Annotated in this window: 47 protein-coding genes and 2 tRNA genes (1 of these 49 only partly in view); 28 read left to right on the forward strand and 21 right to left on the reverse strand. The window is 61.6% G+C overall.

Features of this window, described 5'->3' with window-relative positions; translation table 11 throughout:
• Nucleotides 1-38: 38 nt before the first annotated feature.
• Nucleotides 39-115: transfer RNA gene (locus ACJ8IM_RS18410), tRNA-Asp, on the forward strand.
• Nucleotides 116-166: 51 nt separating this feature from the next.
• Nucleotides 167-242, forward strand: a tRNA-Trp gene (locus ACJ8IM_RS18415).
• A 261-nt stretch (nt 243-503) separates the two neighbouring features.
• Here the strand turns inward: ACJ8IM_RS18415 and hdfR are convergent.
• Nucleotides 504-1,331, reverse strand: a complete 828-nt coding sequence (gene hdfR, locus ACJ8IM_RS18420) for an HTH-type transcriptional regulator HdfR (protein ID WP_033654506.1) — start codon at nt 1,329-1,331, stop codon at nt 504-506.
• A gap of 119 nt (nt 1,332-1,450) precedes the next feature.
• On the opposite strand from hdfR, the gene ACJ8IM_RS18425 reads away from it, so the two are divergent.
• The gene (locus ACJ8IM_RS18425; protein ID WP_004929946.1) at nt 1,451-1,789 is read left to right on the forward strand and encodes a DUF413 domain-containing protein; all 339 of its coding nucleotides are present in this window, start codon (nt 1,451-1,453) and stop codon (nt 1,787-1,789) included.
• 27 nt (nt 1,790-1,816) lie between these two features.
• Here ACJ8IM_RS18425 and ACJ8IM_RS18430 read toward each other — a convergent pair whose 3' ends face one another.
• Complete coding sequence (locus ACJ8IM_RS18430) at nt 1,817-3,340, reverse strand: YifB family Mg chelatase-like AAA ATPase (RefSeq protein WP_033654505.1); 1,524 nt, start codon at nt 3,338-3,340, stop codon at nt 1,817-1,819.
• Nucleotides 3,341-3,681: 341 nt separating this feature from the next.
• Here ACJ8IM_RS18430 and ACJ8IM_RS18435 point away from each other — a divergent pair, with 341 nt between their 5' ends.
• From ACJ8IM_RS18435 to ACJ8IM_RS18480, 10 genes are all read left to right on the forward strand, one after another.
• On the forward strand, nt 3,682-4,914 hold the full coding sequence (locus ACJ8IM_RS18435; protein ID WP_033654504.1) for an MFS transporter: 1,233 nt from the start codon (nt 3,682-3,684) through the stop codon (nt 4,912-4,914).
• A 133-nt stretch (nt 4,915-5,047) separates the two neighbouring features.
• Complete coding sequence (gene ilvL, locus ACJ8IM_RS18440) at nt 5,048-5,146, forward strand: ilv operon leader peptide (RefSeq protein WP_013814970.1); 99 nt, start codon at nt 5,048-5,050, stop codon at nt 5,144-5,146.
• A 142-nt stretch (nt 5,147-5,288) separates the two neighbouring features.
• Complete coding sequence (gene ilvG, locus ACJ8IM_RS18445) at nt 5,289-6,935, forward strand: acetolactate synthase 2 catalytic subunit (protein ID WP_033654503.1); 1,647 nt, start codon at nt 5,289-5,291, stop codon at nt 6,933-6,935.
• Entirely contained in the window at nt 6,932-7,189 is a 258-nt protein-coding gene (gene ilvM, locus ACJ8IM_RS18450; RefSeq protein WP_004929955.1) for an acetolactate synthase 2 small subunit, read from the forward strand. Before ilvG ends, ilvM begins: the two co-directional genes overlap by 4 nt.
• Before the next feature lie 23 nt (nt 7,190-7,212).
• The gene (locus ACJ8IM_RS18455; protein WP_033636413.1) at nt 7,213-8,139 is read left to right on the forward strand and encodes a branched-chain amino acid transaminase; all 927 of its coding nucleotides are present in this window, start codon (nt 7,213-7,215) and stop codon (nt 8,137-8,139) included.
• 77 nt (nt 8,140-8,216) lie between these two features.
• Nucleotides 8,217-10,067, forward strand: a complete 1,851-nt coding sequence (ilvD, locus tag ACJ8IM_RS18460; protein WP_033649965.1) for a dihydroxy-acid dehydratase — start codon at nt 8,217-8,219, stop codon at nt 10,065-10,067.
• Nucleotides 10,068-10,072: 5 nt separating this feature from the next.
• Nucleotides 10,073-11,617: a threonine ammonia-lyase, biosynthetic gene (gene ilvA, locus ACJ8IM_RS18465; RefSeq protein ID WP_033654502.1), complete on the forward strand. Its 1,545-nt coding sequence runs from the start codon at nt 10,073-10,075 to the stop codon at nt 11,615-11,617.
• A 112-nt stretch (nt 11,618-11,729) separates the two neighbouring features.
• Entirely contained in the window at nt 11,730-12,725 is a 996-nt protein-coding gene (locus tag ACJ8IM_RS18470) for a hypothetical protein (protein WP_033654501.1), read from the forward strand.
• Nucleotides 12,725-13,303: a hypothetical protein gene (locus ACJ8IM_RS18475; RefSeq protein ID WP_033654500.1), complete on the forward strand. Its 579-nt coding sequence runs from the start codon at nt 12,725-12,727 to the stop codon at nt 13,301-13,303. Before ACJ8IM_RS18470 ends, ACJ8IM_RS18475 begins: the two co-directional genes overlap by 1 nt.
• Nucleotides 13,304-13,324: 21 nt before the next feature.
• A complete protein-coding gene (locus ACJ8IM_RS18480; protein WP_033654499.1) occupies nt 13,325-14,026 on the forward strand; it encodes a DUF2461 domain-containing protein in 702 nt (233 codons plus the stop codon).
• An 8-nt stretch (nt 14,027-14,034) separates the two neighbouring features.
• Here the strand turns inward: ACJ8IM_RS18480 and ilvY are convergent, their stop codons facing one another.
• Nucleotides 14,035-14,925 carry an HTH-type transcriptional activator IlvY gene (ilvY, locus tag ACJ8IM_RS18485; RefSeq protein ID WP_033636409.1) on the reverse strand — a complete coding sequence of 297 codons (891 nt, stop codon included), beginning with the start codon at nt 14,923-14,925 and terminating at the stop codon, nt 14,035-14,037.
• A gap of 168 nt (nt 14,926-15,093) precedes the next feature.
• On the opposite strand from ilvY, the gene ilvC reads away from it, so the two are divergent.
• A complete protein-coding gene (ilvC, locus tag ACJ8IM_RS18490; RefSeq protein ID WP_033636408.1) occupies nt 15,094-16,569 on the forward strand; it encodes a ketol-acid reductoisomerase in 1,476 nt (491 codons plus the stop codon).
• A 53-nt stretch (nt 16,570-16,622) separates the two neighbouring features.
• Here the strand turns inward: ilvC and ACJ8IM_RS18495 are convergent, their stop codons facing one another.
• The 3 genes from ACJ8IM_RS18495 to ACJ8IM_RS18505 form a co-directional block, all read right to left on the reverse strand.
• The gene (locus ACJ8IM_RS18495) at nt 16,623-17,318 is read right to left on the reverse strand and encodes a LuxR family transcriptional regulator (protein WP_033654498.1); all 696 of its coding nucleotides are present in this window, start codon (nt 17,316-17,318) and stop codon (nt 16,623-16,625) included.
• Nucleotides 17,315-17,494, reverse strand: coding sequence for a hypothetical protein (locus ACJ8IM_RS18500; RefSeq protein WP_033649970.1), 180 nt, complete (start codon nt 17,492-17,494; stop codon nt 17,315-17,317). Before ACJ8IM_RS18500 ends, ACJ8IM_RS18495 begins: the two co-directional genes overlap by 4 nt.
• A gap of 66 nt (nt 17,495-17,560) precedes the next feature.
• Entirely contained in the window at nt 17,561-18,493 is a 933-nt protein-coding gene (locus ACJ8IM_RS18505) for a sugar kinase (protein WP_033654497.1), read from the reverse strand.
• A 241-nt stretch (nt 18,494-18,734) separates the two neighbouring features.
• On the opposite strand from ACJ8IM_RS18505, the gene pdeH reads away from it, so the two are divergent.
• Together pdeH and ACJ8IM_RS18515 are read left to right on the forward strand one after the other, a co-directional pair.
• A complete protein-coding gene (gene pdeH, locus ACJ8IM_RS18510; protein ID WP_033654496.1) occupies nt 18,735-19,526 on the forward strand; it encodes a cyclic-guanylate-specific phosphodiesterase in 792 nt (263 codons plus the stop codon).
• A 90-nt stretch (nt 19,527-19,616) separates the two neighbouring features.
• Nucleotides 19,617-21,656, forward strand: a complete 2,040-nt coding sequence (locus ACJ8IM_RS18515; RefSeq protein WP_033654495.1) for an AsmA family protein — start codon at nt 19,617-19,619, stop codon at nt 21,654-21,656.
• Here ACJ8IM_RS18515 and ACJ8IM_RS18520 read toward each other — a convergent pair whose 3' ends face one another.
• The 3 genes from ACJ8IM_RS18520 to yhjD form a co-directional block, all read right to left on the reverse strand.
• On the reverse strand, nt 21,657-22,424 hold the full coding sequence (locus ACJ8IM_RS18520) for a CDP-diacylglycerol diphosphatase (RefSeq protein ID WP_033654494.1): 768 nt from the start codon (nt 22,422-22,424) through the stop codon (nt 21,657-21,659).
• A 100-nt stretch (nt 22,425-22,524) separates the two neighbouring features.
• Nucleotides 22,525-23,847 (reverse strand): MFS transporter, encoded by a 1,323-nt coding sequence (locus ACJ8IM_RS18525; RefSeq protein WP_033636402.1) that lies wholly within the window; start codon nt 23,845-23,847, stop codon nt 22,525-22,527.
• A gap of 327 nt (nt 23,848-24,174) precedes the next feature.
• The gene (gene yhjD / locus ACJ8IM_RS18530; protein ID WP_033654493.1) at nt 24,175-25,194 is read right to left on the reverse strand and encodes an inner membrane protein YhjD; all 1,020 of its coding nucleotides are present in this window, start codon (nt 25,192-25,194) and stop codon (nt 24,175-24,177) included.
• 341 nt (nt 25,195-25,535) lie between these two features.
• On the opposite strand from yhjD, the gene ACJ8IM_RS18535 reads away from it, so the two are divergent.
• Nucleotides 25,536-26,402 carry a crotonase/enoyl-CoA hydratase family protein gene (locus ACJ8IM_RS18535; RefSeq protein WP_033636400.1) on the forward strand — a complete coding sequence of 289 codons (867 nt, stop codon included), beginning with the start codon at nt 25,536-25,538 and terminating at the stop codon, nt 26,400-26,402.
• A gap of 16 nt (nt 26,403-26,418) precedes the next feature.
• Here the strand turns inward: ACJ8IM_RS18535 and pdeR are convergent, their stop codons facing one another.
• Entirely contained in the window at nt 26,419-28,413 is a 1,995-nt protein-coding gene (gene pdeR / locus ACJ8IM_RS18540; RefSeq protein ID WP_033654492.1) for a cyclic di-GMP phosphodiesterase, read from the reverse strand.
• A gap of 535 nt (nt 28,414-28,948) precedes the next feature.
• Here pdeR and spy point away from each other — a divergent pair.
• Nucleotides 28,949-29,437, forward strand: a complete 489-nt coding sequence (gene spy, locus ACJ8IM_RS18545; protein WP_033636398.1) for an ATP-independent periplasmic protein-refolding chaperone Spy — start codon at nt 28,949-28,951, stop codon at nt 29,435-29,437.
• 94 nt (nt 29,438-29,531) lie between these two features.
• Here spy and ACJ8IM_RS18550 read toward each other — a convergent pair whose 3' ends face one another.
• On the reverse strand, nt 29,532-30,749 hold the full coding sequence (locus tag ACJ8IM_RS18550) for a Tm-1-like ATP-binding domain-containing protein (RefSeq protein ID WP_033654491.1): 1,218 nt from the start codon (nt 30,747-30,749) through the stop codon (nt 29,532-29,534).
• A 263-nt stretch (nt 30,750-31,012) separates the two neighbouring features.
• On the opposite strand from ACJ8IM_RS18550, the gene ACJ8IM_RS18555 reads away from it, so the two are divergent.
• The 4 genes from ACJ8IM_RS18555 to ACJ8IM_RS18570 all read left to right on the forward strand — a co-directional run bounded on the left by ACJ8IM_RS18555 (nt 31,013) and on the right by ACJ8IM_RS18570 (nt 39,689).
• A complete protein-coding gene (locus tag ACJ8IM_RS18555) occupies nt 31,013-31,651 on the forward strand; it encodes a TetR/AcrR family transcriptional regulator (RefSeq protein ID WP_033654490.1) in 639 nt (212 codons plus the stop codon).
• A gap of 478 nt (nt 31,652-32,129) precedes the next feature.
• Nucleotides 32,130-35,153 carry an autotransporter serine protease gene (locus ACJ8IM_RS18560; RefSeq protein ID WP_101455705.1) on the forward strand — a complete coding sequence of 1,008 codons (3,024 nt, stop codon included), beginning with the start codon at nt 32,130-32,132 and terminating at the stop codon, nt 35,151-35,153.
• A gap of 202 nt (nt 35,154-35,355) precedes the next feature.
• Nucleotides 35,356-38,382, forward strand: a complete 3,027-nt coding sequence (locus ACJ8IM_RS18565; protein ID WP_373275246.1) for an autotransporter outer membrane beta-barrel domain-containing protein — start codon at nt 35,356-35,358, stop codon at nt 38,380-38,382.
• A gap of 455 nt (nt 38,383-38,837) precedes the next feature.
• Nucleotides 38,838-39,689 (forward strand): helix-turn-helix domain-containing protein, encoded by an 852-nt coding sequence (locus tag ACJ8IM_RS18570; RefSeq protein ID WP_033636393.1) that lies wholly within the window; start codon nt 38,838-38,840, stop codon nt 39,687-39,689.
• Here the strand turns inward: ACJ8IM_RS18570 and ACJ8IM_RS18575 are convergent.
• From ACJ8IM_RS18575 to ACJ8IM_RS18585, 3 genes are all read right to left on the reverse strand, one after another.
• Nucleotides 39,679-41,463, reverse strand: a complete 1,785-nt coding sequence (locus tag ACJ8IM_RS18575) for an ATP-binding response regulator (protein ID WP_033654486.1) — start codon at nt 41,461-41,463, stop codon at nt 39,679-39,681. The two genes, ACJ8IM_RS18570 and ACJ8IM_RS18575, sit on opposite strands and share 11 nt — an antisense overlap.
• Nucleotides 41,460-41,954, reverse strand: coding sequence for a molybdopterin-dependent oxidoreductase (locus ACJ8IM_RS18580; protein ID WP_033636391.1), 495 nt, complete (start codon nt 41,952-41,954; stop codon nt 41,460-41,462). The genes ACJ8IM_RS18575 and ACJ8IM_RS18580 overlap by 4 nt, the downstream gene beginning before the upstream one ends.
• 161 nt (nt 41,955-42,115) lie before the next feature.
• Complete coding sequence (locus ACJ8IM_RS18585) at nt 42,116-43,465, reverse strand: aminotransferase-like domain-containing protein (RefSeq protein ID WP_033654485.1); 1,350 nt, start codon at nt 43,463-43,465, stop codon at nt 42,116-42,118.
• 137 nt (nt 43,466-43,602) lie between these two features.
• Between ACJ8IM_RS18585 and ACJ8IM_RS18590 the strand changes: the two genes are divergently transcribed.
• The 3 genes from ACJ8IM_RS18590 to ACJ8IM_RS18600 all read left to right on the forward strand — a co-directional run bounded on the left by ACJ8IM_RS18590 (nt 43,603) and on the right by ACJ8IM_RS18600 (nt 45,756).
• Nucleotides 43,603-44,232, forward strand: a complete 630-nt coding sequence (locus tag ACJ8IM_RS18590) for a LysE family translocator (protein WP_033636389.1) — start codon at nt 43,603-43,605, stop codon at nt 44,230-44,232.
• A gap of 36 nt (nt 44,233-44,268) precedes the next feature.
• Nucleotides 44,269-45,120 carry a PhzF family phenazine biosynthesis protein gene (locus ACJ8IM_RS18595; RefSeq protein ID WP_033654484.1) on the forward strand — a complete coding sequence of 284 codons (852 nt, stop codon included), beginning with the start codon at nt 44,269-44,271 and terminating at the stop codon, nt 45,118-45,120.
• Between the two features lie 69 nt (nt 45,121-45,189).
• Nucleotides 45,190-45,756 carry a DinB family protein gene (locus tag ACJ8IM_RS18600; protein WP_072269791.1) on the forward strand — a complete coding sequence of 189 codons (567 nt, stop codon included), beginning with the start codon at nt 45,190-45,192 and terminating at the stop codon, nt 45,754-45,756.
• A gap of 77 nt (nt 45,757-45,833) precedes the next feature.
• Here ACJ8IM_RS18600 and gorA read toward each other — a convergent pair whose 3' ends face one another.
• Together gorA and ACJ8IM_RS18610 are read right to left on the reverse strand one after the other, a co-directional pair.
• Nucleotides 45,834-47,186 carry a glutathione-disulfide reductase gene (gene gorA / locus ACJ8IM_RS18605; protein WP_033654483.1) on the reverse strand — a complete coding sequence of 451 codons (1,353 nt, stop codon included), beginning with the start codon at nt 47,184-47,186 and terminating at the stop codon, nt 45,834-45,836.
• 130 nt (nt 47,187-47,316) lie between these two features.
• The gene (locus tag ACJ8IM_RS18610) at nt 47,317-48,159 is read right to left on the reverse strand and encodes a 23S rRNA (adenine(2030)-N(6))-methyltransferase RlmJ (RefSeq protein WP_004931012.1); all 843 of its coding nucleotides are present in this window, start codon (nt 48,157-48,159) and stop codon (nt 47,317-47,319) included.
• Between the two features lie 214 nt (nt 48,160-48,373).
• Between ACJ8IM_RS18610 and ACJ8IM_RS18615 the strand changes: the two genes are divergently transcribed.
• The 3 genes from ACJ8IM_RS18615 (at nt 48,374) to rsmJ (ending at nt 51,750) form a co-directional block, all read left to right on the forward strand.
• Nucleotides 48,374-48,835, forward strand: a complete 462-nt coding sequence (locus tag ACJ8IM_RS18615; RefSeq protein WP_033654482.1) for an HIT family protein — start codon at nt 48,374-48,376, stop codon at nt 48,833-48,835.
• Nucleotides 48,836-48,952: 117 nt separating this feature from the next.
• Nucleotides 48,953-50,995: an oligopeptidase A gene (gene prlC / locus ACJ8IM_RS18620; RefSeq protein WP_033649387.1), complete on the forward strand. Its 2,043-nt coding sequence runs from the start codon at nt 48,953-48,955 to the stop codon at nt 50,993-50,995.
• An 8-nt stretch (nt 50,996-51,003) separates the two neighbouring features.
• Nucleotides 51,004-51,750 (forward strand): 16S rRNA (guanine(1516)-N(2))-methyltransferase RsmJ, encoded by a 747-nt coding sequence (rsmJ, locus tag ACJ8IM_RS18625; protein WP_033654480.1) that lies wholly within the window; start codon nt 51,004-51,006, stop codon nt 51,748-51,750.
• 28 nt (nt 51,751-51,778) lie between these two features.
• Here rsmJ and ACJ8IM_RS18630 read toward each other — a convergent pair whose 3' ends face one another.
• The 5 genes in view from ACJ8IM_RS18630 to ACJ8IM_RS18650 are tightly spaced (at most 13 nt apart) and all read right to left on the reverse strand, a layout consistent with a single transcriptional unit that may run on beyond the window.
• On the reverse strand, nt 51,779-52,378 hold the full coding sequence (locus ACJ8IM_RS18630; protein WP_033654479.1) for a KpsF/GutQ family sugar-phosphate isomerase: 600 nt from the start codon (nt 52,376-52,378) through the stop codon (nt 51,779-51,781).
• Nucleotides 52,378-54,015, reverse strand: a complete 1,638-nt coding sequence (locus ACJ8IM_RS18635) for an FGGY-family carbohydrate kinase (protein WP_033649383.1) — start codon at nt 54,013-54,015, stop codon at nt 52,378-52,380. The genes ACJ8IM_RS18630 and ACJ8IM_RS18635 overlap by 1 nt, the downstream gene beginning before the upstream one ends.
• A gap of 13 nt (nt 54,016-54,028) precedes the next feature.
• Entirely contained in the window at nt 54,029-54,982 is a 954-nt protein-coding gene (locus ACJ8IM_RS18640; protein WP_033649382.1) for an ABC transporter permease, read from the reverse strand.
• Nucleotide 54,983: 1 nt separating this feature from the next.
• Complete coding sequence (locus tag ACJ8IM_RS18645; RefSeq protein ID WP_015379367.1) at nt 54,984-55,973, reverse strand: ABC transporter permease; 990 nt, start codon at nt 55,971-55,973, stop codon at nt 54,984-54,986.
• On the reverse strand, nt 55,966-56,679 hold the 3' portion of the coding sequence (locus tag ACJ8IM_RS18650; protein WP_033654478.1) for a sugar ABC transporter ATP-binding protein. The gene runs 786 nt beyond the window's last position; only the last 714 of its 1,500 coding nucleotides appear in the window; its start codon lies beyond the right edge, outside the window — the gene reads right to left on this strand; the stop codon is at nt 55,966-55,968. Before ACJ8IM_RS18650 ends, ACJ8IM_RS18645 begins: the two co-directional genes overlap by 8 nt.

A 56,679-nucleotide genomic window follows, 5' to 3' on the forward strand; every position in this document is an offset into this window, starting at 1 on the left:
ATTGCCGGCATCGAAAGATGCAACGTAAAAGAATCGGTGGAGCGGTAGTTCAGTTGGTTAGAATACCTGCCTGTCACGCAGGGGGTCGCGGGTTCGAGCCCCGTCCGTTCCGCCACTTATTTAATTATGCCTGCTTTATTAGCAGGCATAATGTTAAGCGAGATTTAGGGGCGTAGCTCAGTTGGTAGAGCACCGGTCTCCAAAACCGGGTGTCGCGAGTTCGAGTCTCTCCGCCCCTGCCATATTAAGAACCCTTTGCGAAAGCAAAGGGTTTTTTTTTGCCTATCATTTTTCTTCCTTACCGCTTTGGAATAGAGCGCTTTTGACGCTATATGCCGATGTTTGCCCGATCCTGGTTGCTTCATGTTCCTCCGAACTCTATCCTGCCGGCCTCCTGATTCTTATCTCGTTTTGCATTATCTTCTCTCAGAAGGCGATGAGCGCGTTTTTGCTTGATAGACAGTCACGACCACGATGACGGCGTTTAAGGCCGCCATAACGCTTTAGGCTGCGGTATTTAAAGGTATTTTAAGTAATTGCCGAATCAAAGGCTGTTGATCGCTATTTTGCAACCAGACGGCATACAGTGGGCGGATAATCGGCGGGATCTCGGTGGCGGCCACCAACTGTGGATACTCTTTTTCCCACTGGCTGGGCAGGAAAGCGCATCCGCCCGTGGTTTCCAACAGCTGACGCGTCAGGTGAGCAGAGGTGGTGGTAAGCACCGGCACGTTATCACCTTCCAACATGCGGTTTTCCTGTTGGTGGAAGTCGGCTCCCCATTCCAGTTTGATGTAGGGCATTGGGGCCTGTTTGTCACGATAAGCGGATGAGAACAGGCGTAATGAGAAATTGCTCAGCTGCTGGCTGGCCAACTCATCCATCTTCGGCGGTTCAGTGGTGATCAGTAAATCGAGCTGCCTTTCATGCAGTTGTTTTACCAAAGAGTGCCTTAATGCCACCCTGGCTTCTAGCTGCAGCGCTTCGCGTTGTTGATAGAGCGCCTGTAGCCAAGGGGTCAGATAGGCTTCCCACAGCGAAGCGGTAGCGCCGATCGACAACTCGGTGTGTTGCAGCGAACGCACGACCTCCTTTTTCGCCAGCTGCCAGGTGTTCATCAGGCTCTCGGCATAGGGCAGAAGCCGCTCGCCGGCAGGCGTCAGGCGGATATTATTGCGATGACGGGTAAATAAATTGGCGCCCAGCTGGTTTTCTAACTGACGGATGCGGAAACTGACCGCGGACTGCGTTAAGTACAAAGATTCTGCGGCTCTGCCAAAGTGACGCGTTCTACTGACCTCCAAAAAGGTTTTCAGTAATTCGGTATCCACACCTATCTCCAAAAAAATTTGTCGTTAAGATTTAAATGTTTTGTTTTACACGCTGTCAAGCCTATCTAATACTCCGCGCCATAAACAGCACGGCCATAAGAGAATTAGGAGCGTGTCAGATGGCGGATAGCTTCACCACGACCAATCGTTTTTTTGATAATAAACATTACCCTCGCGGGTTCTCCCGTCACGGCGATTTCACCATTAAAGAGGCGCAATTGCTAGAGCGCTTCGGCTACGCGTTTAACGAGCTGGACTCGGGCAAACGCCAGCCGGCCACTGAAGAAGAACAACTGTTCGTCGCAGTGTGCCGCGGTGAGCGCGAAGCGGCTACCGAGCAGGAAAAAGTATGGGCTAAATATCTGGCGCGCACACGTCGCCCGAAGAAATTCCATACTCTGTCCGGCGGTAAACCGCAGGCTGACGCAGTAGAAGATTACAGCGACAGCGAAGACTAAAGACGATGGGGCCTGCGGGCCCCATTTTCATTCCAGACTACGATGCAGTTGTAACAGCAGGCGGTCCATGCTGCGATAGCCCAGCGCTTCGCTGAGGTGGCGCCTGTCGAGCTCAGCATCTCCCGCCAAATCCGCCAGCGTGCGCGCCACTTTCAAGATGCGCTGCCAGGCGCGAACCGATAACCCCAGCGCGTTTAATGTCGCCTCCAAAAACTCGGCGTCTGCCGCCTGCAGAACGCAATCCCGTTCCACTTCGCGGTTGCTCAGCAGCGCGTTGACTTTACCGGCGCGTTCAAGTTGCCGGGCGCGTGCCAGCAGCACTCTTTTCCGCACTTGTTCGCTGCTTTCTCCGTGTGTTTTCCGATGACTGAGTGTTCCCGGCGGCAACAGCGGCACTTCGATAGACAGATCGAAACGGTCGAGAAAAGGCCCTGACAGCCGGGCCAGATAGCGCAACACCTGCTGCGGTGAGGCGCGATTGTGCAGCCCCTGATAGTGCCCCGTCGGGCTGGGGTTCATTGCCGCGATCAGCTGCACTCTGGCGGGGAAACAGACCTTGGCGTTGGCGCGTGAAATCACGATCTCGCCGGATTCCAACGGCTCACGCAGCGCATCCAGTACCTTACGCTCGAATTCCGGCAGTTCATCCAGAAACAGCACGCCGTTATGCGCCATCGAGATCTCGCCCGGTCGCGGCAGTGAGCCGCCGCCGACCAATGCCGCCATCGAGGCGCTGTGGTGCGGTGCGCGAAACGGCCTCTGGCGCCATGGTAGGGCTGCGGGAATGTGATGCTGCAAGCTGGCGACCGCCAGACTTTCCAGCGCCTCAGGCTCCGTGAGCGGTGGCAGTAGGCTCGTGAGGCGGCTGGCCAGCATGGTTTTACCGGTGCCCGGCGGCCCAATCAGCAATAGGTTATGCCCGCCGGCGGCGGCGATCTCCAGTGCCCGCTTGGCCTGCTCCTGGCCGATGATATCGCGCAGATCGGCGCTGTCGCAGGCGGTGTCCGCAGCGGGAGGCGTGGCCGCCACCGGCAGTTCGCCCTGGCCGAGCAGAAAGGCGCAGACTTCCAACAGGTGCCGGGCGGTATGGGAGTGCGACTGCGCGATCAGGCCGACTTCGGCGGCGTTGTCCGTTGAGAGGATCAGTTGCCGCCCGGCATCAGCCGCCGCCAGCGCCGCCGGGATCGCCCCCCTGACCGCGCGCAGTGAGCCGGACAGCGCGAGCTCGCCAAGAAACTCGTAGCGCGCCAACGGTGCGAGGGGCAATTGCTCGGAGGCGGCGAGGATCGCCAGTGCTATCGGCAGATCGTAACGCCCGCCTTCTTTCGGCAGATCGGCGGGCGCCAAATTGACGGTGATGCGCCGGGCGGGAAAGGTGAAACCGTTATTGATCAGGGCGCTGCGCACCCGATCGCGCGCCTCTTTTACCGTGGTTTCCGGCAGGCCGACCAGCGTCAGGCCGGGCAGGCCATTGCTGATATGCACCTCCACCGTCACGGAAGGGGCCTGAACGCCGATGATGGCGCGGCTATAGATTACCGCCAGTGACATATCGCTCTCCTTGCTAAGGGCGACATGATGCGTGATTTATCTGGGCATTGCGCGGTGTTATTGGTGATTTTTCGATACATTTAGCAGAGTAATCGCTGATTTTCATCGAAATAAATGAGGTTGTGCGAGCCGCCTCGCAACCTGCGGCAATACCCATTAACAATTCGCTGAAGGCTGCAACATATTAGCGGCCCATACGCATTGCAACCATAGGGTTAACGGGTGTATTTAACAATTGATTAAAAGAAAAATCACTTCTTTAACAAACCCCGACCGCCGCCGCATTCTGCCCGGCAGCCGCTAAACCTCCTGACTTCGTACTCTACGGTAGGGATAACACTATGTTTGGTTGGACCCCGCTGCAACGCAACGCGGCAATCGCCAGCTTTTCAAGCTGGACGCTCGACGCTTTCGATTTTTTCGTGCTGGTATTCTTACTCAGTGACATCGCGCAATCCTTTCACGTCGGTCTGGAACAGGTGACGTTGGCGATTTTGCTCACGCTGGCGGTGCGCCCGATTGGCGCGCTGATCTTCGGGCGTGCGGCGGAAAAATATGGCCGCAAGCCGATCCTGATGCTGAATATCGTCTTCTTCTCGGTGTTTGAGCTGCTCTCCGCCGCCGCGCCCTCGCTGACGGTCTTCTTGCTGTTGCGGGTGTTGTACGGCGTTGCGATGGGCGGCATCTGGGGCGTGGCGTCGTCGTTGGCGATGGAAACCATACCGGACCGCTCGCGCGGCCTGATGTCGGGCATTTTCCAGGCCGGCTATCCGTTCGGTTATCTGCTGGCGGCGGTGGTGTACGGCCTGCTGTTCGAAACGGTCGGCTGGCGCGGCATGTTTGTTATCGGCGCGGCGCCGATCCTGCTGCTGCCATTTATTTATTATTGCGTGCAGGAGTCGCCGGTGTGGCTGGCGGCGCGTGAACGCAAGGAAAGCTCTGCCTTGCTGCCGGTGTTGAAGAGCCACTGGAAGCTGTGCTGCTATTTGGTGCTACTGATGGCGGCGTTCAATTTCTTCTCCCACGGCACGCAGGATCTGTATCCGGTGTTTCTGAAAGTTCAGCATGGTTTCGATCCAAAAACCGTTAGTATCATCGCCATTAGCTACAATATCGCGTCAATTATTGGCGGTGTTTTCTTCGGTTCGTTGTCGGAAAAGATCGGCCGCAAAAAAGCGATCATCATCGCCGCGCTGCTGGCGCTGCCGGTGATCCCGCTGTGGGCATTTTCCAGCGGTTCGCTGATGTTGGGGATCGGCGCTTTCCTGATGCAGTTCATGGTGCAGGGCGCCTGGGGCGTGGTGCCGACCTACCTGACTGAGCTGGTGCCGGCCAACACCCGCGCGGTGCTGCCGGGGTTCGTGTACCAGTTGGGTAACCTGATCGCTTCGGTCAACGCCACGCTGCAGGCGACCATCGCCGAACATCATGGGCATAATTACGGCCTGGCGATGGCGATCGTCGCCGGTACGGTGGCGCTGGCGATCGCCCTGTTGGTGTTCTTCGGCAAGGATACGCGCGGCAAGGCGATCACAGACGCGGTGAGAAATCCGGGCGTGCGCGCCAACGTGTGAAATCCGGGCGATTCGCGTGAGGTATGACCAGATTGCGCCGAATAATAACGCAAAAAAAGTGTTGTCATGCCGCGCGCGACTATGGTACCTCTGTAAGCATTAGTTCTGAATGAGCACAGTGAACAAACCCATTATGAAAGCCTTTGCCCAAGTGATTAGCCTAGTCGTGATTAGCGTGGTGGTGATTATTATCCCACCGTGCGGGGCTGCACTTGGACGAAGAAAGGCTTAGCAAACAAGCCGGAATCGCAAGAGAACCCCCGCACCGTCAGGTCCGGGGGTTTTTTATTGGCAAGAGAAAAGTGGAGCAAGGGGCAGAGCATGAAAAACAGAACAAAATCCTGCGGTTTTCGAAGTAAGGCGGGGAAATAACTATGAATGGCGCTCAGTGGGTAGTTCAAGCGTTGCGTGCGCAGGGTGTGGATACCGTATTCGGCTATCCGGGCGGGGCAATCATGCCGGTGTACGATGCGTTGTACGACGGCGGTGTGGAACACCTGCTGTGCCGCCATGAACAGGGCGCCGCGATGGCCGCCATCGGCTACGCCCGCGCCACCGGCAAAGTCGGCGTTTGCATCGCCACTTCCGGCCCCGGCGCCACCAACCTGATCACCGGCCTGGCTGATGCGCTGCTCGATTCCGTTCCCGTTGTCGCCATCACCGGTCAGGTGGGTTCCGCGCTGATCGGCACCGATGCCTTTCAGGAGATCGATGTTCTCGGCCTGTCTCTGGCCTGCACCAAGCACAGCTTCCTGGTGGAATCGCTGGACGCGCTGCCGGGCATTATGGCGGAAGCCTTCGCCATCGCCGCCGGCGGCCGTCCTGGCCCGGTGCTGATCGATATCCCGAAAGACATCCAGCTGGCGCAGGGCGACTTGCACCCGCATCTGATGCCGGTCGATGAAGCGCCGGCATTCCCGGCGGCGGCGTTGGCGGAGGCGGCCGAGCTGCTGGCGCAGGCGCACAAACCGATGCTGTACGTCGGCGGCGGCGTGGGCATGGCGCAGGCGGTGCCGGCGTTGCGCGAGTTCATCGCCGTGACCCGCATGCCGAACGTCGCCACCCTGAAGGGGCTGGGCGCGCCGGATGCGCAAGATCCGCTGTACCTCGGCATGTTGGGCATGCACGGCACCAAGGCTGCCAACCTGGCGGTGCAGGAGTGCGATCTGCTGATTGCCGTCGGCGCGCGTTTCGATGACCGCGTGACCGGCAAACTGAACGCCTTCGCGCCGCACGCCAAAGTGATCCACATGGATATCGACCCGGCGGAAATGAGCAAGCTGCGCCAGGCGCATGTGGCCCTGCAGGGCGATCTGAAAGCGTTGCTGCCGGCGTTGCAGCGCCCGCTGAACATCGCCCCTTGGCAGCAGCAGGTGACGGCGCTGAAAGCCGACCACGCCTGCCGCTACGATCACCCCGGCCAGCCGATCTACGCGCCGCTGTTCTTGCGCCAGCTGTCCGCCCGCAAGCCGGCCAACAGCGTAGTGACCACCGACGTGGGCCAGCACCAGATGTGGAGCGCGCAGCACATGACGTTCGAACGCCCGGAGAATTTCATCACCTCCAGCGGCCTCGGCACCATGGGGTTCGGCGTGCCGGCGGCAGTAGGCGCCCAGATCGCGCGCCCGCAAGATACGGTGATCTGCGTCTCGGGCGATGGCTCCTTCATGATGAACGTGCAGGAACTGGGCACCATCAAGCGCAAACAGCTGCCGCTGAAGATCGTGCTGCTGGACAACCAGCGCCTCGGAATGGTACGCCAATGGCAGCAGCTGTTCTTCGACGGCCGCTACAGCGAAACCAACCTGTCCGATAACCCCGACTTCCTGATGCTGGCCGCCGCCTTCGGCATTCCCGGCCAGTGCATCAGCCGCAAGGATCAGGTGGAGGGCGCGCTCGAGGCGCTGTTCAACACCGAAGGCCCTTATCTGCTGCAGGTCTCTATCGACGAACTCGAAAACGTCTGGCCGCTGGTGCCGCCGGGCGCCGGCAACGAAACCATGTTGGAGGAAATATCATGATGCAGCATCAACTCTCGATCCAGGCGCGTTTTCGCCCCGAAATGTTAGAGCGCGTATTGCGGGTCGTGCGTCATCGCGGCTTTCAGGTTTGTGCTATGAATATGGTTTCCCCGGCCAACGCCGACAGCATCAATATCGAATTGACCGTTGCCAGCCCGCGTCCGGTTGCCCTGTTGTCATCTCAATTAAGTAAACTGATGGACGTCTCCTGCGTCGAGATCCAGCAGCCAACATCACAACAAATACGCGCCTGAGGCGCCGAGAAGGATAAATAACAATGACAAAGAAAGCCGATTACATTTGGTTCAATGGTGAGATGGTTCCCTGGGCCGAGGCCAAAGTGCACGTGATGTCGCACGCGCTGCATTACGGCACGTCGGTATTTGAGGGGGTGCGCTGCTACGACTCGCACTTGGGGCCGGTAGTGTTCCGTCATCGCGAGCATATGCAGCGCCTGCACGATTCGGCGAAAATCTACCGCATGCCGGTTTCGCAAAGCGTTGACGAACTGATGGAAGCCTGCCGCGCCACGTTGCGCAAGAACAACCTGGTCAGCGCGTACATCCGCCCGCTGGTGTTCGTCGGCGATGTCGGCATGGGCGTCAACCCGCCGGCCGGTTACAAAACGGACGTGATTATCGCGGCGTTTCCTTGGGGCGCTTATCTGGGTGAAGAAGCGCTGGATCAAGGCATCGACGCGATGGTCTCCTCCTGGCACCGCGTCGCACCTAACACCATCCCCACCGCGGCCAAGGCTGGCGGCAACTATCTTTCCTCTCTGCTGGTGGGCAGCGAAGCGCGTCGCCACGGCTATCAGGAAGGCATTGCGCTCGACGTGCACGGCTACATTTCCGAAGGGGCGGGCGAGAACCTGTTTGAAGTGAAAGACGGCGTGATTTACACCCCGCCGTTCACCTCTTCGGCGCTGCCGGGCATCACCCGCGACGCGATCATCAAGCTGGCGAAAGACATGGGCTTCGAAGTGCGTGAGCAGGTGCTGTCGCGCGAATCGCTGTACCTGGCCGACGAAGTGTTCATGTCCGGCACCGCGGCGGAAATCACGCCGGTGCGCAGCGTGGACGGCATTCAGGTCGGCATCGGCAAATGCGGCCCGGTGACCAAACAGATCCAGCAGGCGTTCTTCGGCCTGTTCAGCGGCAAGACAGAAGACAAATACGGCTGGCTGGATCCGGTAAATCCGTAACGACAAGACAGACAAGATAAGAATATCCAGGCGGTTCGTTCGCCGCCTGTCATAAATACATTTGGAGTGAAAAGAGCATGCCTAAGTACCGTTCCGCCACCACCACCCACGGCCGCAATATGGCGGGTGCCCGCGCATTGTGGCGCGCGACCGGGATGACCGACGCCGATTTCGGCAAGCCGATCATCGCCGTGGTCAACTCCTTTACCCAGTTCGTGCCGGGCCACGTGCATCTGCGCGATCTGGGCAAACTGGTCGCCGAACAGATCGAAGCCTCCGGCGGCGTGGCCAAAGAGTTCAACACCATCGCGGTGGATGACGGCATCGCCATGGGCCACGGCGGCATGCTCTATTCCCTGCCGTCGCGCGAACTGATCGCCGACTCGGTCGAATACATGGTGAACGCCCACTGCGCCGACGCGATGGTGTGCATCTCCAACTGCGACAAGATCACCCCGGGAATGCTGATGGCGGCGTTGCGCCTGAATATCCCGGTGATCTTCGTCTCCGGCGGCCCGATGGAAGCCGGCAAGACCAAACTCTCCAATCAGATCATCAAGCTGGATCTGGTGGACGCGATGATCCAGGGCGCGAACCCGAACGTCAGCGACGCCGACAGCGAGCAGATCGAGCGTTCCGCCTGCCCGACCTGCGGTTCCTGCTCCGGCATGTTTACCGCCAACTCGATGAACTGCCTGACCGAAGCGCTGGGCCTGTCGCAGCCGGGCAACGGCTCGCTGCTGGCCACTCACGCCGATCGCAAAGCGCTGTTCCTCAACGCCGGCAAGCGCATCGTCGAGTTGACCAAACGCTATTACGAGCAGGACGACGAGAGCGCGCTGCCGCGCAATATCGCCAACAAGGCGGCGTTTGAGAACGCCATGACGCTGGACATCGCCATGGGCGGCTCGACCAACACCGTGCTGCACCTGCTGGCTTCGGCGCAGGAAGGCGAGGTGGACTTCACCATGGAAGACATCGACCGCCTGTCGCGCAAAGTGCCGCACCTGTGCAAGGTGGCGCCGAGCACGCAGAAATACCATATGGAAGACGTGCACCGCGCCGGCGGCGTAATCGGCATCCTCGGCGAGCTGGATCGCGCCGGTTTGCTGAACCGCGAGGTGAACAACGTGCTGGGGCTGACCCTGCCGCAGACGCTGGAAGCCTACGACGTGATGCTGACCCGCGACGAAAGCGTCAAGAAAATGTACTCCGCCGGGCCGGCCGGTATTCGTACCACGCAGGCATTCTCTCAGGACTGCCGCTGGGATTCGCTGGACACCGACCGCAAGGAAGGCTGCATCCGCACCCGTGAGCACGCCTACAGTCAGGACGGCGGGTTGGCGGTGCTGTATGGCAACCTGGCGGAAAATGGCTGTATCGTCAAAACCGCCGGCGTAGACAAGGAAATCCTCACCTTCCGCGGCCCGGCCAAAGTGTATGAAAGCCAGGATGATGCGGTAGAAGCTATCCTCGGCGGCAAAGTGGTGGCGGGCGACGTGGTCGTTATCCGTTACGAAGGGCCGAAAGGCGGGCCGGGCATGCAGGAAATGCTTTACCCAACCACGTATCTGAAATCGATGGGGCTGGGCAAGGCGTGTGCGCTGATCACCGACGGACGTTTCTCCGGCGGCACCTCCGGGCTGTCCATCGGCCACGCCTCGCCGGAGGCGGCCAACGGCGGCCTGATCGCCCTGGTGCAGGACGGCGACATGATCGCGATCGACATTCCGCATCGCGGCATCCAGCTGGATGTCAGCGAGCAGGAGCTGGCGGCGCGGCATGAGGCGGAACTGGCGCGCGGCGATGCGGCCTGGACGCCGAAAAACCGTGAACGTCAGGTGTCCTTCGCGCTGCGCGCTTACGCCTCGTTGGCCACCAGCGCCGACAAAGGCGCGGTGCGCGACAAGAGCAAACTGGGGGGATAAGTAGTATGGCGGTCTCTCAACCCCTACCCAGCGCCCCCTGTGGCGCGGAATATCTGCGAGCGGTACTGCGCTCGCCGGTCTACGAGGTGGCGCAGGTCACCCCGTTGCAGGCCATGAGCAAAATCTCTTCGCGCCTCGGCAACACCATTTTGGTGAAGCGCGAAGATCGCCAGCCGGTGCACAGCTTCAAGCTGCGCGGGGCCTATGCGATGATCGCCGGGCTGGACGAAGAGCAGAAGGCGCGCGGCGTCGTAACGGCTTCGGCCGGCAACCACGCGCAGGGCGTCGCCTTCTCCGGTAAACGGCTGGGGATCAAAACGCTGATCGTGATGCCGGTGTCCACCGCGGACATCAAGGTGGATGCGGTGCGCGGTTTCGGCGGCGAAGTGCTGCTGCACGGCGCCAATTTCGACGAGGCGAAAGCGAAGGCGATCGAGCTTTCCCAACAGCAAGGAATGACCTTCGTGCCGCCGTTCGATCATCCGACGGTGATCGCCGGGCAGGGCACGCTGGCGATGGAGCTGCTGCAGCAAGACGCGCATCTGGATCGGGTCTTCGTGCCGGTCGGCGGCGGCGGCCTGGCTGCCGGGGTGGCGGTGCTGATCAAGCAGCTGATGCCGCAGATCAAAGTGATTGGCGTCGAAGCGGAAGACTCCGCCTGCCTGCGCGCGGCGCTGGATGCCGGCCATCCGGTGGATCTGGCGCGCGTCGGGCTGTTCGCTGAAGGCGTGGCGGTGAAGCGCATCGGAGACGAAACGTTCCGCCTATGCCGTGAGTATCTGGACGACGTGATCACCGTGGACAGCGACGCCATCTGCGCGGCGGTCAAAGATCTGTTCGAGGACGTGCGCGCCATTGCCGAACCTTCCGGCGCGCTGGCGCTGGCGGGGCTGAAAAAGTACGTGCAGCAGCACAACATTCAGGGCGAGCGTCTGGCGCACGTGCTGTCCGGCGCCAACCTCAACTTCCACGGGCTGCGCTACGTTTCCGAACGTTGCGAACTGGGCGAACAACGCGAAGCGCTGTTGGCGGTAACCATTCCGGAACAGCAGGGCAGCTTCCTCAAGTTCTGCCAACTGCTGGGCGGCCGCTCGGTGACCGAATTCAACTACCGCTACGCCGATGCCGACAACGCCTGCATTTTCGTCGGCGTGCGTCTGACGCGCGGCCACGCCGAACGGCGGGAGATCATCGACGAACTCAACGCCGACGGTTATCAGGTGGTGGATCTATCGGACGACGAGATGGCCAAGCTGCACGTGCGCTACATGGTGGGCGGGCGTCCGTCGAAGCCGCTGCGCGAACGGCTGTACAGCTTTGAGTTTCCGGAGTCGCCGGGCGCGCTGCTGAAGTTCCTGCAGACGCTGGGCACGCACTGGAACATTTCGCTGTTCCACTATCGCAGCCACGGTACCGACTTCGGCCGGGTGCTGGCGGCCTTCGAACTGGCGCAAACCGAGCCGGAATTCGAGCGGCACCTGCAGGCGTTGGGCTACGATTGCCACGACGAAACCGACAACCCGGCGTTCCGCTTCTTTTTGCAGGGGTGAGTCGGATTGATAAGCAACCGTGACGCGTTAGTCAGTTTATGGGTTGCATGGTTGTGATTTTGTCGTGCATTTTTATACTGCCAAGACTTCTGACGTATAGGGATGCACGACAATGAAAACCGCTTTTTCTACGCCGTTCGGTTCCCCCGAAGACGATTTGACCAACGCCGAGTTTGCCCGCCTGTTGGGCAATACCGGCGTACAAGAATTCTATCGCGATATTAATCTGCAAGCCTTGCAGGACTCGCTGGACTGCAGCCTCGCCTTTCATGGCGTGGGCATTATTTTTTCCGACGGGCAGAACTCATTTTTAGTCCGCCCGACGCAGCACACCGGTTACTCAAACGCTTCGCAGGTTACCCACGTGGTCATCAGCAAAACGGTGGCTCATACTTCACGCGTTGCCGCGACCAATACGCTGTCGGAAGCGTTGAGCAAACCCAGCGTCAGCAAAGAGTTGGCCTCGGCCGCGCTGTCGTGCGGAACGCTGCTGGTATCGGTATTTTTACTGGCGTCGGGCAGCGTCGCCGTGCCGTTTACCGGCGGCACCAGCTCGGCGGTGGCTTATCTGGGTTATGCCGGCATGGCTGCCAGCGCGTTGCAGTGCGGCAATGGGCTGTACCGCGTCAACAAGCTTTATGACGGGAAAGGCGATGAACTGGCTCAGCTCGACTCAGAACAGTGGTATATCGCTACCAGTACCGTGCTCGATGTGATCTCGCTGGCCAGTGCCGGGGCTGCCCTGAAGGAAGCGACGATGACCTACCGCGCCATGCGCCGCATTTCGGCGCGCAAGGCGACGGAATGGCTGAAAAGCATGCCCCGTAGCGAAAGGAAGCGGCTGACCGAAAACATCATTCGGGCGGAAAATCCGGGAATTTCCAATAACGTCTTGAAAGAGATGGTGAAGAACGGCTTATACCCGAAGCGCTACCCGACGGAAGCGATCCAAAACGGGCTGCGCCAGCAATTGCATTCGGCGCTCAATAACTCATTGACGTTCGTGGGCAGCGGCATCAGCGGCACCCTGTCTGCGCCGGTGAATGTGAAAACCACCGGGCAGTATTTTGTGGGCATTATGCAGAAATTGCCGCAGATGGTGAGGTAATGGCGGACTGGATGATTAAACGCCTGATCGCGCAGGGCCGGGAGATGGAACGCCAAATCGCGGCGCGCGATGGCGCGCTTTTCGCCGGTGTGGATGCGCAGCTCGAGCAGCATTTCCTGACGCCGGGCCAGCGGCTGTCGCCGCCGGGCGTCGGCAATGTCATGTTGCTGATGGTTTGCCTGACGCTGGGGCTGGCGGGCGTGATGGGCCTGGCCACGGACGTGGCGGCCGCCTGGAGCGGCAAGACTTCCGCCGCCGTTCTCATGGGCAGCGGCGCGATCGTGGCGGTGTGGATGACGTTGATCCTGTTCCAACTAGTGCAGGGGAAAAGCAGCGGGGTGGTATTGTTGCAATATTACCTTGGCATGCTCGGCCTGTTTTGCCTTGGCGCCGCGGCGGCGTGGGCGGCGGGGATGACCGGCATCGCCACTGTCGCCATGCTGCTGGGGGGCGTGGTTGGCGGTGCGCTATTCAGCAACCGGGCGGCGTTCTCTCTCTATGTCGCTTATTTTCGCACGCGTCGGCGCGTGTTGATCAAACGCCGTTGGCAGAGGGAAGATCTGCGCAACACCCGATAAACCGTCAGAACGGAAAAACTTATGACGCAACCCTTCTCCGGCTTTAGCCAGCAGGGTCTGAATTTCCTGCAGCAGGTGCGGATCGAGAACGATAAGGCGTGGTTCGACGGCAACCGCGACATCTACGATCGCGAGCTGCTGGCGCCGTTTCGCGCGCTGGTGGAGCAGCTGGCTCCCGGCATGCTGGCGATCGACCCGCAGTTCGAGACTCGCCCGGCGATCGGCAAAACGCTGTCGCGCATTCATCGCGATACGCGCTTTTCACATGACAAATCGCGCTACCGCAGCCGCATGTGGCTGACGTTCAAACGCCCGAGTAAAGACTGGAAAGACGCGCCGGTTTACTTTTTCGAACTGGGGCCGGACATGCTGCGCTATGGGCTCGGCTACTACAGCGCCAACAAGCCGACCATGGATCTGTTCCGCCATACGCTGAGGCAGCGGCCGCAGCCTTTCCTTGAGGCGGCCGCCTGCTGTCGGCCGCCGTTCGAGCTGGTGGGTGAGAGCTACAAGCGCCCGCTGGTGAAGGAACAGGCGGCGGAGATCGCCACCTGGTACAACCGCAAATCGTTCGCGGTGATGGTGACCGACAGCGAAGTGGAAAAGCTGCTCAGCGCCGATCTGGCGCCGCTGCTGGCCGGGGCATTTTTGCAGCTTGAGCCGCTCTACCACTGGCTGATGCAGGTAGAGACGATGAAGCAGGTCGATCCGGCGGATCTGTAAACCCCGCGTCAGCGGGGATGCAGCAAGCGCCAAAAGGCGTCGATCAGCGGATCGCTGAGGCGCTTTTTCTGAACGCAGACCCCCAGCTCGAACGGTTCGACCATCGAGATGTTATCCAGCTGCGAGATGCGGTTGCGTACCGGCTCCGGGCTGTTGTCCACCACTACGCTCGGGATCAGCGCGATGCCGCAGCCCAGAGCGACCATCGACACGATGGCTTCGTGGCCGCCGACGGTGGCGTAAATCAGCGGATTGCTGATGCGGTGGCGGCGGAACCACAGCTCGATGCGTTTTCGCGAAGGGCCGTGCTCCGGCAGGATGAACGGGATCTCGGCCCAGTCGGGCCTGTCGGCGAACGCCTGGCTGCGCACCGCGCAGGGCAGCGCCGGCGCGATCAGCACCAGCGGGATTTCGCCGATTTTGGTGAACGCCACGCTGGCGGGCAGCGTTTCCGGCCGGCCGGCGATGCCGAGATCGGCCTCGTTGGATTGCACTTTGTCGACCGCATCGGCGGCGTCGCCGGTGGTCAGCTTAATCTCCACCAGCGGGTGCTGCGCGCGGAAGCGATCGAGGATCGGCGGCAGGTGGCTGTACGCCGCGGTCACCGAGCAGAACAGCCGCAGTTCGCCGCTCAGCGAAGGGCCGTGCTGGCCGAGCGAGTGCTTCAGCTGCTGATATTGCAGCAGCGTTTGCTGGGCGAATTCTTTCAGCTGTTCGCCGGCGTCGGTCAGCTGCACGGTGCGGTTATCGCGCAGGAACAGCGGCTGCCCGAGGATCTCTTCCAGCCGCTGGATCTGGCGGGAGAGCGTCGACGGGCTGACGTGCATCGCCTTGGCGGTGCGCCCGAAGTGATGGCTTTCGGCCAGATGCAGGAACAGCTTTAAATCACGTAAATCCATATCGATACGCTCGCAGTGAGAGTGTTGCAAAAATTGCAATATCACGTTCTCAATATATCAATTTAAGCAACGCATTTCCTGTTATACATTGAGTTTAACGAATCTCCGCACAGACAGGGCGGGGAATGAAAATAACAATGCAAGACAACATCAAACCGGAGTACCACCATGGCTAACTATTTCAACACATTGAACCTGCGTCAGCAGTTGGCGCAATTGGGTAAATGCCGCTTTATGGCGCGCGACGAATTTGCTGACGAAGCCGGCTACCTGAAAGGTAAAAAAGTGGTGATTGTCGGCTGTGGCGCCCAGGGCCTGAACCAGGGGCTGAACATGCGCGATTCCGGTCTGGACGTCGCCTATGCCCTGCGCAAAGAAGCGATCGACGAGAAGCGCGCTTCCTGGCGCAAGGCGACCGAAAACGGCTTCAAGGTCGGCACCTACGAAGACCTGATCCCGCAGGCGGATCTGGTGGTCAACCTGACGCCCGACAAGCAGCACTCTTCCGTGGTGCGTGCGGTGCAGCCGCTGATGAAAGACGGCGCGGCGCTGGGTTACTCCCACGGCTTCAACATCGTTGAAGTGGGTGAGCAGGTGCGTAAAGACATCACCGTGGTGATGGTCGCGCCGAAATGCCCGGGCACCGAAGTGCGCGAAGAGTACAAGCGCGGCTTCGGCGTGCCGACCCTGATTGCGGTTCACCCGGAAAACGATCCGAAAGGCGAAGGCATGGCGATCGCCAAGGCCTGGGCGGCGGCGACCGGTGGCCACCGCGCCGGCGTGCTGGAGTCCTCCTTCGTCGCCGAAGTGAAATCCGACCTGATGGGCGAGCAGACCATTCTGTGCGGCATGCTGCAGGCGGGTTCGCTGCTGTGCTTCGACAAGCTGGTTGCTGAGGGCACCGATCCGGCTTACGCCGAGAAACTGATTCAGTTCGGCTGGGAAACCATCACCGAAGCGCTGAAGCAGGGCGGCATCACCCTGATGATGGATCGCCTGTCCAACCCGGCCAAGCTGCGTGCCTATGCGCTGTCCGAACAGCTGAAAACCATCATGGCGCCGCTGTTCCAGAAGCACATGGACGACATCATCTCCGGCGCTTTCTCCAGCGGCATGATGGCCGACTGGGCGGAAGACGACGTGAAATTGCTGACCTGGCGCGAAGAGACCGGCAAAACCGCGTTCGAGAATGCGCCGCAGTTTGAAGGCAAAATCAGCGAGCAAGAGTACTTCGATCACGGCGTGCTGATGGTGGCAATGGTGAAAGCGGGCGTTGAGCTGGCGTTCGAAACCATGGTCGATGCCGGCATCATCGAAGAGTCGGCTTACTACGAATCGCTGCACGAGCTGCCGCTGATCGCCAACACCATTGCGCGTAAGCGTCTGTATGAAATGAACGTGGTTATCTCCGATACCGCAGAGTACGGCAACTACCTGTTCGCCAACGCGGCGGTGCCGTTGCTGAAGGACTTCATGACCACCCTGCAGGCGGGCGATTTGGGTAAAGCCGTGGCGGGTACGGCGGTGGACAACGCGCAGCTGCGTGACGTGAACGAAGCGGTACGCAGCCACCCTATCGAAACCGTCGGCCGCAAACTGCGTGGCTACATGACCGACATGAAACGCATCGCCGTTGCGGGCTGATTTCCCGCAAGGCAAAGCACACAGAGCCGGCAGCGATGCCGGCTTTTTTATGCCTACGGTGGCGTGATCAATTGCCGTTCGAGGCAGCGCCGGATCGCGTGTTTGGCGTTGGCGACCCCCAGCTTACGCACCGCATTGCCGATGTGAAACTTCACCGTGCCGGTTTTTATCCCCAGGATCAGCGCGATCTCATGGTAGGTTTTGCCCTGGCTGGCCCAGTAGAGGATTTCCCCTTCGCGCGGCGAGAGCCGGTCTGTCCGGCTTGCCTCGGCGCTGGCCAAGGCCAGAGCGTGCTGGTGGGTATCGACCAATACCATCTGCAGGCTGGCCCTCTCGTCTTCCATCAGCTGCCGCAGTTCGGCGTCATCGGCTGCCGTGGCGCTGATCGACAAGATCGCCAGGTTGTTGTCGTGATCGTGCAAAACAAAGCTGCAGCCGTGCACGATGTCGTACTCCCGCGCCTGGCTGAAGATCTTCCGGTAATGCCGATCCTCGGTGGTGACGGGGGTGTCGTGCCACATAAAGGGCGCGCAGCGACTATGGGCGGCGCGCACGACGGGATCGATGCGCTGATAGCGATTGGCGCTGTAGATGTCCAGCCATTCTTGCGGGTAGCTCGAGACCAGCAGATGGCGATCGGGAAGGTGTTTGTTGAAGGTCAAATAAGCGTATTTGAATTGCCTGAAGGCGTGCAGTCGGCCGTCAAGATGCAGTCTTGCGGCGACGGCGTTGGCGAATGTGACGGTCATTGGTAACCTCCCTGTCGTTCGCGGCTCAGCCCGACCTGCACCAAAGTCCAGCTAGTCAGTGCGGCGGATTGAAATTTATACTCGGCTAATAAATTCAAAAAGGCAGCAATGCCAAGACCCGAGCTTAGCAGCTCTGGGCGGAAATAAGCCAACGCCAGGGAAATTCTTTCAATCATCCTCTCATCAATGCTTCTGGGATCTATTGTGCGGGCGGCGAGGCTACCTCGCCGCCGCCTTATTGGCTATGCGGGCATCGCCGCTGCGGGAATGATGGCGCCGCGGTGTTGGATCACCGTTGCGGCGAGCAGGTGGCCGCGCTGCGCCGCCTGTTGGGCGCTGCCGCCGTTCAGGCGTTCCGCCAGATAACCGGCGCTGAAAGAGTCGCCCGCCGCGGTGGTATCCACCACGCGCTCCGGCGGCAGCGCGATCGCCGGCACCTCAAGCCGCTCTCCCTCCACGCTGAGCACCAGACAGGCATCCGCGCCGCGTTTGATAACGATCTCACCGACGCCGAGCGCCTGCGTGCGCGCCACCACCTGTTCAACCGGCTGCGCTCCCCACAGCGACTCTTCGTCATCCAGCGTCAGGAAGGCGATGTCGGTGCAGGCCAGCACCTCACGGTAGGCCTGCTGCGTTTCCTCACGGCTGTGCCACAGGCGCGGGCGATAGTTATTGTCGAAGATAACCTGGCCGCCGTTGGCGCGGCAGCGGCGCAACAGCGCCAGCAGCTTCGTGCGGTCGGCAGGCGCGAGGATCGCCAGGCTAATGCCGCTGAGGTACAGGTAATCGAACTGCGCCAGCTGGGCGCACAGTACCTCGGCCTGGGGGCCCGCCAGCCAATACCGGGCGGCGGCGTCGTTGCGCCAGTAGTAGAAGGTGCGTTCGCCGGCGGCGTCGGTTTCGATCACGTACAGGCCCGGCAGTTTGTTTTCCAACCGCTGAATCAGCCCGGTCTCGATCTTCTCCTGCCGCCAGGCCTGCAGCATCTCGTCGCTGAAGCTGTCGGTGCCGAGCGCGGTGACGTAATGCACCTGCAGCGTCTGTTCCGGCATTTGGCGGGCGAGGTAGACGGCGGTGTTGAGGGTATCGCCGCCAAAGCCGCGCGTCAGCTGTGCGCCCTGCTGCGACAGTTCGATCATGCATTCGCCGATCACGGCGAGATTTCGGATAGTCATCGTCAATAAGCCCTGGCTAAAGAAGAAGCAACAACCGCCAGTCTCCACGCAAGGCGGTGAGGGAGTCAATAAATTAAAACGGTGTTTTGATTTTTTTATGATCGCGATCGGCCCATGCCAAAACAGGGTGAAGAAGAAACCGTGCGGCAATTCGTGCTTAAAGTTTTGCGCGGCGCGGCCGATAAGCTGGGTAAAGAAACAGCGGCAGCGCTCTCACTTCCCCGCCACGGCGATAGTACCGATGATAACCAACCTGATCTCGGGTCTGCTGGCGCCCTGTTTTGCCCTCTATGCCTGCGCCAAATCGCGGCGCTACTGGCGGCAATGCCGGCGCTTGTATACCTTCCAGCCGATTTATCGCACCAGCGGCGCGCTGCTGGCGGTGGAACTGCTGACGGCGGTATATCACCCGAATGAACCGGACAAACGGCAATCCCCGGAACAGTATTTTTCCTCGCTCGGCGTCGCCCAGCGTTTGCGGGTGATCCAGGAACAGCTGGCGCTGTTGCAGCGCTGGCAGGCATTGTTCATTCGCCACGCGGTGATGGTGTCGGTCAATATCGACGGCATGGCGCTGCAAGCGTTGCAGCGCCATAGCGAGCTGCAGCGGCAGATCGCCGAGATGCCCTATCTGCGCTTCGAACTGGTGGAGCACGCCGAAACAGCGTCAAACCGCCCGTTGCACCAGATGGTCGGCGGCGAACGGCTGTGGCTGGACGATTTCGGCAGCGGGCTGGCCAACTTCTCCGCCGTCGGCGCCTGGCGCTATCAATACATCAAGGTAGCGCGCGAATTGTTCACCTTGCTTAAACAGTCTGAAGAGGGCGTGCAGCTGCTCGGCACCCTGATCAAGATGATGAACCAGCACAGCGACGGGGTGATCGTCGAAGGCGTGGAAACCGAGCAGGAGTGGCGGCTGGTACAGCGTTCCGGCGCGTTGGCCGCGCAGGGTTACTATCTTTCCCGCCCGGCATGCTTTGAAACTTTACACAGCGTACCGACGCTGTTCGCCGCGCCCGGCGCGCCGGCGTGAACTCCGGCCTATCCTCAGCTAATCTTAAACGGGGCTGCTCATTCCTTTTCCTTTCATTCGGCAGCCCGGTTTATGTGCTGAGGGAGCCCTATGACAAGAACAGGAAAGGTTTTCAGCTGGCTGGGCGGCATTGTGCTGCTGGCGGTCGCCGCGCTGGCGATCTTCATCGCTACCTTCGACTGGAATCGACTCAAGCCCACCATCAACGACAAAGTGTCGGCCGAACTGCGGCGGCCGTTCGCTATCCGCGGCGATCTGGGCGTCGACTGGTCGCGTAACCGGGATGAGGGCGGCTGGCGCGCCTGGGTGCCCTGGCCGCATATTCACGCCGAAGACGTGTGGCTGGGTAACCCGAAAAACATGCCCGGCGACAGCATGGTGACGCTGCAGCGCGTCGACGCCAGCATCGCACCGCTGGCGTTGCTGAAGAAAGAACTGCTGATCCCGCGCATTTGGCTCAAGCAGCCGAATGCGTCGTTGCAACGCCTGGCCAACGGCGACAACAACTGGACGTTTGACCTGGCCGCTGGCCAGGATCCGCAGCAACCGCCTTCCGACTGGTCGTTCACCGTTCACGACATCGTGTTCGACAAGGGGCAGATCGCCTTTAAAGACGCCACGCTGAAGGCGGACTTCCGCGCCGTCATCGATCCGCTCGGCAAACCGCTGCCGTTCAGTGAAGTGACCGGCAAACAGAGCAGCGGCAAGGCCGCCACTCCTGACTACGTCTTCGGTTGGCAGGTCAAGGGCAAATACAACGGCGAACCGCTGAGCGGCAGCGGCAAGATCGGCGGCATGCTGTCACTGCAGAGCGCCGATCTGCCGTTCCCGCTGCAGGCCGACGTGCGTTCCGGCAGCACCCGGGTTGCGGTGGCGGGCACCTTGACCGATCCGCTGAACCTCGGCGGCCTGGACGTGCAGCTGAAATTTTCCGGCGAAAGCCTGGGTGACCTCTATGGCCTGACCGGCGTGCTGCTGCCGAACACGCCGCCGTATGCGACCGATGGCCATCTGATAGCCCGCCTGCATCAGCCGGGCGGCGCCGTGTTCGAATATCAGAAGTTCGACGGCAAAATCGGCGACAGCGACATTCATGGCGACTTGAAATACGTTGCCGGTAAGCCGCGGCCGACGCTGAGCGGTGCGGTGAGCTCCCGGCAGCTGAGGTTGGCGGATCTGGCGCCGTTGATCGGCGCGGATTCCAACGCTGCCAAAGCCGGGCGCGGCGAGAAGAGCCGCCAACCGGCGGATAAGGTGCTGCCGGTCGCGCAGTTCGATACGCAAAGCTGGCGCAAGATGGATGCGGACGTGAAGTTTGCCGCCGCGCGCATCGAACGCGGCAGCGATTTACCGCTGAGCGATCTGGCCACGCACCTGAAGCTGAACAATGGCGAGTTGCGTCTGGATCCGCTGCGCTTCGGCATGGCGGGCGGCAGCCTGAACGCCGTGGTGCGCCTCGACGGCGGCAAAAAGCCGATGCGCGGGCAGGTGGATATGCATGCGCGCAAACTCCAGCTCAAACAGCTGTTGCCGAACGTGGCGGCGATGAAGCGCAGCCTCGGGCAGATGAACGGCGACGCCAGGCTGACGGGCAGCGGCAATTCGGTGGCCGAGCTGCTGGCGACCAGCAACGGCGACCTGCGCCTGCTGATCAATAACGGGGTGATCAGCCGTAGCCTGATGGAGATCCTCGGCCTGAACGTCGGCAACTATCTGGTGGCGCAGCTGTTCGGCGACGACGTGGTGGGCATCAACTGCGCCGCGGCGGACGTCGGCATCCGCAGCGGCGTCGCCGCGCCGCGGCTGTTCGTGTTCGACACCGAGAACGCGGTGATCAACATCACCGGCAACACCAACCTCGCCACCGAACGGCTGGATTTGTCCATCGATCCGGAAAGCAAGGGGATGCGCGTGCTGACCCTGCGCTCGCCGCTGTACGTGAAAGGCACCTTCAAGCACCCCGACGCCGGGGTGAAAGCCGGGCCGCTGATCGCGCGCGGCGCGGCGGCGGTGGCGTTGGGGGCGGTGCTGACGCCGGCGGCGGCGCTGCTGGCGCTGGTCTCGCCCAGTGAAGGCGGCGAGGAAAACCAGTGCGGGCAGATCCTGCGGGAGATGAAAGGCAAAAAATAGTCAGGCGTGCGGCGGCGGCGTGAGCAGCCGGCAGTCGTGATCCTGGATCTCTTCCGCCGAGGCCAGGGTAAACGGCAGCAGGCTGCGCTCGGTCGCCAGCAGCAGGAAATCGCCGTCCGGCAGCGCGGTCATCGCCAGGCCGAAGCTGCCCATGCGCCCTTCGGCGCGCGGCAGGCCGGAAGCCAACAGGCGGAAGGCGCCCTGTTGTTCCAGTTCGGCGGGGGTCACCCGCCGCCCCAGATAGTCATGCCCCAACAGGCCGCCGGGCAGCGGTTGCCATTGATCGATAAAATCGGGGCCGATCTGCGCCAGCCGCTGTTTTACCGCCGGCAGCAGGCAGGAGATATGAATGTGCAGCTGGTTTTGCGTGCGGCCATATTCCGAGTTGATCGCCAGTGAAATATCGCCATCGTCGATCGGTTTGCCATAGCGTTCCGCCATCACGTGGCGCGCGCGCCAGGCCTGGGCGAAGAAATTCGGCGTGGTGGCGTCCAGCACTGCCGGGCTTTCTATCCCGGTGATTTTGGCGCTGGGCATCAGCAGGTATTGCAGCGGCCCGTTGCGATCTTTAAACACCACGAAGCCGGCCGGCACATCTACCTGCGCGCAGGGCGCCGGGTTGTCATGCGCTTGCTGATTGGGCAGACATTGCTGGCTGACGATGCGCCACAGCGCATCGGGATGATCAGGCTTCAACCCGTAATAGAGCGCGATGGCGAGAGCCGCCAGCAGCGCAACGCAGACAAATACCCCACGACGCAGAGACATCGGCCGATCCTGTTACCGAGAGAAACATCCAGCATAGCCCGGTTTTATGACAGTAAACGAACAACGCGTGCGGCCCCCGCAGTGAGGGGGCCGCAGGGGATCACAGCGACCGGTGGCGGGTTTCTTTCATCAACAGCAGGGCCAGCAGCGTCAACCCGGCCATCGCCGCCAGGTACATGCCGACGTAGAACAGCCCGTAGTGGGCCGCCAGCCAGGTGGCGATATAAGGCGCCACGGACGCGCCGAGGATCGACGCGACGTTGTAGGAGAACGATGCGCCGGTATAGCGCACTTCGGTCGGGAACAGCTCCGGCAGCAGCGCGCCCATCGGGCCAAAGGTCAGCCCCATGATGCTCAGGCCGCACAGCAGGAAGCCCATCACCAGCGCCTGATTGCCGGAACCCAGCAGGGGCGGGAACAGGAACGCGAAGCCGATCATCAGCAGGGTAATGGCGATCATGGTCTTGCGGCGGCCGAACGCATCCGCCAGCAGGCCGGCGATCGGCACCATCACGCCGAAGCCGATCACCGCCACCATCAGCATCCACAGGAAGCTGTTGCGGGAGTAGCCGAGGCCCAGCGGCTGCGGCGCGGTGCCGTAGGTCATCGAATACACCGTCATCAGATAAAACAGCGTGTAGGTCGCCAGCATGATGAAGGTGCCGAGGATGGTGGCTTTCAGATGCTTGCTCAGCAGCGTGCCGAGCGGCACTTTCACCTGTTTGCCGGCCTTGGCCACTTTGGCGAACACCGGCGTTTCATGCAGCGATACCCGAACGTACAGGCCGATCAGCACCAGCGCCGCGGAGAGGATGAACGGCACGCGCCAGCCCCATTCCATAAACTGCTGGTCGCTCAGCAGCCAGGAGAGCAGCAGGAAGGTGCCGTTGGCGAAGAAGAAGCCGATCGGCGCGCCCAACTGCGGGAAGGAGCCGTACAGCGCGCGCTTTTTGGCCGGCGCGTTCTCCGTCGCCAGCAGGGCGGCGCCGCCCCATTCGCCGCCCAGCCCCAGGCCCTGCCCAAAGCGCGCCAGCGCCAGCAGGATAGGGGCGAAGATGCCGATGGTTTCATAGCTTGGCAGCAGGCCGATCAGCACGGTGGAAATCCCCATGGTCAGCAGCGAGGCGACCAGCGTGACCTTGCGCCCTACCCGATCGCCGAAGTGGCCGAACAGCGCAGAGCCGATAGGGCGCGCGACAAAGGCGACGGCGAAGGTGGCCAGCGACTGCAGCGTCGCGGTGGTCGGGTCGCCCTGCGGGAAGAAGATGTGCGGGAACACGATCACCGCGGCGGTGGCGTAGATGTAGAAGTCGAAGAACTCGATGGCGGTGCCGACCAGCGAGGCGACGATGACTTTCCCGCGGGAGTTCACCGGTGTGGACGCCTCGTCGGCGTCGAGTGGGGGTGCGATGGTGGCTTGCATAATATTTCTTATCGTTAGAGGGGGTAAAAATCCATCTTAGTGACAGCATGCGGCCTTTTCAACGCGGGAGCTTTGGGCAACGCCGCTCCTAACCGGTTAAAAAGACTAATGTTTTACCGGGCTTCTTTTCTGCAGCGTTAAACGTTGAGAAATGGAGTTCGCGCAGAGGGAATGGCTGTAAAAACGGCAAAGAAAAGTGACTGGGCAGTTTGTTATGCTGGTTTCCGGATGACGCACCGCGCGATTCAGATGTATTGACTGGTTTTTTGGCTGTTAACCAGATGAACGTGCCGGCGTGTGCGATAACACCGGCACGATTGCATGGCTTCAGCGCGCTGGCGGCTCGCGTTCCGGCAACGCTTTGTCGCCTTTGTAGTCGGCGGTGGCGATCCAGGCGGCGCAAAACAGCGTCAGACGAGCGAAGAAGTAGAAGAACGCCATCAGCCCGATCACCGATCCGAAGGCCGCGCCGGAAGGCGACTTCGCCACCTGCGGCAGCGTCATGGTCATCACGAACTTGATCACCTCAAAGCCGATGGCGGCGAGCAAGGTGCCGCGCAGCAGCGCTTTTTTCTTCGGTTTGTGGCGCGGCAGCATCCAGAAAATCCACAGGAACAGCAGATAGTTGGCGAAGATCGAGATCGACAGCGCGATCGTCGTCAGCGCCGGCCGCAGCCATTCGATGCCGTCCAGCCCCAGCGCGTTGACGATCGCCGCCTGCGCCGACCCAGCGACCGAGGTCAGCGACAGCGTGATAATCAGCGCGACCACCAGGCCGGTCAGCGAGATGAAGTCGCGGGTGTATTTGAAGTAGATTTTCTCCTGATCCTGCGGATTGCGCTCCCAGACATCGCGCGACTGCGCGCGGATCGCCTCGCGCAGATTGCCCATCCAGCTGATGCCGGAATAGAGCGCCAGCGCCAGGCCGGTCAACCCCACGGTGGTGCGCTGCTGAATGGCGGTATTGACGGTGTTCTTCAGCGTGCTGGCCAGCGTCGGATCGCTGATGCTGCCGACGATCCGGTTGATCAAGCGGGCCAGCAGATCCGGGTTGGAGGCCAGCACGAAGCCGGCGGCAGCGAACGATACCATCAGGATCGGGATCAGCGAGAGGAATGAAAAATAGGTGATGGCGGCGCCGAACTGGCTGCCCAGCCGATCGTTAAAGCGTTCGGCCGCGCGCAGCAGGTGCGCCACGCTCGGCCAGGCTTTGATACGTTCAATCAGACGTGAAAAACCACCGATGCGGCGGTCGAGGGTCTCATGGCCGGTCTTGATGGCGATAAGCGGCTTCGGCGGCGTGTCTTGTGCGGGCTGGTGGCGTTCCTGGTCTGGTCCTGTAGGCATTACTTCACGATTTCCTTAACGTTAAACGGCATGTTTCAGCGTTGATTATAGCCAAAGCCCCGCGGCGTTTTGAACGCCGGGGCGGCAAACGGTCATTTTCCGAGCTTAGCGCGTTAGCGCCCGGCATGAAATGCCGGGGAGGGGCAGATAGGTAAAATTCCTATGAAAACCCCGTGGCGCCTCGGTTTTTTTCACTTTCCTACCTCCAATTTTTATCTGTTTCGTCGGCGAGAAAGCGTTTACTCATGATGTGGCGTTGCGCTTTGCCGCTCGCCGCTCCGCTGCAGCCGTAGGGGCTGGAACGGTCTCATCCGTCATCAACAGAAAAACTGGAAGGTCTTATGAAATTGCTTAATCACCCCACCTGCCGCCCGTTTACCGAAGCGGGCAATCTGTCGCAGCTGTCCGCCTACTATGAAGAGGGGCGGCACATCATGTGGATGCTGCTGCGCGCCGCGCCGCGCCCCTGCTTCAACCAGGCGCTGATCGAAGACATCATGACGCTGGCGCAGGCGGCGAAGGAATCTTCGCTGCGGTTCGATTTCTGGGTCACCGGCTCGCTGGTGCCGAACATGTTCAACGTCGGCGGCGATCTGCAGTTCTTCGCCGACGCGATCAAAAACCGCAAGCGCGAGGCGATGATGGCCTACGCGCGCGCCTGCATCGACTGCGTGCATGCGGCGGCTCGCGGTTTCGACACCGGCGCGGTCAGCATTGCGATGGTCGAAGGCAGCGCGCTGGGGGGCGGCTTTGAAGCGGCGTTGGCGCACCATTTCGTGCTGGCGCAGAACAATGCGCGCATGGGGTTTCCGGAGATCGCGTTCAATCTGTTTCCCGGTATGGGCGGTTACTCGCTGGTGGCGCGCAAGGCGGGCATGCGCTTGGCCGAGGAGCTGATTTGGGGCGGCGAGTCGCATACCGCAGAGTGGTTCGAGAGCCGCGGGCTGGTGGATCAGCTGTTCCAGCCCGGCGACGCCTACATGGCGACGCGCACCTTCATCGATACCATCCGGCCGAAGCTCAACGGCATGCGCGCCATGCTGCGGGCGCGTCAGCGCGTGTTGCAGCTGACGCGTTCCGAGCTGATGGACATTACCGAAGATTGGGTGCACTCGGCCTTTACCATTGAGGAAAAAGACCGCGCCTACATCGAGCGGCTGGTGATGTTGCAGGATCGCCATACCCTGAACCTGCGTCGTGCCGGCTAACCTTAACGCGCCCGCCTCATGCGGAGGGTGAGCGCGGGCGATAGGACTGCAGCCAATGCTCCAGCTGTTCCGGGAGCATTGGCCGCGCAAACAGAAAGCCCTGTTTTTCGTCCACGCCGACCTCGTCGAGGAAGTGGTTTTCGCTCTCGGTCTCCACCCCTTCGGCGATCACCCGGAACGCCAACGCCTCCGCCGCCGCAACGATCGCGCGCACCAACGATTGCGATACTGGGTTGAAATTCACCCCACGCACGAAGCTTTTATCCAGCTTAATGGCGTCCAGAGGAATGCGCGCCAGCTGCGCCAGCGACGAATAGCCGGTGCCGAAGTCGTCGAGATGCACCTGCGCGCCCAGTTCGCGCAGCCGGGTGATCAACGCGCGTGCGCGGTTCTCGTCTTCAATCAGGCTGCTTTCGGTCAACTCGAAGTCCAGCAGACAGGGGGCCATGCGGTGACGGCGCAGCACCCCGAGCAGGTCGTTGACGATGCTGTCATCGGCCAGCTGACGGGCAGAGAGGTTGACCGCCACCCGCAGATTCAAGCCCTGTTCTTGCCACTGCGCCGCCTGCCCGGCGGCGGTCTGCAGCACCCATTGGCCGAGCGGGCCGATCAGGCCGGACTCCTCGGCGTAGGAAATGAACTGCAGCGGCGGGATCAGGCCGCGCTCCGGCGAATCCCAGCGCACCAGCGCTTCCACGCTGTGCACTTCACCGCTGCGCGCGTCGATTTTCGGCTGGTAATACAGCACCAGCTGATTTTGCTCCAGCCCTTTGCGCAGATTGGTGTCCAGCCACATGTATTCGGCGACGCGTTTATTCATCTCCGGCGAGAAGACGGTATAGGTGCGTTTGCCGTGCTCCTTGGCGACGTACATGGCGGTATCGGCGCTGCGGATCAGGCTGTCGAGATCGTTGCCGTGCTCCGGGCACAGCGCGATGCCGATCGAACAGCCGGTATACACCTCAATCAGGCCGATGCGGAAAGGGGTTTTCAGCCTGTCGATGATGCGCTGCGCCAGCGTTTGCAGGCGCTCGCGATCGGCTTGCGGTGCCAGCACCAGGAATTCGTCGCCGCCGAGGCGGGCGAGCACCTGGTCCGGGCCCAGGCAGCCGAGGATCGCCAGCGCGACCTCGACCAGCAGCCGATCGCCGAACATATGGCCGTAGGCGTCGTTGACCTTTTTGAAGTTGTCGAGATCGAGGTACACCAGGCCGAAACTCTCTTCGCCGCGCGTGGCGATGGCGTGATTGATCTTGTCCTGGATGGCGTTACGGTTCGGCAGGCCGGTGATGAGATCGGTGTTGGCCAGCACCCGCAGCCGCTCCTGCGCCCGGCGTTCTTCGGTGATGTCGGTACCGGAGCAGATCAGAAAGACTTCGTTTTTGCCGCTGCCGCTGTGCACGAACTTATTGCGGAACAGGAACAGCCGTTCGCCCTTGACCGTCTTTACCCAGCGTTCCACCTCATAGGACGAACCGTTGCGGAAGAAGCCGGCGATGTTGCGCCGCGAAGCGGCGGCTTCTTCCGGGCTCATAAACAGCTGGAAAACGTTTTTGCCGATCACCTCGTGTTCGTGCAGCCCGGTATACTCCTCGCTCAGCCGGTTGAAACGCTGAATGCGGCCGTGTTGATCGACGATCACGATCACCGAGTTGGCTTCGGACACCACCTGCTCGGCGAAGGAGAGGCCGTGCACCAGGTCGCGCGCCACAGATTGGGTGTCGCTGAAGGCGGAAGCGGTGCCCGCCCATTCGAGGTTGTTGACGCGGCGGCCGACCAGATGCAGATGCAGCGGTGCACCGGCTAGCGTAATGGTCAGCTCCAGGCTGGCGGTGACGCCGGTCAGGCGACGGATTTTCGCCGCTTCCATGGCACTGAGCGCCACCGCGACGTGGGCTTTGCCTTTAACGGCGGACAGCTCCAGGGCATTGCTGTCAAACGCCAGCCGCCAGTGGGGGCTTTGGGTGCCGAAGTGGGCGTTAAGAAGCTCAGGGCCTTGGTCTGCGGGCATGATGATTCCTCAAAAGAGCACGGGCGGCCGGTCAGCACAGCTCCGGGCAGCCTGTTGGCCCGAAAGCGATCGCCGTACGCATCTGTGCATCATATAACAGGTTTTCACAGGCGGGGCGGGTGATGGAAACTATTATATAAGCAATGATTAGTTTTGCGGTGTAAACGTCGCCCGGCGGCCGGTTGTCTTAAAGTGTAGGAGAACATCGGATCCTGTGATGCTGGTACTGACTTCCCCCGTTATCGGAAAACGGTTGATGCAAGGTTGCCGTGCAGGCGAGTAAATTATAACGGTAAGGGGAAAGCGGAAAAATAACTCCACCGGGGGGATTGTTGCCGGGAAATTAAAATTTCCATCAAATAAACGCCATCTTCATAGTTTTCTCATAATTGGTGAATAAATCCGAGACGGGTTTTAAAAAGTTTACACACCCTCGCATTACTTGAAATTTATCAGCCTATTATTATCTCCGACGACGAATGAGCCTGTTAACGTACAGCGCTCCTGATGAAGAAAAACTTTTAAGGAAATGATTATGCGTAAATTGACGGCTTTATTTATTGCTTCCACGCTGGCCCTGGGTTCTGCTTCCGCGGCGTTCGCTGCAGACACCACTGCCCCGGCGGCGGATGCGGCGCCGATGAAAATGATGCATCACAAGGGTGAAGGCAAAGGCGGCCCGTTCGCCGGGCTGAACCTGACCGAGCAGCAGCGCCAGCAGATGCGCGATATCATGAAAGAGTCGCACCAGAAGCGCGGGCCGGGCATGAAAGAGGAGCGCCAGGCGCTGCACAATCTGGTCGCTTCCGACAGCTTTGACGAAGCGAAGGCGAAGGCGCAAATTGACGCGATCGGTAAAGCGCAATCCGAACGCATGCTGGAGCGCGCCAAAGCGGAAAATAAAATGTATAACCTGCTGACCCCTGAGCAGAAAAAACAATACAATGAGAATTATCAGAAACGTGAGCAAAAGATGATGGACCACATGAATAAAATGAAGGCGCAGATGTCCTCCGATCAGTAATATCCGCTCGCGGTGAATAATAAAGGGCCAGACTATTTGTCTGGCCCTTTTTCTATTTGGCGTTATCACTGGCAGGCTATGCAGTGAGTGATAATCATTCTCCGCTGACCATGTGCCGGAACTGCTCGGCAACGGCCTGAGCAAAGCGCGGGTCGTTAATATGATAAGGCGTTTTTATCAACCGGCGTTTGTCGGTGGCGCGCACCGTTTCTTCCAGCGCTTGCGTAAAGGCGGCCAGCGCCGCCGGATCCCAGAACGGTTGCCCGGGCGCGTCCAGAGCCGATACGCCGCCCGCCGGGATAACGAAACGCACTTCGCCCGCGCAGGCGTTGATTTTTTCGCCCATCCAACGCCCCATTAACGCATTCTCCCGCGCGCTGGTGCGCACCAGCGTCACTTGCGGGTTGTGAGGGTGGCGCAGACGGTTGGCATAGCGAGCCGGCACCGTGTTCGGCGCGCCGAAGTTGATCATGTCGATCGCGCCGCAGGAGAGCACGCACGGGATGCCGGTACGCGCGATGGCACCGAAACGATCGGTATTGCAGGGCAGCACGCCGCCAAACAGGTGATCGGCCACTTCGGTGGTGGTCAAATCGATGGCGCCGTGCAGTTGGCGGCTATCGATCAGTTTTTCCAACGCTCTGCCGCCGCTGCCGGTCGCATGAAACGTCAGACAATCCCATTGCGATCCCAACTCGGCAATCAATGCCTGAACGCAGGGCGTGGTGACGCCAAACATTGTCAGGCCGATCGCCGGCTTGTCGTCGTGAGAGTCGACGGCGGCGAAGCGGACTGCGCCGGCTATCTGGCGCGCCGCGTTGCCCAGCACCCGTCGCGAGATGCGATTCAGGCCGGCGAGATCGGTGACCGAATACAGCATGCTGATATCGCTGGCGCCGACATAGGCGGAAACGTCACCCGCCGCCATGCTCGAGACCATCACTTTCGGCAGACCGATCGGCAGTTGCTGCATGGCCGGCGTGATGATGGCTGTGCCGCCGGAGCCGCCCAGGCCAAGCAGGGCGGCGATATCGCGGCGCGTCAGGATAAAGCGTTCGAAAGCGGTCGCCATGGCGGCGATCGCCTGGCCGCGGCTGGCGCAGAAGACCGCGCCGGCGCCCGCCGGATGGTGGCGAGCGACCTCTTCTGGGCCGATATCGGCCGGGGAGTCAAACGGCAAGCTACGGGTGGAGAGATCGACGGTTCGCGTGGGTAAATCCAGGCTGGCAATCAGCCGCCGCACATACTCCAACTCTTGTCCTTTCGTATCTGCTGTGGTAGCAATATAGACAAAATTTGAAGTATCTTTCATGGGTTTTCCGAGGTGCTTCTAATTTTTATTTTAAAAATTAATGTATTATATTTTTTTAGGTGCCCTGGTGTTGGCATTTAAATTAAATTGATTAATGTATTTATATAATGAGACGGCAGTATCATTTTTGCAAGGGCAGCTCAGTGCAAAATGGGACTTCTGTCTCATTTTTGAGCTTTTTGCGCGGCCGAGCCTTTGTCGTCAACCTGTCGGCAGTGGCGTATCTCCAGCCGCGCAAGCATGTACAGATGTATGAGGTTTAAGTGCCGATAAATGCTTTTTCCACCCCGTTCGATCCTTCACTGACGTCCACCCGGGCAAAAACCTACCGTTTGTTGCTGGCCAGCGCGATGGCGCTGTATGACGAAGGCGCGTTTCCTTCGATCACCGAACTGGCGGCGTATGCGCAGGTATCGCGTGCGACCGCCTACCGCTACTTTCCGACCCAGAGTGCGCTGATTAGCGCCGTGGTGGCGGAAAGCCTGGGGCCTATTCTGGAATGGCGCCCGCAAGACGATGATGCCCTGAAGCGCATCCAGCAGTTGCTGACCTTCGCCTATCCTCAGATGGAACGGCACGAGGGGGCGCTGCGCGCGGCGTTGCAGCTCTCTTTGCAGCAGTGGGCGCACGCGACGCCGGGCGAAAAATTCGTGCGCGGCAACCGCAAGCGTCTGTTGGCGCTGGCGGTAGAACCGCTGCAGGGCAAACTGCCGCCGGACTCTCTGCAGAGAGTGATTCATGCTTTCTCGCTGATTTACGGCTCGGAGGTGTTCCTGGTGCTGAAAGATATCTGGGGGCTGGAGCTTGAGAGCATTCAGAACGTCACGCAATGGATGGCCAAAGCCATCCTTCGTCAGGCGGAAGAGGACGCGACGAACCGCAAAAAAACATCAGCAGGATAATCCAATTTTTGCCGATGGCTGACTGAAAAACCAGCATAATTCACTGAGTGAATATTGGCAAAATTTATAATTAAAAGTGATAAAAGACGCCTGTTAAGCACTTTTCAGGCGGCCACACCCTTCATTTACCCCTGAATTATATTTTTATTTATCAGTTAATTAATATTTATTCCCTCACGTGCTATCGCCGCTCCGATACCGCCAAGCGTCATTGTCATTTCTTATCGTCGCTGGCCTGATTCACCCCTGAAACTTTCTCCCCTCCCGCCGAACTGCCGGATGACACATTAAGCGAACTTGAGATTGTTGTGCTTTATTTATTTGGTATTACCAAACTGTTACACAAAAAATCTTATAAAACATTTGCAAACAACAACGGACGGTATCTGGGATGGAGAAGAAACTTAGAGGAGTCAAATCCGCTCGGGCGGCCTTCGGCTGGCCTGAAATCGGAGTTCATCGCGCACAATGGAGCGCGATGCTGATCTGCCTGACGGCGATCGGCGGGGCGCAGGCCGCCAGCTATATAGAGAACGGCAAAGCGGGCGATCCGGCCAGCTGGCGCAGCAGTGAATTCAACGCGGAATGGGGGCTGGGGGCGATCCACGCCGACCAGGCCTACGCCGCCGGTTATACCGGCAAAGGCATCAAACTCGGCATTTTCGATCAGCCGGTCTATGCCAAGCACCCCGAATTTGCCGGTGAGAATAAGGTGATCAATCTGGTTACCAAAGGCATCCGCGAATACACCGACCCGTATATTCCGGTGAAGAAAGGCGATGACTTCCGCTATGACGGTACGCCAAGCACCGACTCCAGCGGCAAATTAGGCTCGCACGGCACCCACGTGGGCGGCATCGCCGCCGGCAGCCGCGACGGCGGCGCCATGCACGGCGTGGCGTTCAACGCGCAGATCATCAGTGCGGAGAATGGCGATCCCGGCCCGGAGGACGGCATTGTGCTCGGTAACGACGGTGCGGTGTATAAGGCCGGTTGGGATGCGCTGGTGGCCAGCGGCGCGCGCATCATCAATAACAGCTGGGGCATCGGCATTACCGAGAAGTTTGATGAGGGCGGTTATGACCCGGCTTATCCGCATTTCACAGTAAACGATGCGCAAAAGCAGTTCGATCAGATAAAACAGATCCTCGGCACCAAACCCGGCGGCGCCTATCAGGGCGCGATCGATGCGGCGCGCAGCGGCGTGGTCACCATCTTCGCCGCCGGTAACGACGGCAATCTTAATAACCCCGATGCCATGGCCGGCCTGGCCTATTTTGTGCCGGAGATTGCACCGAACTGGCTGTCGGTCGCCAGCCTGCAGGATCCCACCAATAGCGGTGACTTCAGCATCAGCACTTTCTCTTCCCGTTGCGGCTATACCGCCAGTTTGTGCGTCTCGGCACCGGGTACCCGGGTGTACAGCTCGGTGATCGCAGGCACCAGTGTGGACGACCTGACGACCGGCTATGCCAATAAAAGCGGTACCTCGATGGCGGCGCCGCACGTGGCCGGCAGCGTCGCGGTGCTGATGGAGCGTTTCCCGTATCTGAATGGCGCGCAGGTGGCTGAAGTGCTGAAAACCACCGCCACCGACATGGGGGCGCCGGGCATCGACGCGCTCTACGGCTGGGGGATGATCAACCTGGGCAAAGCCATCAACGGCCCTGGCATGTTGGCGACCGTCGAGGATATTCCCGAAGAATTCCGCATCCCGGATCCGACGGGCGTGGCTTACGGCCCGACCCAGTTCGTGGTGGATCTGCCGGGCGTCGGCGCGGTGCTGGACAAGGGCAAACCGACCGAGCGCGTCTGCAGCGATGTGCTGTGCGGCCTGGACGTCTGGAGCAACGACATCTCCGGCCACGGCGGCCTGACCAAGCAGGGTATCGGCACGCTGGTGCTGACTGGAACCAACACCTATTCCGGCCCGACGCTGGTCAATCAGGGGCGGTTGGCAGTCAACGGCTCGGTCACCTCGGCCGTCAGCGTGCAGAGCGGCGGCATCGTCGGCGGCAGCGGCACGGTCGGTTCGCTGACCGCCCGCGGCGGCGGCACCGTGGCGCCGGGCAACTCGATCGGCACCTTGAACGTGGCGGGCAACGTCAGCTTCGAGCCGGGTTCACGCTACGCGGTGGAAGTGGGGCCGAACGGCCAGAGCGATCGGATCCAGAGCAGCGGATCGGCGACGATCGGCGGCGGCGAGGTGGCGGTGACGCTGGAGAACAGCCCCAACCTGCTGACGCAAGGCGAGGTGCGCAGCCTGCTGGGCCAGCAGTACACCATCCTGAGCGCGCAGCAGGGGGTGAGCGGGCAGTTTGACGCGGTGGCGCCGAACTACCTGTTCCTCGGTACCGGGCTGAGCTACCAGCCGACCGGGGTGACGCTGAGCGTCGGGCGCAACGGCACCAGCTTCGCCAGCGTGGCGCAGACGCCGAACGAGCGAGCGGTGGCGGCGGCGGCGGATGCGCTGGCGGCGGGCAACCCGGTGTACGAGAGCCTGCTCGGCAGCGGCACGGCGGGCGAAGCGCGGCAGGCGTTCCGTCAGCTGTCGGGGCAAATCCATGCGGACATCGCCTCGGCGCTGGTGAACGACAGCCGCTACCTGCGTGAGGCGCTGAACGGGCGTCTGCGTCAGGCGGAAGGGCTGGCGAGCTCGTCGGCCATCAAGGCGGATGAGGGCGGTGCCTGGGCGCAGCTGCTGGGGGCGTGGGACCACGCGTCGGGCGACGCCAATGCTACCGGCTATCAGGCCTCGACCTACGGGGTGCTGGTGGGGCTGGACTCGGCGGCGGCGGACGACTGGCGGCTGGGGGTGGCGACCGGCTACACCCGCACCTCGCTGCACGGCGGGTACGGGTCGAAGGCGGACAGCGACAACTACCACCTGGCGGCGTACGGCGACAAGCAGTTCGGGGCGCTGGCGCTGCGCGGCGGGGCGGGCTACACCTGGCACCGCATCGACACCAAGCGGTCGGTGAACTACGGGATGCAGTCGGACCGCGACACGGCGAAGTACAGCGCGCGCACCGAGCAGCTGTTCGCGGAAGCGGGCTACAGCGTGCAGGGTGAGTGGCTGAATCTGGAGCCGTTCGTGAACCTGGCGTACGTGAACTTCGAGAACAACGGCATCGCGGAAAGCGGCGGCGCGGCGGCATTGCGCGGCGACAAGCAGCACACGGACGCGACGGTGTCGACGCTGGGCCTGCGTGCGGACACCGAATGGCAGGTGAGCGCGGGCACGACGGTGGCGCTGCGCAGCGAGCTGGGGTGGCAACACCAGTACGGCGGGCTGGAACGAGGTACCGGGCTGCGGTTCAACGGCGGCAACGCGCCGTTCGTGGTGGACAGCGTGCCGGTCTCGCGCGACGGCATGGTGCTGAAGGCGGGGGCGGAAGTGGCGGTGAACGAGAACGCCACGCTGTCGCTGGGCTACGGCGGGCTGCTGTCGCAGAACCACCAGGACAACAGCGTCAACGCCGGTTTCACCTGGCGCTTCTAAGCACAAACACCATCGATTCAATCCTTGTACCGGAACCGTCTGCGGACGGTTCCTTTTTCACATCCTGCTAATGAAAGCCCGGCGCACCTGAGGCGTCGGCCAATAACAAGCAAAAGGTAAGGAAATGACAACAACAATGGGTTTTGATAGCAAAGGAAATGCTCGCCGCTCGCCGTGGCGGCTGAACGCGCTAGTCTGCTGCATGGCGCTGGCGGGGTATGCACAGGCGGCGCCGCACGAGGTGAACGGCCAAGCCGGCGATCCGGCCAGCTGGCGCAACGCCGAATTCAACGCCAACTGGGGGCTGGGGGCGATCCACGCCGATGAGGCCTACGCCGCCGGCTATACCGGCAAAGGGCAGAAGGTGGGCATTTTCGATACCCCGGTCAACCGCCATCCCGAGTTCGCCGGCGACGGCAAACTGATCAACGTGGTCACCGAAGGCTATCGCGCCTACACCGATCCGCACCGGCCGGGCATTAACGCCGGCGACCGCTTTTACTTCGACGGCACCTTCCACTTCTACAGCGGCTCACAGGGCATGCTGAGCAATCATGGGGTGCACGTTGCGGGCATCAGCGCCGCCAACCGCGACGGCGTCGGCATGCACGGCGTGGCTTTCGATTCGCAGGTGATCAGCGTCGATAACGACAACGACGGCCCGGCCTATGGTGAATTCCTCGGCCTGGACGGCGCCGTCACCAATGCCGGCTGGCAGGCGATGATCAACAACGGCGTGCGGGTGATCAACAACAGCTGGGGCGTCAGTATTCCCGACTTTCTGTCCGACGGCGGCCGCGATCCTAACGCGCTGCACTTTGAGCTGAAGGATGCGCAGGAACAATTCGATCAGGTCAAACCGCTGCTCGGCAGCTTGGCCGGCGCAGGCTATCAGGGCGCCATCGACGCCGCGCGCAAAAATATTCTGGTGCTGTTCGCCGCCGGTAACGACGGCAACTACAACCAGCCGGATGTGATCAGCGGGCTGGCCTACTTCGTGCCGGACATCGCGCCAAACTGGCTGTCGGTCGCCAGCGTGGCGCAGGATGCGGCATCGACCAACAGCGTGCCTTACACCATCAGCAGCTTCTCTTCCCGCTGCGGCTATACCGCCAGCTTCTGCGTCTCGTCGCCGGGCAGCAAAATCTACAGCACTGTGGCCAACGGTTCCGATCCGGCCAACCTGGTGTCGGACTACGGCAATAAAAACGGCACCTCGATGGCGACGCCGCACGTCACCGGCGCGGTGGCGGTGTTGCTGCAGCGTTTCCCGTACATGAGTTCGGCGCAGATTGCCGACGTGCTGAAAACTACCGCCACCGACATGGGCGCGCCGGGCATCGACGCGCTCTACGGCTGGGGGATGATCAACCTGGGCAAAGCCATTAACGGCCCGGGCATGTTCTATACCGTCGAGGATATTCCGGCGGAGTTCCGCATCCCGGATCCGACGGGCGTGGCCTACGGCCCGACCCAGTTTGTCGCCAATATTCCGGGCCTGGGCGCCGAGGTGGATGCCGGCACGCTGCACGCCAGAAAGTGTGACGACATCAGCTGCGAACTGGAAGTCTACTCCAACAACATCTCTGGCCACGGCGGCCTGACCAAAGAAGGGATGGGCACGCTGGTGCTGACTGGAACCAACACCTATTCCGGCCCGACGCTGGTCAATCAGGGGCGGTTGGCAGTCAACGGCTCGGTCACCTCGGCCGTCAGCGTGCAGAGCGGCGGCATCGTCGGCGGCAGCGGCACGGTCGGTTCGTTGACCGCCCGTCAGGGCGGCACCGTGGCGCCGGGCAACTCGATCGGCACCTTGAACGTGGCCGGCAACGTCAGCTTCGAGCCGGGTTCGCGCTACGCGGTGGAAGTGGGGCCGAACGGCCAGAGCGATCGGATCCAGAGCAGCGGATCGGCGACGATCGGCGGCGGCGAGGTGGCGGTGACGCTGGAGAACAGCCCCAACCTGCTGACGCAAAGCGAGGTGCGCAGCCTGCTGGGCCAGCAGTACACCATCCTGAGCGCGCAGCAGGGGGTGAGCGGGCAGTTTGACGCGGTGGCGCCGAACTACCTGTTCCTCGGCACCGGGCTGAGCTACCAGCCGACCGGGGTGACACTGAGCGTCGGGCGCAACGGCACAAGCTTCGCCAGCGTGGCGCAGACCTCGAACGAGCGGGCGGTGGCGGCGGCGGCGGATGCGCTGGCGGCGGGCAACCCGGTGTACGAGAGCCTGCTCGGCAGCGGCACGGCGGGCGAAGCGCGGCAGGCGTTCCGTCAGCTGTCGGGGCAAATCCATGCGGACATCGCCTCGGCGCTGGTGAACGACAGCCGCTACCTGCGTGAGGCGCTGAACGGGCGCCTGCGTCAGGCGGAAGGGCTGGCGAGCTCGTCGGCCATCAAGGCGGACGAGGGCGGTGCCTGGGCGCAGCTGCTGGGGGCGTGGGACCACGCGTCGGGCGACGCCAATGCTACCGGCTATCAGGCCTCGACCTACGGGGTGCTGGTGGGGCTGGACTCGGCGGCGGCGGACGACTGGCGGCTGGGGGTGGCGACCGGCTACACCCGCACCTCGCTGCACGGCGGGTACGGGTCGAAGGCGGACAGCGACAACTACCACCTGGCGGCGTACGGCGACAAGCAGTTCGGGGCGCTGGCGCTGCGCGGCGGGGCGGGTTACACCTGGCACCGCATCGACACCAAGCGGTCGGTGAACTACGGGATGCAGTCGGATCGCGACACGGCGAAGTACAGCGCACGCACCGAGCAGCTGTTCGCGGAAGCGGGCTACAGCGTGCAGGGTGAGTGGCTGAATCTGGAGCCGTTCGTGAACCTGGCGTACGTGAACTTCGAGAACAACGGCATCGCGGAAAGCGGCGGCGCGGCGGCCTTGCGCGGCGACAAGCAGCACACGGACGCGACGGTGTCGACGCTGGGCCTGCGCGCGGACACCGCCTGGCAGGTGAGCCCGGGCACGACGGTGGCGCTGCGCAGTGAGCTGGGGTGGCAACACCAGTACGGCGGGCTGGAACGAGGTACCGGGCTGCGGTTCAACGGCGGCAACGCGCCGTTCGTGGTGGACAGCGTGCCGGTCTCGCGCGATGGCATGGTGCTGAAGGCGGGGGCGGAAGTGGCGGTGAACGAAAACGCCACGCTGTCGCTGGGCTACGGCGGGCTGCTGTCGCAGAACCACCAGGACAACAGCGTCAACGCCGGTTTTACCTGGCGCTTCTGACGTTCAGCGATCATCGCAATGACCACGGAGCCGGCATGCCGGCTCCGTTTTTATTTGCGGCTGCGGGGTGAGTCCGTATGATGGCGCGGCGCCAGGGCAATAAAAAACCGGGACCCTGACGGATCCCGGCTTAAAAGTGGGTAAAACAGATTAGCGCTAAAGGCTCAAGCCCCGTTTGATTTGCGCAGTCCGAGCGATGTGCTCATCGTCTCAGTAGCGGCAACGGAACAAATTTTCCCTGGTGTTACTATGGTTATTATTAAAAAACGTGCTGGTGTTATTTTTTATAGTGTATTGCTGTATGTCTCTTTTGATACCATGTTTGACGATGCAACATGGTATGTCAAGCAACGTTTTTAACGCATAATTGCATGAGATGCCAGTTTTAGATGTGGCTTTTTCAGCGGAAATAATCAAAACGACTGATAAATCAGTAAAAAAAATCGAAGGAACAAATGGATAACAATCACCAAAAATTCGATTCACAGTCGATTGCCAATCGGGTCAGGGAGCTGTTTTTACATTACGGGATTGGAAAACGTCAGCATGCCCGCGAGCTCAGCCGCATCTTGGATCTGAGTTTTTCACATGCGCACCGCAAACTGAAAGGGCAAAGCCCCTGGACGCTGGAACAGATCAACAGCGTCGCGGCCGCGTTGGGAGAAACGCCGGCGGCGATCGCCGATTTAAGCGCCGAACACGAGACCACCGAGCCAAACATGGCGCGCGATGCCATCTTTTTCGTGGCGGGGGTGGCGATGCCTTGCGTCGGGCACATTGGCGATGAGCTTCCTGCCGGGCGGCCGGCGGAATTTGTGGCGCTGCGCGTGGAAGGGCAGTGGCGTATCTATCGCGCCGATGAGGCACCGGCAGGCCCGCGTTACGGCGTCGATCTGATCGAAATCCGGCCCGGCTTCGGCGACGACGAGCGGCTGAGCATCGCGGTATTGGACGATTCGCATCAGGCGGCCGATGAGCTGGCCAAGTATCTCGGCGGCTGCGGCTTCAACGCGGTGGCGTTTTACGACGTCGACAGTTTTTGCCAGGCATTGCAGCAAAGCCTGTTTGACGGCTACGTGGTGGACTGGCTGATCGGTGAGGAAACGGCGGATCGCTGTATCGCCACCATCCGCGCCTCCGACAACCCGGACGCGCCGGTACTGGTGCTGACCGGCGAACTGGGTACCGACCGACGCGAGTCGGAAATCGCTCAGGCGATGCGCGAGTACGACGTGCTCGGCCCTTATGAAAAGCCGGTGCGGCTCCATGTGATCGAAGCCGCACTGCAACGCTGTTTTAATCTTTAGCGGGGAACACCTCGGCCAGTGCGTTTGACAGCGCATCCAGCCGAACCGGCTTCATCAGGTAGTTATCGAACAGGGCGCGCTGATCCGCCGTCAGCTGCTCCGGCGTGTAGGCGCTGATGCCGATGATCGGCACATGGCGGTTGGGGCCGCGGCGGTTGCGCAACTGCCTGGCCAGGGCGGCGCCGTCGATGCCCGGCATCTGCAGATCCAGCAACAGCGCGTCGTAAGGGCGTCTGAGCAGCTTCTGCAGCGCGCGCTCCGGCGAGTCGCACAGTTCGTGCTGGTAGCCCAGCTTGTCCAATAGCGCCGCAAAGGCGTCACCCACCGACTTGTTGTCATCCACCACCAGCACCTGCTGTGGCTTCTGCTGCAGAGAGGCATTGGCGGCGGCGGGCGCGTCGGCGCGTTCGTCTTCACTGATCTGCACCGGAATGCTGACGATAAAGGTGCTGCCCTTCTTGATTTCGCTGTACACCGTGATGGTGCCGTCGAGCAATGTCACCAGGCCATGCACGATCGCCAGCCCCATCCCGACGCCGGCATACTGCTTGGTATGCGACTGATCCAACTGGGTAAAGGGTTTGAAGATCTGATCGAGCTGGTCTTTTTCGATACCGATGCCGGTGTCGGTCACTTCGATAATCAACGAACTGCCGCCCGGCTGGCGGCGCAGGCAGCTGTGCAGCGTAATGCTGCCGCTTTCGGTGTACTTGTAGGCGTTGGTCAGCAGGTTGACGATAATCTGCCGGATGCGCAGCGGATCGGAGTGCACCAGCAGGTGGCTGCATTCCACTTCGCAGCTCAGTTTGACCTGCTCTTTGCGGGTCAGGGTGGCGATTTCGTTGGCGGTTTCCGCGATCAGCTTCTGCGCGTCGAACGGCACGATGCGCAATTCCATCATGCCGCTGTCGAGGTGCGCGTAGTCGGTCAGATCTTTCATCTGGCTTTCGATTTGCTGCGCGGCGGTCTCCAGCCGCTGGAAGGTGTCCGCATGCTCAGCCGACACCCGGGTATTCACCAGCACGTCGATGGCCGACATCACGCTCTGCAATGAGGTGCGCAGCTCGTGGCCGATGGCGCCGAGGAAGGCGTTTTTGGTGCGCGTCGCTTTCTCCGCCTCGATGGCCTTGGCCTGCTGGCGAATGGTCAGCCGCTGCTGACGGAACACGATCAGGGTGATGGCGATCAGCGCGATCACCGAGAACATGACGATCACCAGCCCATAGAAAATAATGTGCCGTTTCTCGATGTAATCCTCATAGGCGGCGGTGCGCTGCTTCACCTCGGCGTGGTCGGTCAGGTTGGCCATTTCGATGGCGTAAGGCTTGATGGTCCTCATGGCCGCGGAAACCTGGCCGAAGTCGATTTTCCGACTGCTCAGCAGCTTATCGATGCGATCCATCTGCAGGCGCATCTGTTTGACCACTTCCGGGTAGCCCGGCTCGGCGTACAGCGGCTGGGTCGATTCGGAGACGGTTTCCAGCACGTAAAAACGCGAATAGAGGATTTCGAACCGCAGCCGCAGGTTGTCGTTGTCCACCTGCGCGGCGTGGCTTTGCTGCTCGACCAGCGTGTCGAACTCCGCCAGCTTGATGGAGAACTTGGCGATTGACCAGGAGTAGTTCTCCTGCGTGCCGGCGATGGCATACAGCCCTTTCTTCGACAGGGTGGCGCTGTAGTAATAGAGCGTGACGGTCGAAGCCACTAAAAACAGCGCGGCGAAAATGGCCGGGATCGCCAGCCTGCTGCCGTTCTTAAAGGTCGTCAGCTTCATTTGATCACGATCCTGTCCACTTGCCAGATAAAGCGCGAGTTGTACAACGGCGAGTTCAGTTCAGGCCCGGCGGCGTCGCGCGGGTAAACCAGGAACAGCGGGCCGAAGTTTCTGAGCTTCAGCATCTCCCCGTCCATCTTGTAGGCCAGGATCATGTTGTACTTTTTGACGTCGGACAGCGGCACGTCGATGTAATAGTCGTTCAGCGCATAGAAGGTCAGCGTTTCGCCCTTGGCGCCGACGCGCTCCAGGATATCGGCCACCGAAATCCCTTCAAATTTTCTCTGCGGCGTCCAGGAAGTGGAGGTGGTGATGCTGCGCACCGGCATCGCCAACAGCTGCTTATCGGTGAACAGATAGCTTTTGTTGACCGGGTCGGTCACGTTGTCGATCTTGCCCGCCACTTCCAGGGTAAAGCTGAGCGCGCTGCTCTGGGCGATAATCAGGGCCACGCAGGCCATCGCGAGGGTTTTGCATAGTTTGAACAGCATCGGTGTTCTCCAGAGGCGCGGGGAGGTTGTATCAGTCCCGCTAATTTATCAGGCAGAATAATGGCAGAAAAAGCAGGCGGGCGCGAAGGGAATAGTAAACCGCACAAAAAGAACAGGCCTGAACCGGTCGACCCGTGCGCGTAGCCTTTCCCTTCCGTTTGTCAGCCGTTCCGATGTGCTTTCAACAGCTGCGCCAGCTGCGTCAGGCCTGCCGTTAGCTCGTCCAGCGAAGGGGAACCCAGGCATAGGCGAATGCCCGTTGTCCGTTCGTCGCGGTCCACCATCACGGCGTCCGGCGGCGTCACTTTTACGTTGGCCAATGCGGCGGCGGCGGCCACAGACTCGGCGGTTTCGCGCGGCATCGGCAGCCAGACATGATAAGCGTCGGGATGCGATACGCATTCGCCGGCGTCGAATATCGAGGTGGCCAGATGCACTCTGCGCTGAGCCTCATGGCGCAACGCTTGCGGTATCGCCTCGACCGCGCCGCTGGACAGCCACTCCCCCACCACTGCGCAAGACAGTGGCGAAGGCGCGAAGGGAATATCTTGCAAGGCTTCTTCCGCCGCGTTTTGCATGCCGGGCGGCAGAGTCAGCATACCGATCCGCAACCCCGGGCCGAGCGTTTTCGACAGGCCATTGACATGGAACACCCGCTCGGGTGCCAATGTCGCGAGCGCAGGCGTTGCTGAATGCCCCAAGGCATACACGCCATCCTCGATGATCCAGACATTCGCCTGCCGGCATATCTCGACGATAGCCTGCCTGCGCTCGGCGCTCATGGTGGCCGTTGTCGGGTTATGCAGCGTCGGTGTCAGATAGACCGCAGTATGGCCGCAGGAGACACGCTCGAGCGCGCGAGACAGCGCTTGCGGCACCATGCCTTGCGCATCGATATCGATACCGATCAAGCAATGGCCTTTGCGCCGGGCCAGCGCGATCGCACCGGGATAGCTGATTCTCTCCGTCAGTATCGTCCCGCGTGGCCCGCAGGCCAGGTCAAAAGCCAGTGAAATCGCCTGACGGGCATTGCTGGTCAGCGCCAGATTCGACGGTTCGATCGTGACGCCGACGTTTTCGAGCCAGCGGGCCAACAAACGTCGGTGCTCCAGATGCCCGGTCGGAGGGGAATAGAGGTTCAGATGATCCGCATCCATTTTCCGCGCAATGCTGGCCAGCGTGCGCGCCAGCAAACGATCGGTCAGCACCGCCGGCGGCGCATTGGACGAAAGATCGATTTCGCGTTTTTCACGGGCGTGGCGAATCGCCACGAACATCCCGCGGCCTTTCACGCTGCGTACCAACCCGCGTCGTTCCAGGATGGCATAGGCTTTGGTCACCGTGCCCAGACCGATCTCTAATTGCCAGGCGAGCGTACGGTGAGCCGGCAGACGATCGCCACCCTGCAATTTACCCTCGATAATGTCGTCGCCTAACGCCAACACCAGCCGCTCGACGGTGGTGACTTCCGCATTGGCCAGGCGAGGTTGCCAGGGCGATTGAAGCCGCATGGTGATGCTCCGAAAAATGAATAGTGTCACGTGACACTATTTAAATAGGTGAAAAGTGTAACACATACTATGTTGGTGAAGAGTCCCTGAGTTTTCAACAACGTCTCGGCCGCAAGGCGGGTCAGCGGAGTTTTTCCATGAATGTCAGTCAGCTTGCGTTGGTTTATGGCGCATATCTTCTCGCAACCGCCAGTCCGGGCCCCAGCAACATGGCGATCATGGGCGTGGCGATGCGTGACGGCCGCTCACCCGCACTGGCGCTGGCTGCCGGGGTGGTGACCGGATCGCTGTGCTGGGCACTGTTGGCCGCGACCGGCCTTTCCGCCGTGCTGGCCACGTATGCGCAGGCGCTGTGGGCCATCAAAATTGTCGGCGGCGTGTATATGCTGTATCTGGCGCTGCGCGCCGGCCAATCCGCATTACGGGCGTCTCCCGTCTCGACAGGGATAGCGGCAGGGGATGGCGGGCGATCTTATCGGAAGTTGTATCGGCAGGGCGTGCTGATGCATCTCGGTAATCCCAAGGCCATCATGTCCTGGATGGCGATCATGTCGCTGGGTTTGCGACAAGGGGCGCCTGAAGGCGTTTTACCGGCGATTATCGGCGGTTGTGCGTTGCTCGGCGTGACGATTTTCGGGGGGTATGCCCTGCTGTTCTCAACGGCGCCGATGATCGCGTTTTATACCCGGGTGAGGCGCTGGATTGAAGGAATGCTTGCGCTGCTGTTCGCTTGCGTGGGCCTGGAGCTGTTGATATCGCGGGGGTAATCATGCACGCCCGGCGTTAACCTGAGGAGAGAGGCGATGGTTTTTGGCATGCAGATGGTGGATGTCTTTGGCGCCGGGCCACTCGCCGGCAATCCGTTGGCGGTGATCGCGGGCGCCGGAGCGTTGTCGACGGAGGACATGCAGCGCTTGACGCGTTGGTTCAACCTGTCGGAGACGGCCTTTTTACTGCCGCCGACGCACCCGCAGGCGGATTACCGGGTGCGAATATTCACGCTGGATCGTGAAATGCCGTTTGCCGGGCACCCGACGTTGGGCAGCTGCCATGCCTGGCTCGCTATGGGAGGGGCACCCAGCAACGAGACGGAGATCATCCAGGAGTGCGGAGCAGGATTGGTGAGCATTCGTCGCGAGGGAGGGCGGTTGTGTTTTGCCGCGCCACCGTTGATTCGTTCCGGGGCGCCGTCAGGAGAGACGTTGGCCGACGCGTTGCGGTTTTTGGGGATCGCGTCTGATGAGGTGCTCGATGCCGCCTGGATCGATAATGGCCCGGGGTGGCTGGGGATCCGGCTGGCCAGCGCCGAGCGGGTACTTTCCCTGACGCCGGCGAGAAGCTGGCCGCGCAGAGTGGACATTGGCGTCGTCGGCCCACATGCCGAGGGTGACGCAGCCTTCGAAGTGCGCGCTTTTTTGAGCGATCATCTTGGCGCTATCGTCGAAGATCCGGTCACCGGCAGTCTCAATGCCTCCCTGGCCCAGTGGTTGTTCGCAAGCGGCGTGGTCAGCGGCGGATATATTGCCGCTCAGGGCCGCTGTCGTGGGCGCAACGGGCACGTGCATATCACCCGCGACGAGGGTGGCCGGATTTGGGTGGGCGGCAATACGCGCATTCAGGTCGAAGGGCGGTTGCAAGGGATTGGCACGGCGTAGAACGCGTCGCCGCACTGTGTGCGGCTGAACGGAATATCGATTTTCATCCGATGATAAGGAGTGAACAGTATGTTTGCGATGCCACAAAACGATACCCCCGTCGAAGCTGATATCACTCAGCCGACGACGGTCATCGATACGTTGAAAATGCTGGTACGTTACAAAGCGTGGGCGAATGCGCTGACCTTTGACACCGTAATGTCTTTGCCGGCCGGTGAAGCCTTGCGGCCGCGGCCGACCCGTTTTGGCAATATGGTGCATACCTTGAATCATGTCTATGTGGTGGACGATATCTTCAGGCACCACCTGCAAGGTCGAAAACATGGCTACCTCGCGCGCAACACCGAGCAAACGCCCGCGCTTGACGCTCTGCGGTGTGCGGTGGAGGAAATGGACCACTGGTATATCGAACAGGTGGATAACTGGTCGCCCGAGGCGCTGGCGCAGGTGGTGCAGTTCGAATTCGTCGGCGGGGGGGAAGGTCGCATGACGCGCCAGGAAATCGTGCTGCATGTCGTCAATCACGCGACCTATCATCGCGGTTTTGTCGGCGATATGCTCTATCAGGTGCCCTTCGCTTCGCCGGCGAACGATTTGCCGGTGTTTCTTCGCGATCACTACCGCCGGGCGCCGTGAGGCGAGCGAGATAAATAAAAAAGCCAGACGCTTTCGCGCCTGGCCTGTTATGCGCCGGAACTCGGCGAGGCTGCGCCTCAGCGCATGGTAACGAACTCTTCCGCCGCGGTCGGGTGTATCGCCACGGTGTTGTCGAAGTCCTTCTTGGTGGCGCCCATCTTCACCGCTACCGCGAAGCCCTGCAGGATTTCATCCATGCCGAAGCCGATGCCGTGCAGGCCGACGATTTTCTCTTCTTTACCCGCGCACACCAGCTTCATGCGGCACGGCTGGCGGTGCTGCGTCACGGCGCTGTACATGGCGGTGAAGGAGGATTTGTACACCTTCACGTTGTCCGCGCCGAACTTCTCGATAGCTTCCGGCTCGGTCAGGCCGATAGTGCCGATCGGCGGGTGGCTGAACACCACGGTGGCGATGTTGCTGTAATCCAGGTGCTCATCCGGCTTGTTGTTGAACAGGCGCTCGGACAGGCGGCGGCCGGCGGCCACGGCGACCGGGGTCAGCTCTACCGCGCCGGTGTTGTCGCCCACCGCGTAGATGCCTTTGACATTGGTGTTCTGGAACTTATCGACGTCAATATAGCCTTTCTCATTGGTTTTCACCCCGGTAACGCCGAGGTTCAGGTTGTCGGTCGCCGGTTCGCGGCCGATGGCCCAAATCAGGCAGTCGACGGTGAATGCCTTGCCGTTTTCCAGCTGCAGCGTCAGGCTGCCGTCGGCGTTCTTGACGATCGCTTTCGGCACCGATTCGGTATGCAGGCTCGGCCCTTCGGTGTTCATCACTTCCACCAGGGTTTCGACGATCATCGGATCGAAGCTGCGCAGCGGCGCGTGCTTGCGCACGAACAGGTGCGTTTCCGCGCCCAGCGCGTTCAGCACGCCGGCGATCTCCACGGCGATATAGCCGGCGCCGACTACGGCGACGCGCTTCGGCATAGCGTCCAGCTCAAAGAAGCCGTCGGAGTCGATGCCGTATTCCGCACCCGGAATAGCCGGGTGGCTCGGGCGGCCGCCGGTGGCGATCAGGATGTGGTCGGCGGTGATGAGCTCGCCGTTCACTTCCACGGTGTGCGCATCCACGAAGCGCGCGAAGCCTTTGATCACGTCGACCTTGTTCTTGCCCAGCACGTTGTCGTAGGAGTTGTGGATGCGGTCGATATAGGCGGTGCGGTTGGCGACCAGCTTCTTCCAGTCGAAGGCGTTGACGGTGGTGTCGAAGCCGTAGTCCGGGCCGTACTGATGGATGGCCTCGGCGATCTGCGCCGCGTGCCACATGACTTTTTTCGGTACACAACCCACGTTTACACAGGTGCCGCCCAGCTCTTTGGCTTCAATCAGCGCACACTTTTGGCCGTACATGGCTGCCCGGTTGATCGATGCGATACCGCCGCTGCCGCCGCCAATTGCTAGATAATCGTAATGTTTCGTCATCTGGGATTTCCATGAGTTGTGAATTTGAAGAGGGTAAGAGTTTAACGCCTGACCGGGGTTTGTCGCAAAGATTGCGTCGATGGCTGCGATAGGTGGACGCAGGGCGCGGCGAACCGCGCCCTGCCGGGGATTATTCCGGTACCACCCAGTTCACCAGATGGTGGCCGATGCCCGACGGCACCAGCACCTTGTGCAGCCACGGCAGCACGTTTTTCATCTGCTGTTCCAGTTTCCACGGCGGGTTGATGACGATCATGCCGGAGGCGGTCATGCCGCGCTGATCGCTGTCGGGTTTCACCGCCAGTTCGATCTGCAGAATGCGGCGAATGCCGGTGGCTTCCAGATCGCGCAGCATGCGTTTGATCTGCTGGCGCATCACCACCGGGTACCACAGCGCGTAGGTGCCGGTGGCGAAACGCTTGTAGCCTTCCTGAATGCCTTTGACCACGTCCTGGTAATCGGTCTTCATTTCATACGGCGGGTCCATCAGGATCAGGCCGCGGCGCGACAGGGGCGGCAGCTGGGATTTCAGCTGCTGATAGCCGTCGGCGCGCTGCACTTTGGCGCGCTCGTCTTTCTGGAACTCGCTGCGTAGCAGCGGGTAGTCGCTCGGGTGCAGCTCGGTCAGGTGAATTTTGTCCTGCGGGCGCAGCAGCTGGCGGGCGATCAGCGGCGAACCGGGGTAGTAGCGCAGCGTGCCGGAACGGTTGAAGTTGTGCACCACGCTCATGTAGGCCGCCAGCTCTTCCGGCAGATCGTCGCGCTGCCACAGCAGGCCGATGCCTTCCAGGTATTCGCCGGTGCGCTCGGCGTGTTCGCCGCTGAGCTGATAACGGCCCGCGCCCGAGTGGGTATCCAGATACAGGAACGGCTTCTCTTTTTCCTTCAGCGACTCGATGATCAGGCTCTGAACGGTGTGCTTGAGCACGTCGGCGTGGTTGCCGGCGTGGAAACTGTGGCGATAACTTAACATGACGGGTGGCGGTTCCTTGTGCTCCGCAGGCGGAGCATTCAATGCAATAAGGCTTATAATCTGCACAGTATAAACTGTCTGGCCGGGAAAAACCGGACTCCGTTGCCGCAGACGTTCACAGAAAGGGACAGGACGATGAGCAAACGGGCGTTCTGGCGGCCGGTGTTCGAAGCGTTCGAATGGGTTGAAACGCTGTGAATCACAAGGAGAAAGGATGAGCTGCATTTTTTGCGACATCGTGGCGGGCAAGGCGCCGTGCCATAAAATCTGGGAAGACGACGACCATCTGGCGTTCCTGTCCATCTTCCCCAACACCGACGGCTTCAGCGTGGTGATCCCCAAGGCACACCACCCGAGCTACGCCTTTGACCTGCCGGACGAGGTATTGAGCGCGTTGATGCTGGCGACCAAGCGGGTGGCGAAGCAGCTGGATCGCGCGTTCGACGACGTCGGCCGCTGCGGCATGGTGTTCGAAGGTTACGGCGTCGACCACGTGCACGCCAAACTGATCCCGCTGCACGGCACCGCGTCGCTGGAGCAGTGGCGGCCGATCGAATCGACCTCGCCGAAGTTTTTCGCGCGTTACGAGGGCTATATCTCCTCCCACGACGCCGCGCGCGCCGACGACGAGCAGCTGGCGGCGCTGGCCGCCCGCATCCGCCAAAGCGCCGTTTAAGGCACCAACGATCAACGCCGGGCATTGATTTTCCTGTTGTCTGGCTCCATGTTAGAGATTCATACGCATTTTAAGGCTCGCCCCACGGCGGGCCCCAACGCTAATCAGGACTGCCCTATGACAAATCCGTTGCTGACCCCGTTTTCCCTGCCGCCGTTCTCGGCGATCCGCCCTGAAGATATCGTGCCTGCGGTGCAATCCGCGCTGGCGGACTGCCGCGCCGCGGTAGAGCGCGTGGTTGCGCAGCCGGGGCCGTTCACTTGGGACAATCTGTGTCAGCCGCTGGCGGAGTCGGACGATCGGCTGTCGCGCATCTGGTCGCCGATCGGGCACCTGAACTCGGTGAAAAACAGCCCGGAGCTGCGCGCCGCCTATGAGCAGGCGCTGCCGCTGCTGTCCGAGTACGGCACCTGGGTCGGCCAGCACGAAGGGCTGTACCAGGCCTACCGCAGCCTGAAAGAGGGCGCGGCGTTTGAGGCGCTGAGCGTGCCGCAGCGCAAGGCGGTGGACAACGCGCTGCGCGATTTCGAACTGTCGGGCATCGGCCTGTCGGCGGATAAACAGCAGCGCTACGGCGAGATCGTCGCGCGCCTGTCCGAACTGGGTTCCACCTACAGCAACAACGTGCTCGACGCCACCATGGGCTGGAGCAAACTGATTACCGACGAAGCCGAGCTGAGCGGCCTGCCGGAGAGCGCCCTGGCGCAGGCACAGGCGATGGCGCAGGCCAAAGAGCAGGACGGTTGGCTGCTGACGCTGGACATGCCGAGCTACCTGCCGGTGTTGACCTACGCCGACAACCGCGCGCTGCGCGAAGAGATGTACCGCGCCTTCGCCACCCGCGCCTCCGATCAGGGGCCGAACGCCGGCAAATGGGACAACAGCGAAGTGATGGCGGAAACGCTGGCGCTGCGCCACGAGCTGGCTCAGCTGCTGGGCTTCGACACCTACGCCGACAAGTCGCTGGCGACCAAAATGGCGGAGAGCCCGGAGCAGGTGATCGGCTTCCTGAGCGATCTGGCCAAGCGCGCCCGCCCGCAGGCCGAGCAAGAGCTGGCGCAGCTGCGCGCCTTCGCCAAACAGCACTATGGCGTGGACGAGCTCGAAGCCTGGGACATCACCTATTACGGCGAAAAACAGAAGCAGCACCTGTTCTCCATCAGCGACGAGCAACTGCGCCCGTACTTCCCGGAGCAGCGGGTGGTGGAAGGGCTGTTCGAAGTGGTGAAACGCATCTACGGCATCACCGCCAAAGAGCGTAAAGACGTGGAGACCTGGCATCCGGACGTGCGCTTCTTCGATCTGTTCGCCGCCGACGGCGAGCTGCGCGGCAGCTTCTACCTCGATCTGTACGCCCGCGAAAACAAACGCGGCGGCGCCTGGATGGACGACTGCGTCGGCAGCCTGCGCAAGGCCGACGGCACGCTGCAAAAGCCGGTCGCTTACCTGACCTGCAATTTCAACCGCCCGCTGGGCGACCAGCCGGCGCTGTTCACCCATAACGAAGTGACCACGCTGTTCCACGAGTTTGGCCACGGTCTGCACCACATGCTGACGCAGATCGATACCGCCGGCGTCTCCGGCATCAACGGGGTGCCGTGGGATGCGGTCGAACTGCCGAGCCAGTTTATGGAAAACTGGTGCTGGGAGCCGGAAGCGCTGGCGTTTATCTCGGGCCACTACCAGAGCGGCGAGCCGCTGCCGAAGGCCATGCTCGACAAGCTGCTGGCGGCCAAGAATTACCAGGCGGCGCTTTTCATCCTGCGCCAGCTGGAGTTCGGCCTGTTCGATTTCCGCATGCACTTCGAATACAGCCCGGAAAAAGGCGCGCAGATCCTGCCGACGCTGGCGGAAGTGAAGAAAATGGTGGCGGTGGTGCCTTCGCCGAGCTGGGGCCGCTTCCCGCACGCCTTCAGCCACATCTTCGCCGGCGGCTATGCGGCGGGTTACTACAGCTACCTGTGGGCGGAAGTGCTGTCGGCCGACGCCTACTCGCGCTTCGAAGAAGAGGGGATTTTCAACGCCGAAACCGGCAAATCCTTCCTCGACAACATCCTGTCGCGCGGCGGTTCGGAAGAGCCGATGGCGCTGTTCAAACGCTTCCGTGGCCGCGAGCCGCAGCTGGATGCTATGCTGCGCCATTACGGCATTAAAGGATAACCCGACACGTGAGCGTGTGTTTATTGTGTGAAGCAGGCGCCGATCCCGGCGCCTTGTCTGTTTTGGCGCAGCGCTGGCGGCTGACGTCCGACGACGACGCGCCGATGGCGCTGGTACTGACCCCGCAGCGGCTGGAGCTGCGCAAGCGCGACGAGCCGAAGCTCGGCGGAATCTACGTCGATTTCGTCACCGGCACCATGGCGCACCGGCGCCGCTTCGGCGGCGGCCGCGGCGAGGCGGTGGCCAAAGCGGTCGGCATCAAGGGCAGCTATCTGCCGGACGTGGTGGACGCTACCGCCGGGCTGGGGCGCGACGCCTTCGTGCTGGCGGCGCTGGGCTGTCGGGTGCGGATGCTGGAGCGCAATCCGGTGGTGGCGGCGTTGCTGGACGACGGCCTGCAGCGCGGCTATCAGGATGCGGAAATCGGCCCGTGGCTGCGCGAGCGCCTGACGCTGCTGCACGCCTCCAGCCTGACGGCGCTGGCGGATCTCAGCCCGCGCCCCGAAGTGGTGTATCTCGATCCGATGTTCCCGCACAAGCAAAAAAGCGCGCTGGTGAAGAAAGAGATGCGGGTGTTCCAATCGCTGGTGGGCAGCGACGATGACGCCGACGGCCTGCTGGAACCGGCGCGCCGCCTGGCGACCAAGCGCGTGGTGGTGAAGCGCCCGGACTACGCGCCGCCGCTGGCCGACGTGCCGGCGCACGCCGCCACGCTGACCAAAAGCCACCGTTTCGATATCTACATGCCGCTGTAATGTCTGCCGGGCCCGCCGTGTCGGGCCCTCAGTTTTCCTCCCGCAAGCTTTTCCCCACGCCGCCGCCCGGATGCACCGCCAGCAAGGCGTCCTTGTCGTAACCGCTGCGCGCCATCAGGCAGGCGCAGGCGGCGTCGAAGATCGCCAGCACCAGCACAATTGAGGTGGTGGCCAGCATGTTCAGCGGATCTATCTCCTTTTGCACCCCGGTGGCGATCGTCAACTGCGCCGCCTGTGCGATGGCGGAATGCGGGTTTTCCGTCACCGCGATCAGCGTCACGCCCTTGGCCTGCAGCGTCGGCAGCAGGCGGGTCAGCTCGTCGGAATTGCCGCCGCGCGAGATCAGGATCAGCAGATCGTCGGCGCGCAGAAAACCCAGATCGCCGTGCGCCGCGCCGGTGGCGTCGAGGTAGACCGCCGGCCGTTCCACGCAGGCCAGCATGTGGGCTATCTTGCGCGCCGCAATCCCCGAGGTGCCGACGCCGGTGACGGCGATTTTACCGCGGCAGTCGGCCAGCAGCGTCAACAGCCGCTGCCAGGTGCGCGCGTCGAGGCGCTCGCCCAGCTGCGCCAGCTCCTGACTGTAGGTTTGCCAACCCTGCACCGCCTGCCGCCATTCCTGCTGCATCACGCCTCCTCCTGCATCAACCGGCGGTATTTCATGTGGTCGTTGTACAGCTCGTGGAATACCCGGTATTTGCGGTCGTAGTAGCTTTTTATCTGGTTGGTCTGCGGCGTGACCGTCTTGCCGATGCGGCTCATGGCGCTCATCGCCTCCGGCAGGGTGTCGAACACGCCCGCCGCCACGGTGCCCATCATCGCGCCGCCGAGCAGCATCGCTTCGCTCTCCTCCGGCAGCAGCATGGCGCAGCCGGTGGCGTTGGCGTGCTCCTGCACGAAGATCGGGTTCTTGGTGCCGCCGCCGCTGGCCATAATGGTGTCGATGCTGTAGCCGCTGTGGTTCATGGTTTCGATGATGTGGCGGGTGCCGAGCGCGATGGCCTGAATGGTGGCCAGGTAGTGCAGCGCCATGTCCTCCGGCGTGCGCGACAGCTTCAGCCCGGTCAGGATGCCGGTCAGCGTCGGGTTGGCGCGCGGCGAGCGGTTGCCGTGGAAGTATGGCAGCATATGAATGTCCTGCGTCAGGAAGGCGATATTCTCCGGCTCGCCGGCCATGCGGCGCAGAATGGCGTTCAACACCTCATAGATGGTCTGCCCCTGAGTTTTCGCCTGCGCCAGCAGCTCCGGGTAGCACGGGTGCGACTGGATGACGTGGTCGATCAGCGCGCCGGTGGCGGACTGGCCGCCTTCGTTCAGCCAGTATTCCGGCAGGATCGCCGAGTAATACGGCCCCCAGACGCCGCCGATAAAGCGCGCGGTGCGCGACATCGCCATATGGCCGGTGGAGGTGCCGCCGATCAGCGCGACGCGGCGGTTGAAGTCGGCCACCTCGCCGGAGACGCCGGTGGCGCCCAGCGTGCCGAGGGTGCCGGCATGGGCGTCGATGATCGACACGCTCACCGCCGTGCCGGCGATCAGCCCCATCTCGCCGGCGGCGCGCTGGGTCAGGCCGTGGCCCAGCGGCTCGCCCATCATTTTGACGTCGCTGCCGATCTTGGCCGCGTCATGTTCCAGCACGTCTTCCAGCCCGATCTGCTGGAAGTAGCTCTTGTCCCAGCGCTGTTCGTGGCCGAGATAGGTCCACTTGCAGACCGTCGAACACAGCGAGCGGGTGGCGTCCTGGGTGGCGCGCCAGGTGAGGAAGTCCGGCAGATCGAACAGGTAGCCGGCGTTGGCCCAGGTGGTGGGCATGTGCTGTTTCAGCCACAGCAGTTTCGGCGTCTGCATCTCCGGCGAGATAATGCCGCCGACGAAGTCCAGCACCCGGTGTTTGGTGGCGTTGATGCGCTCGGCCTGGGCGATCGCCCGGTGATCCATCCACACGATGATGTTCTGTTCGGTGCGGCCGGAGGGGCTGACGGTCAGCGGCTTGCCCTCTTTATCCAGCACCACCAGCGAACAGGTGGCGTCGAAGCCCAACCCCTTGACCTGGATCGGGTTGATGTCGGCCTGGTTGACCGCGTCGCGCACCGCATTGCACACCGCCTGCCAGATGTTATCCGACGACTGCTCGACGAAATCCGCCTTCGGCCGGTACAGATCGATGGCCCGGCTGGCCTGGCCGACCATGCGGCCATTGAGATCGAATACGCCCGCGCGCGCGCTTCCGGTGCCCACGTCTACGCCAATAAAATAGCTCGCCATTATCTGTTTTCTCCTAAGCTTTTCGATTCTGTAACGCGATAAACAGGATCAGCACGCCGCCCCACAGGGCCATGGTCAGGTAGCTGCTGACCCCCAGCAAATTGAGGCCGCTTTCCAACATTTGCAGCACGATCAGCGCCAGCACCAGCCCCAGAATGCGGCCGAAGCCGCCGTCCGGGTTAATGCCGCCCAGCACCGAGGCCAGAATGGTCACCAGCAGATAAGATTCGCCGTAGCCGGCCTTGGCCGAGTTGAACTTGGCCATCATCAGCAGGGCGGCGCCCCAGCCGAGCAGCGCCGACAGGATATACACCGCTACCTGCACCCGCGCGGTGTTCACGCCGCTGAAGCGGGTGGCCTGCTCGTTGGAGCCGATCAGGTACAGGCTGCGGCCCAGCGTGGTGTGCTCCAGCAGCAGCCACAGCCCGGCCGCCACCAGCAGGAACAGGATCAGTGCCACCGGCACGCCGAGCACGGCGCCGTTGCCGAGAAATTGAATCGCCGCCGGGAAGCCGGAGATCACCGCGCCGTTGGACAGCAGGATGTTCAGGCCGGTGATCAGGGTCATGGTGCCGAGCGAGGCGAGGATGGGCGAGACGCCGATCCAGGCCACCAGCGCGCCGTTGAGCGCGCCGATCGCCACCGCCACCAGCAGGCCGGCCACCAGCGCCAGCGCCAGGAACAGCGGCTGGTCAGGGTGGCTGACGATGATCGCCGCCATCACCAGCGAACAGGCGTTGGCACCGGCGATAATCGACAGGTTGATGCCGCCGGTCAGCATGGTGATGCCCATGCCGAGCGCCAGCAGGCCGAGGATCGGCAGCTGCGAGGCGATCGACTGGAAGTTGCCGAGGCTGAAGAAGCGCGATCCGAGCAGCCCGGCGAACAGCAGCGCCACCGCGATGATGATCGCGCCCTGCAGGCGAATGATCCGATCGTTTGGGATCAACCGAGTTAACTGCGTCATGTCAGATCTCCTTGAGCAGCTTGCGTTTTTCGTTCCAGGCGGTGGTGCTGATGCTGATCAAAATGATCGCGCCGCTGAATACCTGGTGCCAATAGGCCGAGACGCTGAGCAGCGTCAGCCCGTTTTGCAGGAAGGCCAGCAGCACCACGCCGAGCAGGGTACCGGTCAACGAGCCGCGGCCGCCGCTCATGCTGGTGCCGCCCAACACCACCGCCGCCAATACCGTCAGCTCGAAGCCGAGCAGCGAGTTGGGGGCCACCGACTGGGTGATCTGCGCCTGCACCACCGCCGCGACGCCGGCCAGAATGCCCATGTAGCCGTAGACGCAAAAATGCAGCCGCAGCAGGTTCAACCCCAGGCGCGACGCCGCGTCGCGGTTGCCGCCCATGGCGTAGATCTGGCGCCCCAGCCGGGTGCGGTTCATCAGCACGCCGGTGACGACGATGGTCGCCAGCAGGCACAGCAGCGGCAGCGTCAGGCCGTAGTCGTAACCGTCGGCACCCTGGAACGAGAACCAGTTGATGCCGTTCATGAACCAGTCCGGGAAGCCGTACAGCCAGGTACCGTTGGTGGCGTACACCAGCAGGCCGTAGAACAGGTTGAGGGTGGCGATGGTGATGATGATTGCCGGCACTTTCAGCCAGTACACCAGAAAGCCGTTCACCAGCCCGAGCAGCAGGCCAACGCCAATCGCCAGGGCGAACGCCAGCGGGAAGCTGCCGCCGTGCTGGATCACCCAGCTGGCCATCACATACTGGGCAATGGCGGTGACCGCCGGGAACGAAATGTCGATGCCGCCGGCGATCAGCACCACGAACAGCCCGCAGGCCAGGATGCCGAGAATGGCGTAGCTGGTGGCGACGTCGGTCAGGTTGCCGAGCGTCAGAAACTCGTCGGTGCCGGCGCTCAGGCCGATCGCCAGCAGCAGCACCAACAGGCCGAGATAAAACTCGTGCCGCCCGGCCAGGCGGGCCAATAATGACTTATCCATTCACCACCTCGGCGATCTGTTGCTCGGTACTCTGGTGCGGCGCAAACTCGGCGATCAGCTCGCCCTTGCGCATCACCATCACCCGATGGCTGTTGTAATAGGCTTCCGGGATCTCGTCGCAGATCATCAGCACCGCCATGCCCAGCTGCGCCAGATCGCGGGCGATCTGGTAGATCCCCTCTTTGTTGGCGATGTCCACGCCGACGGTGGGCGAGTCGAGGATCAGGATCTTCGGCTGGGTCGCCACCCACTTGGCGATGGCGATGCGCTGGGCGTTGCCGCCGGACAGGGTTTTCACCGGCAGCGCGCTGTCGGACACCTTGATGTTCAGATCGCGGATCAGCCGGTTGACCAGCTCGGTCGCTTTGGCGTGATCCAGCAGCCCGAGCGAGGTATGCAGCCGATCGAAGACGGTGACGATGGTGTTGTCGTAGATCGATTGCTCCATGATCAACCCCTGCGTCAGACGATCCTCCGACACATAGCCGATGCCGTGGCGCACCGCTTCGCGGTTGTTGTGCAGCTGCACCGCCTGGCCCTCGATGCGGATCTCGCCGCTGTCCGGCCGCGTCATGCCGAACAGGCTGAGGCACAGTTCGGTGCGGCCGGCGCCGAGCAGGCCGACGATCGAGACGATCTCGCCACCGCGCAGCGCCAGATTGACGTTGCGGTATTTCTCGCCGCGGCTGAGGTTGCGCACTTCGAG

It is taken from the genome of Serratia sp. CY33525 (genome assembly GCF_052169115.1).
Lineage (GTDB): Bacteria > Pseudomonadota > Gammaproteobacteria > Enterobacterales > Enterobacteriaceae > Serratia > Serratia sarumanii.

What these genes read in the sequence shown, in the direction of transcription:
- ACJ8IM_RS18515 (WP_033654495.1), top strand. Translation starts at nt 19,617, where the DNA reads ATGACAAGAACAGGAAAGGTTTTCAGCTGGCTGGGCGGCATTGTGCTG.
- pdeR (WP_033654492.1), bottom strand. Translation starts at nt 28,413, where the DNA reads ATGCCCGCAGACCAAGGCCCTGAGCTTCTTAACGCCCACTTCGGCACC.
- ACJ8IM_RS18435 (WP_033654504.1), top strand. Translation starts at nt 3,682, where the DNA reads ATGTTTGGTTGGACCCCGCTGCAACGCAACGCGGCAATCGCCAGCTTT.
- ACJ8IM_RS18645 (WP_015379367.1), bottom strand. Translation starts at nt 55,973, where the DNA reads ATGGATAAGTCATTATTGGCCCGCCTGGCCGGGCGGCACGAGTTTTAT.
- ACJ8IM_RS18430 (WP_033654505.1), bottom strand. Translation starts at nt 3,340, where the DNA reads ATGTCACTGGCGGTAATCTATAGCCGCGCCATCATCGGCGTTCAGGCC.
- ACJ8IM_RS18560 (WP_101455705.1), top strand. Translation starts at nt 32,130, where the DNA reads ATGCTGATCTGCCTGACGGCGATCGGCGGGGCGCAGGCCGCCAGCTAT.
- ACJ8IM_RS18610 (WP_004931012.1), bottom strand. Translation starts at nt 48,159, where the DNA reads ATGTTAAGTTATCGCCACAGTTTCCACGCCGGCAACCACGCCGACGTG.
- prlC (WP_033649387.1), top strand. Translation starts at nt 48,953, where the DNA reads ATGACAAATCCGTTGCTGACCCCGTTTTCCCTGCCGCCGTTCTCGGCG.
- ACJ8IM_RS18640 (WP_033649382.1), bottom strand. Translation starts at nt 54,982, where the DNA reads ATGACGCAGTTAACTCGGTTGATCCCAAACGATCGGATCATTCGCCTG.
- ACJ8IM_RS18500 (WP_033649970.1), bottom strand. Translation starts at nt 17,494, where the DNA reads ATGATTGAAAGAATTTCCCTGGCGTTGGCTTATTTCCGCCCAGAGCTG.
- ACJ8IM_RS18520 (WP_033654494.1), bottom strand. Translation starts at nt 22,424, where the DNA reads ATGTCTCTGCGTCGTGGGGTATTTGTCTGCGTTGCGCTGCTGGCGGCT.
- ACJ8IM_RS18475 (WP_033654500.1), top strand. Translation starts at nt 12,725, where the DNA reads ATGGCGGACTGGATGATTAAACGCCTGATCGCGCAGGGCCGGGAGATG.
- ACJ8IM_RS18470 (WP_033654501.1), top strand. Translation starts at nt 11,730, where the DNA reads ATGAAAACCGCTTTTTCTACGCCGTTCGGTTCCCCCGAAGACGATTTG.
- ilvG (WP_033654503.1), top strand. Translation starts at nt 5,289, where the DNA reads ATGAATGGCGCTCAGTGGGTAGTTCAAGCGTTGCGTGCGCAGGGTGTG.
- ACJ8IM_RS18495 (WP_033654498.1), bottom strand. Translation starts at nt 17,318, where the DNA reads ATGACCGTCACATTCGCCAACGCCGTCGCCGCAAGACTGCATCTTGAC.
- ilvL (WP_013814970.1), top strand. Translation starts at nt 5,048, where the DNA reads ATGAAAGCCTTTGCCCAAGTGATTAGCCTAGTCGTGATTAGCGTGGTG.
- ilvM (WP_004929955.1), top strand. Translation starts at nt 6,932, where the DNA reads ATGATGCAGCATCAACTCTCGATCCAGGCGCGTTTTCGCCCCGAAATG.
- yhjD (WP_033654493.1), bottom strand. Translation starts at nt 25,194, where the DNA reads ATGCCTACAGGACCAGACCAGGAACGCCACCAGCCCGCACAAGACACG.
- ACJ8IM_RS18565 (WP_373275246.1), top strand. Translation starts at nt 35,356, where the DNA reads ATGGCGCTGGCGGGGTATGCACAGGCGGCGCCGCACGAGGTGAACGGC.
- spy (WP_033636398.1), top strand. Translation starts at nt 28,949, where the DNA reads ATGCGTAAATTGACGGCTTTATTTATTGCTTCCACGCTGGCCCTGGGT.
- ACJ8IM_RS18635 (WP_033649383.1), bottom strand. Translation starts at nt 54,015, where the DNA reads ATGGCGAGCTATTTTATTGGCGTAGACGTGGGCACCGGAAGCGCGCGC.
- gorA (WP_033654483.1), bottom strand. Translation starts at nt 47,186, where the DNA reads ATGACGAAACATTACGATTATCTAGCAATTGGCGGCGGCAGCGGCGGT.
- ACJ8IM_RS18570 (WP_033636393.1), top strand. Translation starts at nt 38,838, where the DNA reads ATGGATAACAATCACCAAAAATTCGATTCACAGTCGATTGCCAATCGG.
- ACJ8IM_RS18535 (WP_033636400.1), top strand. Translation starts at nt 25,536, where the DNA reads ATGAAATTGCTTAATCACCCCACCTGCCGCCCGTTTACCGAAGCGGGC.
- ACJ8IM_RS18585 (WP_033654485.1), bottom strand. Translation starts at nt 43,465, where the DNA reads ATGCGGCTTCAATCGCCCTGGCAACCTCGCCTGGCCAATGCGGAAGTC.
- pdeH (WP_033654496.1), top strand. Translation starts at nt 18,735, where the DNA reads ATGATAACCAACCTGATCTCGGGTCTGCTGGCGCCCTGTTTTGCCCTC.
- ACJ8IM_RS18575 (WP_033654486.1), bottom strand. Translation starts at nt 41,463, where the DNA reads ATGAAGCTGACGACCTTTAAGAACGGCAGCAGGCTGGCGATCCCGGCC.
- ilvC (WP_033636408.1), top strand. Translation starts at nt 15,094, where the DNA reads ATGGCTAACTATTTCAACACATTGAACCTGCGTCAGCAGTTGGCGCAA.
- ACJ8IM_RS18615 (WP_033654482.1), top strand. Translation starts at nt 48,374, where the DNA reads ATGAGCTGCATTTTTTGCGACATCGTGGCGGGCAAGGCGCCGTGCCAT.
- ilvY (WP_033636409.1), bottom strand. Translation starts at nt 14,925, where the DNA reads ATGGATTTACGTGATTTAAAGCTGTTCCTGCATCTGGCCGAAAGCCAT.
- ACJ8IM_RS18425 (WP_004929946.1), top strand. Translation starts at nt 1,451, where the DNA reads ATGGCGGATAGCTTCACCACGACCAATCGTTTTTTTGATAATAAACAT.
- ACJ8IM_RS18600 (WP_072269791.1), top strand. Translation starts at nt 45,190, where the DNA reads ATGTTTGCGATGCCACAAAACGATACCCCCGTCGAAGCTGATATCACT.
- ACJ8IM_RS18455 (WP_033636413.1), top strand. Translation starts at nt 7,213, where the DNA reads ATGACAAAGAAAGCCGATTACATTTGGTTCAATGGTGAGATGGTTCCC.
- ilvA (WP_033654502.1), top strand. Translation starts at nt 10,073, where the DNA reads ATGGCGGTCTCTCAACCCCTACCCAGCGCCCCCTGTGGCGCGGAATAT.
- ACJ8IM_RS18480 (WP_033654499.1), top strand. Translation starts at nt 13,325, where the DNA reads ATGACGCAACCCTTCTCCGGCTTTAGCCAGCAGGGTCTGAATTTCCTG.
- ilvD (WP_033649965.1), top strand. Translation starts at nt 8,217, where the DNA reads ATGCCTAAGTACCGTTCCGCCACCACCACCCACGGCCGCAATATGGCG.
- ACJ8IM_RS18525 (WP_033636402.1), bottom strand. Translation starts at nt 23,847, where the DNA reads ATGCAAGCCACCATCGCACCCCCACTCGACGCCGACGAGGCGTCCACA.
- ACJ8IM_RS18630 (WP_033654479.1), bottom strand. Translation starts at nt 52,378, where the DNA reads ATGCAGCAGGAATGGCGGCAGGCGGTGCAGGGTTGGCAAACCTACAGT.
- ACJ8IM_RS18590 (WP_033636389.1), top strand. Translation starts at nt 43,603, where the DNA reads ATGAATGTCAGTCAGCTTGCGTTGGTTTATGGCGCATATCTTCTCGCA.
- ACJ8IM_RS18505 (WP_033654497.1), bottom strand. Translation starts at nt 18,493, where the DNA reads ATGACTATCCGAAATCTCGCCGTGATCGGCGAATGCATGATCGAACTG.
- ACJ8IM_RS18550 (WP_033654491.1), bottom strand. Translation starts at nt 30,749, where the DNA reads ATGAAAGATACTTCAAATTTTGTCTATATTGCTACCACAGCAGATACG.
- ACJ8IM_RS18580 (WP_033636391.1), bottom strand. Translation starts at nt 41,954, where the DNA reads ATGCTGTTCAAACTATGCAAAACCCTCGCGATGGCCTGCGTGGCCCTG.
- ACJ8IM_RS18595 (WP_033654484.1), top strand. Translation starts at nt 44,269, where the DNA reads ATGGTTTTTGGCATGCAGATGGTGGATGTCTTTGGCGCCGGGCCACTC.